Annotated in this window: 47 protein-coding genes; 21 read left to right on the forward strand and 26 right to left on the reverse strand. The window is 64.8% G+C overall.

Going from position 1 to position 43,966, the window contains the following annotated elements:
• Positions 1-1,257: chloride channel protein (locus RBB16_RS15420; protein WP_306047010.1), on the forward strand; the 1,257-nt coding region annotated here is incomplete at its 5' end.
• 63 nt (positions 1,258-1,320) lie between these two features.
• Positions 1,321-2,385, forward strand: a complete 1,065-nt coding sequence (locus tag RBB16_RS15425; RefSeq protein WP_306047011.1) for a hypothetical protein — start codon at positions 1,321-1,323, stop codon at positions 2,383-2,385.
• A 3-nt stretch (positions 2,386-2,388) separates the two neighbouring features.
• Here RBB16_RS15425 and RBB16_RS15430 read toward each other — a convergent pair whose 3' ends face one another.
• The 6 genes from RBB16_RS15430 to RBB16_RS15455 form a co-directional block, all read right to left on the reverse strand.
• A complete protein-coding gene (locus tag RBB16_RS15430) occupies positions 2,389-2,730 on the reverse strand; it encodes a DUF427 domain-containing protein (protein ID WP_306047012.1) in 342 nt (113 codons plus the stop codon).
• Between the two features lie 73 nt (positions 2,731-2,803).
• Positions 2,804-4,621 carry an aminopeptidase P family protein gene (locus RBB16_RS15435; RefSeq protein WP_306047013.1) on the reverse strand — a complete coding sequence of 606 codons (1,818 nt, stop codon included), beginning with the start codon at positions 4,619-4,621 and terminating at the stop codon, positions 2,804-2,806.
• Between the two features lie 196 nt (positions 4,622-4,817).
• A complete protein-coding gene (cobT, locus tag RBB16_RS15440) occupies positions 4,818-6,692 on the reverse strand; it encodes a cobaltochelatase subunit CobT (RefSeq protein ID WP_306047014.1) in 1,875 nt (624 codons plus the stop codon).
• 44 nt (positions 6,693-6,736) lie between these two features.
• Positions 6,737-6,940, reverse strand: coding sequence for a hypothetical protein (locus RBB16_RS15445; RefSeq protein WP_306047015.1), 204 nt, complete (start codon positions 6,938-6,940; stop codon positions 6,737-6,739).
• Between the two features lie 71 nt (positions 6,941-7,011).
• Positions 7,012-7,662 (reverse strand): hypothetical protein, encoded by a 651-nt coding sequence (locus RBB16_RS15450; RefSeq protein WP_306047016.1) that lies wholly within the window; start codon positions 7,660-7,662, stop codon positions 7,012-7,014.
• An 83-nt stretch (positions 7,663-7,745) separates the two neighbouring features.
• Positions 7,746-8,174, reverse strand: coding sequence for a hypothetical protein (locus RBB16_RS15455; RefSeq protein ID WP_306047017.1), 429 nt, complete (start codon positions 8,172-8,174; stop codon positions 7,746-7,748).
• A gap of 115 nt (positions 8,175-8,289) precedes the next feature.
• Here RBB16_RS15455 and RBB16_RS15460 point away from each other — a divergent pair, with 115 nt between their 5' ends.
• The gene (locus tag RBB16_RS15460; RefSeq protein ID WP_306047052.1) at positions 8,290-9,492 is read left to right on the forward strand and encodes an NAD(P)/FAD-dependent oxidoreductase; all 1,203 of its coding nucleotides are present in this window, start codon (positions 8,290-8,292) and stop codon (positions 9,490-9,492) included.
• Between the two features lie 214 nt (positions 9,493-9,706).
• On the opposite strand, the gene RBB16_RS15465 is transcribed toward RBB16_RS15460, so the two are convergent.
• From RBB16_RS15465 to RBB16_RS15475, 3 genes are all read right to left on the reverse strand, one after another.
• Entirely contained in the window at positions 9,707-10,276 is a 570-nt protein-coding gene (locus tag RBB16_RS15465; protein ID WP_306047018.1) for a fasciclin domain-containing protein, read from the reverse strand.
• Between the two features lie 125 nt (positions 10,277-10,401).
• Positions 10,402-11,100, reverse strand: coding sequence for an anti-sigma factor domain-containing protein (locus RBB16_RS15470; protein ID WP_306047019.1), 699 nt, complete (start codon positions 11,098-11,100; stop codon positions 10,402-10,404).
• Positions 11,097-11,639: a sigma-70 family RNA polymerase sigma factor gene (locus RBB16_RS15475; RefSeq protein WP_071690286.1), complete on the reverse strand. Its 543-nt coding sequence runs from the start codon at positions 11,637-11,639 to the stop codon at positions 11,097-11,099. The genes RBB16_RS15470 and RBB16_RS15475 overlap by 4 nt, the downstream gene beginning before the upstream one ends.
• Positions 11,640-11,783: 144 nt before the next feature.
• On the opposite strand from RBB16_RS15475, the gene cobS reads away from it, so the two are divergent.
• Entirely contained in the window at positions 11,784-12,755 is a 972-nt protein-coding gene (cobS, locus tag RBB16_RS15480) for a cobaltochelatase subunit CobS (protein WP_306047020.1), read from the forward strand.
• 72 nt (positions 12,756-12,827) lie between these two features.
• Here cobS and RBB16_RS15485 read toward each other — a convergent pair whose 3' ends face one another.
• A complete protein-coding gene (locus RBB16_RS15485; protein WP_071690288.1) occupies positions 12,828-13,454 on the reverse strand; it encodes a DnaJ domain-containing protein in 627 nt (208 codons plus the stop codon).
• A 75-nt stretch (positions 13,455-13,529) separates the two neighbouring features.
• Between RBB16_RS15485 and RBB16_RS15490 the strand changes: the two genes are divergently transcribed.
• Positions 13,530-13,787: a BolA family protein gene (locus RBB16_RS15490; RefSeq protein WP_306047021.1), complete on the forward strand. Its 258-nt coding sequence runs from the start codon at positions 13,530-13,532 to the stop codon at positions 13,785-13,787.
• A 2-nt stretch (positions 13,788-13,789) separates the two neighbouring features.
• Here RBB16_RS15490 and RBB16_RS15495 read toward each other — a convergent pair whose 3' ends face one another.
• Positions 13,790-14,200: a DUF4177 domain-containing protein gene (locus RBB16_RS15495; RefSeq protein WP_306047022.1), complete on the reverse strand. Its 411-nt coding sequence runs from the start codon at positions 14,198-14,200 to the stop codon at positions 13,790-13,792.
• Between the two features lie 243 nt (positions 14,201-14,443).
• Between RBB16_RS15495 and RBB16_RS15500 the strand changes: the two genes are divergently transcribed.
• The gene (locus RBB16_RS15500; RefSeq protein WP_306047023.1) at positions 14,444-14,830 is read left to right on the forward strand and encodes a DUF4087 domain-containing protein; all 387 of its coding nucleotides are present in this window, start codon (positions 14,444-14,446) and stop codon (positions 14,828-14,830) included.
• A gap of 52 nt (positions 14,831-14,882) precedes the next feature.
• Here RBB16_RS15500 and gatB read toward each other — a convergent pair whose 3' ends face one another.
• Positions 14,883-16,397 carry an Asp-tRNA(Asn)/Glu-tRNA(Gln) amidotransferase subunit GatB gene (gene gatB / locus RBB16_RS15505; protein WP_306047024.1) on the reverse strand — a complete coding sequence of 505 codons (1,515 nt, stop codon included), beginning with the start codon at positions 16,395-16,397 and terminating at the stop codon, positions 14,883-14,885.
• Positions 16,398-16,735: 338 nt separating this feature from the next.
• Here gatB and RBB16_RS15510 point away from each other — a divergent pair, with 338 nt between their 5' ends.
• Together RBB16_RS15510 and RBB16_RS15515 are read left to right on the forward strand one after the other, a co-directional pair.
• Positions 16,736-17,329 (forward strand): transglycosylase SLT domain-containing protein, encoded by a 594-nt coding sequence (locus RBB16_RS15510; protein WP_306047025.1) that lies wholly within the window; start codon positions 16,736-16,738, stop codon positions 17,327-17,329.
• A 55-nt stretch (positions 17,330-17,384) separates the two neighbouring features.
• Positions 17,385-18,047, forward strand: coding sequence for a lytic transglycosylase (locus RBB16_RS15515; protein WP_306047026.1), 663 nt, complete (start codon positions 17,385-17,387; stop codon positions 18,045-18,047).
• Here RBB16_RS15515 and RBB16_RS15520 read toward each other — a convergent pair.
• Together RBB16_RS15520 and pepN are read right to left on the reverse strand one after the other, a co-directional pair.
• The gene (locus RBB16_RS15520; RefSeq protein ID WP_306047027.1) at positions 18,044-18,442 is read right to left on the reverse strand and encodes a hypothetical protein; all 399 of its coding nucleotides are present in this window, start codon (positions 18,440-18,442) and stop codon (positions 18,044-18,046) included. The two genes, RBB16_RS15515 and RBB16_RS15520, sit on opposite strands and share 4 nt — an antisense overlap.
• Before the next feature lie 67 nt (positions 18,443-18,509).
• The gene (pepN, locus tag RBB16_RS15525; RefSeq protein WP_306047028.1) at positions 18,510-21,080 is read right to left on the reverse strand and encodes an aminopeptidase N; all 2,571 of its coding nucleotides are present in this window, start codon (positions 21,078-21,080) and stop codon (positions 18,510-18,512) included.
• Between the two features lie 135 nt (positions 21,081-21,215).
• On the opposite strand from pepN, the gene RBB16_RS15530 reads away from it, so the two are divergent.
• From RBB16_RS15530 to RBB16_RS15555, 6 genes are all read left to right on the forward strand, one after another.
• Positions 21,216-21,593, forward strand: coding sequence for a VOC family protein (locus RBB16_RS15530; RefSeq protein ID WP_306047029.1), 378 nt, complete (start codon positions 21,216-21,218; stop codon positions 21,591-21,593).
• A gap of 3 nt (positions 21,594-21,596) precedes the next feature.
• A complete protein-coding gene (locus RBB16_RS15535; protein ID WP_306047030.1) occupies positions 21,597-22,286 on the forward strand; it encodes a YafY family protein in 690 nt (229 codons plus the stop codon).
• A 42-nt stretch (positions 22,287-22,328) separates the two neighbouring features.
• The gene (locus RBB16_RS15540) at positions 22,329-23,813 is read left to right on the forward strand and encodes an FAD-binding domain-containing protein (RefSeq protein WP_306047031.1); all 1,485 of its coding nucleotides are present in this window, start codon (positions 22,329-22,331) and stop codon (positions 23,811-23,813) included.
• A gap of 118 nt (positions 23,814-23,931) precedes the next feature.
• Entirely contained in the window at positions 23,932-26,028 is a 2,097-nt protein-coding gene (locus RBB16_RS15545) for a malate synthase G (protein ID WP_306047032.1), read from the forward strand.
• Between the two features lie 113 nt (positions 26,029-26,141).
• Complete coding sequence (locus RBB16_RS15550) at positions 26,142-26,564, forward strand: heme-binding protein (RefSeq protein ID WP_306047033.1); 423 nt, start codon at positions 26,142-26,144, stop codon at positions 26,562-26,564.
• Positions 26,565-26,679: 115 nt separating this feature from the next.
• Positions 26,680-27,459, forward strand: a complete 780-nt coding sequence (locus RBB16_RS15555; protein ID WP_306047034.1) for a gamma-glutamyl-gamma-aminobutyrate hydrolase family protein — start codon at positions 26,680-26,682, stop codon at positions 27,457-27,459.
• A gap of 6 nt (positions 27,460-27,465) precedes the next feature.
• Here RBB16_RS15555 and RBB16_RS15560 read toward each other — a convergent pair whose 3' ends face one another.
• The 4 genes from RBB16_RS15560 to RBB16_RS15575 form a co-directional block, all read right to left on the reverse strand.
• Entirely contained in the window at positions 27,466-27,648 is a 183-nt protein-coding gene (locus RBB16_RS15560) for a hypothetical protein (RefSeq protein WP_306047035.1), read from the reverse strand.
• An 81-nt stretch (positions 27,649-27,729) separates the two neighbouring features.
• Positions 27,730-28,788: a FliG C-terminal domain-containing protein gene (locus RBB16_RS15565; RefSeq protein WP_306047036.1), complete on the reverse strand. Its 1,059-nt coding sequence runs from the start codon at positions 28,786-28,788 to the stop codon at positions 27,730-27,732.
• A 90-nt stretch (positions 28,789-28,878) separates the two neighbouring features.
• Positions 28,879-29,787, reverse strand: coding sequence for an N-acetyl-gamma-glutamyl-phosphate reductase (gene argC, locus RBB16_RS15570; RefSeq protein WP_306047037.1), 909 nt, complete (start codon positions 29,785-29,787; stop codon positions 28,879-28,881).
• Between the two features lie 106 nt (positions 29,788-29,893).
• Positions 29,894-30,055 carry a hypothetical protein gene (locus RBB16_RS15575; protein WP_306047038.1) on the reverse strand — a complete coding sequence of 54 codons (162 nt, stop codon included), beginning with the start codon at positions 30,053-30,055 and terminating at the stop codon, positions 29,894-29,896.
• Positions 30,056-30,224: 169 nt separating this feature from the next.
• On the opposite strand from RBB16_RS15575, the gene RBB16_RS15580 reads away from it, so the two are divergent.
• Positions 30,225-30,632: a universal stress protein gene (locus RBB16_RS15580; protein ID WP_306047039.1), complete on the forward strand. Its 408-nt coding sequence runs from the start codon at positions 30,225-30,227 to the stop codon at positions 30,630-30,632.
• A 111-nt stretch (positions 30,633-30,743) separates the two neighbouring features.
• Here the strand turns inward: RBB16_RS15580 and purB are convergent, their stop codons facing one another.
• Entirely contained in the window at positions 30,744-32,051 is a 1,308-nt protein-coding gene (purB, locus tag RBB16_RS15585; protein WP_306047040.1) for an adenylosuccinate lyase, read from the reverse strand.
• An 84-nt stretch (positions 32,052-32,135) separates the two neighbouring features.
• On the opposite strand from purB, the gene RBB16_RS15590 reads away from it, so the two are divergent.
• From RBB16_RS15590 to RBB16_RS15600, 3 genes are all read left to right on the forward strand, one after another.
• Positions 32,136-32,573 (forward strand): DUF6314 family protein, encoded by a 438-nt coding sequence (locus tag RBB16_RS15590; protein ID WP_306047041.1) that lies wholly within the window; start codon positions 32,136-32,138, stop codon positions 32,571-32,573.
• Between the two features lie 29 nt (positions 32,574-32,602).
• The gene (locus tag RBB16_RS15595) at positions 32,603-33,400 is read left to right on the forward strand and encodes a hypothetical protein (RefSeq protein ID WP_306047042.1); all 798 of its coding nucleotides are present in this window, start codon (positions 32,603-32,605) and stop codon (positions 33,398-33,400) included.
• Positions 33,401-33,523: 123 nt separating this feature from the next.
• Positions 33,524-34,369 carry a hypothetical protein gene (locus tag RBB16_RS15600; RefSeq protein WP_306047043.1) on the forward strand — a complete coding sequence of 282 codons (846 nt, stop codon included), beginning with the start codon at positions 33,524-33,526 and terminating at the stop codon, positions 34,367-34,369.
• Positions 34,370-34,392: 23 nt separating this feature from the next.
• On the opposite strand, the gene RBB16_RS15605 is transcribed toward RBB16_RS15600, so the two are convergent.
• Both RBB16_RS15605 and RBB16_RS15610 read right to left on the reverse strand, forming a co-directional pair.
• The gene (locus RBB16_RS15605) at positions 34,393-34,800 is read right to left on the reverse strand and encodes a hypothetical protein (RefSeq protein WP_071690311.1); all 408 of its coding nucleotides are present in this window, start codon (positions 34,798-34,800) and stop codon (positions 34,393-34,395) included.
• 67 nt (positions 34,801-34,867) lie between these two features.
• Entirely contained in the window at positions 34,868-35,494 is a 627-nt protein-coding gene (locus tag RBB16_RS15610) for a class I SAM-dependent methyltransferase (protein ID WP_306047044.1), read from the reverse strand.
• Between the two features lie 86 nt (positions 35,495-35,580).
• Here RBB16_RS15610 and RBB16_RS15615 point away from each other — a divergent pair, with 86 nt between their 5' ends.
• Entirely contained in the window at positions 35,581-36,468 is an 888-nt protein-coding gene (locus RBB16_RS15615) for a LysR family transcriptional regulator (protein ID WP_306047045.1), read from the forward strand.
• A 4-nt stretch (positions 36,469-36,472) separates the two neighbouring features.
• Here RBB16_RS15615 and trpE read toward each other — a convergent pair whose 3' ends face one another.
• From trpE to ssb, 4 genes are all read right to left on the reverse strand, one after another.
• Positions 36,473-37,984: an anthranilate synthase component I gene (trpE, locus tag RBB16_RS15620; protein WP_306047046.1), complete on the reverse strand. Its 1,512-nt coding sequence runs from the start codon at positions 37,982-37,984 to the stop codon at positions 36,473-36,475.
• A 6-nt stretch (positions 37,985-37,990) separates the two neighbouring features.
• Entirely contained in the window at positions 37,991-39,850 is a 1,860-nt protein-coding gene (locus RBB16_RS15625) for a peptidylprolyl isomerase (RefSeq protein ID WP_306047047.1), read from the reverse strand.
• A gap of 69 nt (positions 39,851-39,919) precedes the next feature.
• On the reverse strand, positions 39,920-41,107 hold the full coding sequence (locus RBB16_RS15630; RefSeq protein ID WP_306047048.1) for an aminotransferase: 1,188 nt from the start codon (positions 41,105-41,107) through the stop codon (positions 39,920-39,922).
• Between the two features lie 27 nt (positions 41,108-41,134).
• The gene (ssb, locus tag RBB16_RS15635) at positions 41,135-41,650 is read right to left on the reverse strand and encodes a single-stranded DNA-binding protein (protein ID WP_306047049.1); all 516 of its coding nucleotides are present in this window, start codon (positions 41,648-41,650) and stop codon (positions 41,135-41,137) included.
• Positions 41,651-41,817: 167 nt separating this feature from the next.
• Here ssb and RBB16_RS15640 point away from each other — a divergent pair, with 167 nt between their 5' ends.
• The gene (locus tag RBB16_RS15640; protein WP_371931257.1) at positions 41,818-42,396 is read left to right on the forward strand and encodes a lytic transglycosylase domain-containing protein; all 579 of its coding nucleotides are present in this window, start codon (positions 41,818-41,820) and stop codon (positions 42,394-42,396) included.
• Positions 42,397-42,422: 26 nt separating this feature from the next.
• Here RBB16_RS15640 and RBB16_RS15645 read toward each other — a convergent pair whose 3' ends face one another.
• Positions 42,423-43,112, reverse strand: coding sequence for a hypothetical protein (locus RBB16_RS15645; protein WP_306047050.1), 690 nt, complete (start codon positions 43,110-43,112; stop codon positions 42,423-42,425).
• Between the two features lie 156 nt (positions 43,113-43,268).
• Between RBB16_RS15645 and RBB16_RS15650 the strand changes: the two genes are divergently transcribed.
• Positions 43,269-43,966: hypothetical protein (locus tag RBB16_RS15650; protein ID WP_306047051.1), on the forward strand; the 698-nt coding region annotated here is incomplete at its 3' end.

Consider the following 43,966-nt stretch of genomic DNA (forward strand, 5'->3'; position numbering starts at 1 on the left):
TCCTCGGGCGGGTCCACCGGGCGGGAAGGGCCGGTGGTGCATCTGGCGGGCGTGGTGTCGTCGCGGGTCTCGGACTGGATCAAGGCCGACGGGATCACCGGGCGCGACCTGTTGGGCTGCGCGGTGGCGGCGGCGGTGTCGGCCAGTTTCAACGCGCCGATTGCGGGCGCGCTGTTCGCACTGGAGGTGGTGCTGCGCCATTTCGCGGTGCATGCCTTCGCCCCGATCGTGATTGCCTCGGTTGCGGGCACGGTCATCAACCGGCTGGAATTCGGTGACATGACAGAATTTCACCTGGGCACCGACAGCGCATTGGAGTTTTACGTGGAGCTGCCGGCTTTCATGCTGCTTGGCCTGCTGGCGGGGGTCATCGCCGCGGTTTTCATGCGCGGGGTGTTCTGGGCGGAGGACCTTGGCAACGGCATCCAGCGGCGCACCGGGCTGCCGCGCTGGCTGCGTCCGGCGATTGCGGGGGCGTTTCTGGGGGCGTTGGCCATTGCTTTCCCGCATATCATCGGGGTCGGGTATGAGACGACCTCGGCGGCGCTGACCGGCGAATTGCTGCTGCATGAGGCCATTGTCTTCGCCATTCTCAAGGTCATTGCCGTTGGCATCACCATCGGGGGCCGTATGGGCGGCGGGGTGTTCTCGCCCTCGCTGATGATCGGGGCGCTGACCGGGCTGGCCTTCGGCATGATCGCCACGGGCATCTTTCCCGATGTGTCGGGGTCCGAGACGCTTTATGCGCTGGCCGGAATGGGGGCTGTTGCGGCGGCTGTTCTGGGGGCGCCGATTTCCACCACGCTTATCGTTTTCGAGCTGACGGGCGACTGGCAAACGGGGCTTGCTGTGATGGTCTCGGTGTCACTGTCGACCGCCGTGGCCAGCCGGATGGTGGACCGGTCCTTCTTCCTCACACAGTTGGAGCGGCGCAATATCCACCTCGCCGCCGGGCCGCAGGCCTATCTGCTTGGCATGTTCCGAGTGGCAAAGGTGATGCGCCCGCTGGATCACGACCGGACCGGCGAGAGCGAGGCGTTGCTGACGCTGGTGGACCAGGGCATCTACCTGGAGATGAATGCGACGCTGGAACGGGCCATGCCGGTCTTTGAACGCACCGGGCTGGACATCATCCCGGTGGTGACGCTGGCCCCCGGCGACGCCCCGCCGGCGCTGGAGGGCGCGCTTTATCAGGTCGATGCGTTGAAGGCGTATAACCGGGCGCTGGCGGCGACAGCGGCAGAGGAGCATAGCTGACGACGGCATTCATACATGATAGGTTTCGGGGCCTTTCAAGAAGATCATTACTGGAGGCCCGCCATGATCCGTGCCCTTCTCATTGCCTTCCTCACCATTGCCTGCGTCACGAGCGCCACCGCGCAAGACCGTTCCGCGCCGATCCTTGCGCTTCTGGACCGTCTGCCCCTGCCGCCCGGTGACGGGAGTATCGAGGTTGACTACGGCAATCCCGTCCCGGTTCGCGCCGCTGCGATGATGGCGGCGGCGCTTGGGCAGATGGATGACGACCCGATGCTGGCGCCGATATTGCGGGCGGCGCCCGTGTCACTTGCGCAGCGCATTGTGCTGGACAATGACAGCCTCGGGCAGACGCATGGGATCGACCTCTTCCAGGTCGAGCAGTTCGCGATGATGATGCAAGGGCAGCGCCGCACCGTCCTTCTGGACTTGCCCGAGGGACAGGGGGCCGGCGTGGGCCCGGCGCTCAGCGCGGCGGGTTTCGGCTATCAGGAGCAGCCGTTCCAGGGCCAGACCGTGTTCTGGCGTGGCGTGGACATGGAGACAGACCTGAGCCGCCGGGACGATTTCTTCGGCTATGGGTTGGGCCTGTCGTCACGGCTATGGCTCGACGGGGATCGGTTGGTTCAGACCGCGACCTGGCCAACGATGGCGCAGGCCATTGCCACGCCAGAGGGCTCGGTCGGGCAGCAGTCTGACACGCGGGCTCTTGTTTCGGTGCTCGACACCGGGTTGGACGCGCCCGGAGAGGTGGTTGCGCTGCGGCTCTATCTCAACCTGGGCTGGTCCGACACGGGCGGTCCCCTCATGGTCGCTGACCTGATCCATGGGGCGCAGGAGGGGGCGATTTTCGCGTTTGTCACCAATACTCTGGCCGAGGCTGAGCGCTATGCCGATGCTGCGCGGGCAAACTGGGAAAGCCTGCCGAGCAGCGTCACGCGCCGCACGATGGCAGAGATGTTCGGCAACGCCATGCAGGCAACGGCATTGGAGATCGACGGTACGGCAGTTGCCGCAATCTCTGTCCATGGTCCCCGTGACCGCGACAGCCCGTTTTGGAGAAACAGTGCCTTTCACAGGTTCAATCAGGTGCTGTTGATGCGCGATCTTGCCTGGTTGACGGACTAGCGCTCAGACTTTCTCGATGGCCACGAGGTTCGGGTAGAAGGCCAGGTAGCCCGCGATCTCGGCGGCCTCTTCGGTCGGGGCCTCGTAGCTCCAGGCCGCGTTCTTGATCACGTTCGACTTGGTCACGATCGAGAAATAGGCCGCATCTCCCTTGAACGGGCAATGACTGGTCTGTTCCGAGGCGTCGAGGAATGCCATGCCGATATCTTCACGGGGGAAGTAGATGACGGGCGGATAGTCGCCCTCGGTCAGTTCCAGCGCGTTCTTGGATTCCCCCAGAACGGCCCCCCCGGCGCGCACAACCCAGGTGCCCGCCGCTTTGCGAATCTTGATATGGCTTGTCATCTTTGTCCCTCTCCCTCGTCCGTAAACGCGTTTATCCCGGCATGATCTGCCGCTTGCCTGTAACAGGATGATGTCACAGCGGTGCCGTGGCCCGATCCAGCCAGTCTGCCGTATCGGCTGGCAGGTGCGATCGAAGTTTTTCGGCGGTTCGCGCATGATAGGCGTCAATCCACGCGATTTCGTCCCTGTTCATCGCATCTGCGTCAATCAGACGCCGGTCAATGGGCGCCCAGGTTATGGTGTCGAATTCCAGCATGCCGCGCGGGTCGCCGCCGGGCAGGGCCGGGGCCTCGCGCACCACGATCAGGTTTTCGATGCGAATGCCGAAGGCACCTTCGCGGTAGTAGCCCGGCTCATTGGACAGGATCATGCCCGGCTGCAAGGGCAGGGTGGAGACACGGGAAATCCGCTGCGGGCCTTCATGGACCGACAGATAGACGCCGACGCCATGCCCGGTGCCGTGGTCGAAATCCCGGCCTGCCTGCCACAGCGGCATCCGTGCGAGCGAGTCGAGATCACGCCCGGCGATCCCCTTGGGAAAGCGCGCGCGGCTGACGGCGATCATCCCGCGCAGCACCTGGGTGAAGGCGCTACGCTCGTCTTCACCTGGCGCCCCCACGGCGATGGTGCGGGTGATGTCGGTGGTCCCGTCCTCGTACTGTGCGCCGCTGTCGACCAGATAGATCTGCCCCGGGGTGACCTGCGCATTCGACGCCTCGGACACCCGGTAATGGGGCAGGGCGGCATGGGGACCGGCGGCGGAGATCGTGTCGAAGGAGATGTCCTTCAGCACCCCGGTATCCGCCCGAAACGCCTCCAGCCTGCGGGCGCAGTCGATCTCGGTCAGCTCCCCCTTCGGGGCCTCCGTGTCGAACCAGTGCAGGAAACGGGCAAAGGCCACCCCGTCGCGGATATGGGCGGTGGTGGTGGCCTTGATCTCGGCGGCCGTCTTGCGCGCTTTTGGCAGGATGCAGGGATCTTGTCCGGTGGCGATCTCCACCCCTGCCGCGTCCAGCACCATGCGCAGCTTGTGGGGCGCGGTAGCGGGATCGACGCGAACGGGGCCAGAAAGCGTGGCAAGCGCCGCCTCGAACGCATCCCAGTGTTTCAGCGTGATGTTCGGATCGGGGCCGAGCGCCTCGAACTTGGCCGGGTCGCTGAACAGGGTCACGTGGCCGCGACTGTCGATGATGGCAAAGGCCTGGACCACGGGCAGATGCGGCAGGTCGCCGCCGCGGATGTTGAGCAGCCAGCAGATGGAATCGGGCAGGGTCAGAACGGCGGCGGCCTGTCCCGCCTTGGCGAGGGCATCCGCGATGTCCCCCCGTTTCTCACCGGATTTTTTCCCCGCAATCTCAACAGGAAACCCGATTGCAGGCGCATTGGGGCGGACCGGCTGGTCGGGCCAGATCGCGTCCACCGGGTTCGCAATGGGCCGCAGCGAGATTTGGGCAGGCGTCAGGGCGGCCTCCAGCCGGTCAATCTCCTGGCTGGTATGCAGCCAGGGATCGAAGCCGATGGTGCCGCCCTTGGGCAGATGATCCTTCAGCCAGTGCTCCAGCGCGGTGTCGGGCCAGTTGACCGGGGTGAAATCGGACAGCGCCACCTGCTCCTTGACCTGCACCCGGTAGCGGCCATCGACGAAGACGCCCGCCCTGTCAGGCAGAACCGCGCAGAACCCCGCCGACCCGGTGAACCCGGTCAGCCAGGCCAGTCTCTCGTCCCGCGCGGCCACATATTCGCCCTGATGGGCATCGGCGCGCGGCACCAGAAAGCCCGACAGGCCCTGCGTCGCCAATTCGGTTCGCAGCGCTGCCAGCCGGGGCGGCCCCTGTTCGGGGCGGGTCGCGGAAGAAAAGCTCTGGAAACGGGTGGGGCTGGTATCGGTCATGGCGCGGAGCCTGCACCGGGGCGCGGGATTTGTCCATTGCTGCCGTAGCTCCTCAGGCCCATCACCTCACCAAAGGCATTCCCGTGCAACTTTACTAAAATTGTCTTTCATCTTGGCCAAAATACCTCGGGGAGCGCGAGGGGCTGGCCCCTCGCTCCTGTCCCGTCCACAGGCTCTGCCGGTCGCATGGGCGTGCTCAGCTTACCTTCTTCAATCCAAGGAACCGCGCCCGCGCGCGGGGGTCGCTGTCGAAGAGCGAGGCCAGCTGTTCCGTCATCGCGCCCGCCAGCTGCTCCGCATCGGTGATGGTCACCGCGCGGTCATAATACCGGGTCACGTCATGGCCGATGCCGATGGCCAGCAGTTCCACCGCCTTGCGTTTCTCGACCATGGCGATCACGTCGCGCAGGTGTTTTTCCAGGTAGTTCGACGGGTTCACAGACAGGGTGGAATCATCGACCGGGGCCCCGTCCGAGATCACCATCAGGATCTTGCGCTGTTCGCGCCGTGCCAGCATCCGGCGATGCGCCCATTCCAGCGCCTCTCCGTCGATATTCTCTTTCAGCAAGCCCTCTTTCATCATCAGGCCCAGATTGTCCCGCGTCCGGCGCATCGGCGCGTCGGCCTGTTTATAGATGATGTGGCGCAGGTCATTGAGGCGTCCGGGCTGTTGCTTGCGGCCCTCTGCCAGCCATTCCTCGCGCGACCGCCCGCCTTTCCAGGCGCGGGTGGTAAAGCCCAGAATCTCCACCTTCACGGAACAGCGTTCCAGCGTGCGGGCCAGAACATCCGCGCAGATCGCGGCAATGGAAATCGGCCGCCCGCGCATGGAGCCGGAATTGTCCAGAAGCAGCGTCACCACCGTGTCGCGGAAATCCATGTCCTTTTCGACCTTGAAGCTGAGCGGCGTCGTCGGGTTCGCCACCACGCGCGCCAGACGGCCTGCGTCCAGCACACCCTCTTCCTTGTCAAACTCCCATGACCGGTTCTGCTGTGCCTGAAGGCGGCGTTGCAGCTTGTTGGCCAGCCGCGACACAGCGCCTTTCAGCGGCTCCAGCTGCTGGTCGAGATAGGCGCGCAGGCGTTCCAGTTCCTGCGGTTCGGCCAGTTCCTCGGCCATGATCTCTTCGTCATGTTCGGTCGTGTAGACCGTGTAATCCGGGTCGGCCTCGGAATGGGGGGCAGGAGGCGGCGGTTCCAGCGGGGCCTCGCCCTCGGGCAGCTCGGTTTCCTCGGCCTCTTCCATGTCGCCCTGGTCGTCCATCTCGACCGAGGCCTGGCTGGCATCCTGCTGTTCTTCCTGGCTCTGCTCGGGCGAGGCATCGGCCTGATCGTCCTGATCCTCGTCGGATTCGCCGGTGGAATCGGGGTTCTCGTCGTCGTCGGCTTCCGCCTCTTCCTCGTTATCCTCGTCCATCTCGTCGGGGTCTTCGCCCAACTGGTCGCCATATCCCAGATCCTCAATGAGCTGGCGGGAGAGCTTGGCAAAGGCGGTCTGGTCGGACAGCACCTCGTCAAGATTATCGAGCGTATCGGCGCAGCGATCCTCGATGAAGCCGCGCCACAGCTCCATGACATTGGCGGCCTCTGGCGGCAGCTCGCGGCCCGTGGCGAGATGGCGGATCAGGTAACCGGCGGCCACGGCCAGCGGCGCGTCGGCGGCCTCTCGGATCTCGCCATAGCCCTTGCGGCGGGCCTCGTTGCCGATCTTGGCGTCGATATTGCCTGCGGTCCCCGGCATATGCCGCGCGCCCATGGCTTCGCAGCGGGCGGTTTCCATCGCGTCCATCAGGTCGCGCGCCATCTGGCCTTGTGGGGCGTAACGGGCGGCGGTGCCGGTGTCATGAAACTTGTGCTTCAACGCGAAGGCGTCCGCCGTGCCACGCGCCAGCAGAACCTCGTCCCGCGTCATGCGGCGGCTGATCTGCGGCAGGCGCACAGAGTCGCCCGTCTGCCCCGGCGGATCGACGGAATAGGTGACCCCAAGCTCGGGGTCGTCGGCCATCACGCGGGTGGTTTCGGCGAGGGCCTTCTTGAAAGGATCGGCGGGGTTGTCCGAGGGCTTTTTCATGTCCCTGTTATGCACCCGCACCGCGCCCGCGAAAAGGGGGGATTTCAGGGATTCCGCAGGGTTGGAGACAGCGCGGTCAAACAGGATGTCGCCCTCGCCCATGCACGGTCGTAGCGGGCGATCAGGTCGGCAGGCAGAGTTGCGTGATCCTCCTGCTCCAACCCGCGGATGTTGAGGATGCGCGGGGCAAGCTCCGCTGCGCAGGTCTCGGTCTCACAGGCGCAGGCGCGCTCAGCGAGAGCTTCCATGTCTGCGATCCGGGCATCTTCACGGCAGCCAGTCAGCAGAGTGAGGATGAGAATGTCCGCAATGGTCTTCTTCACGGCAGGTTGTCGAAGAACAGCGTCTGAACCGTCTGGCAGGGCGCTGGCAGGGCGGCGAAAGCCCCATGATCGCTGAGCAGCGGGGCGGGGCTGTCCAGTGTGCCCCTTTGCGCCACCGATTGTTCCGCCTCGCTTTCGGGATCGACCCAGGTGGCCTCGGCCCTCCAGTCCCCGCTGTCATAATCCAGCGAGCAGCTATAGCCGCCGGATGTGAACCGGTCATAGCTGGAATAGCCGAAGCCCTGCACCCGAAACGCGTCCTCTTGCCAGCCGATGCGCAGGGTCTGGAACCAGGGATGGCGCCCGATGCCGGACTGTTCGGAACGGAGCAGAACGGTGCGCCCCTCGCCCTCCTCCAGCGAGGGCGACATGCCCCACATGGACCCGTTATAGGCGGCATCGCGCAGAACCAGCAGCGGCGCGCCGGGATCGTCCTGCAACCGCCGGTCCGACAGGATCACCAGATCGGCGCTGCTCTCATCGTCGCGACTGGTCAGCAGGATCACCTGTTCGCAGCCATTCAAAGGGTGGATATCGACGCACAGGCTGTCGATGAGACGGGGCAGGGTGTCGGTTTCTGTCAGGCTCAGATCCTGGGCCGTGGCAGGCGATGCGAGCAAGGCCGCGAAGAGGGCGAGAAAACGCATGGGAATATCCTTGGGTCTTGGTGCTGAAAACGAGGGCAGCATAGCGACGCGGCCCCCGGTTTGTCAGCCCGTTCCCGCGCGCCTCAATCCTCGCCGGTCATGACCGCCGTGCAATCCTCGTTATCGGCCAGGTAGACCGGATCGTCGGAAAAGGCGTTGCGGCCCGCCTCGGCATTGGCGTCGAACCGCTGGCGATAGGCGTCCGAGAGCGCTTCCACCTCGCTGACAACCGCATCGCGGGCAGCATCAGGCTCCAGCCCTTCCTGTTCCATCGCGTCCGCGGCCGTCATCATCAGTAGCGCCACGATATTGTTGACCTGATCCTGCATGTCCTCGCTGATCTGGTCGCCCAGATAGGCCGCAGACGACGCATAGAAGGCCGCGCAGCGGGTGCCGATATAGGACATGGGCGCGCCGTCTCCGACCTCGACGCGCAGGGGCTGCATCTCTTCCTGGGCGAGGGCTGGCAGGGGCATCAGCAGGGCCAGCAGGGTCAGGGCGCGGATGGTCAACGGGCATCTCCGGGGTTTGGACATTTGGGGGATCATGACGGCAAAGCCTGCCCGCCGCCACCCCCAAGCCGTGATGACGCTTGCCTTCGCGGCGAGAGACCCGCAGAAGGGCGCCATGACCGCGCAGCATGTCTCCACCTTGATCCTTGGCGCCGGGGCCGCGGGCCTCATGTGTGCCGCCCATGCCGGGCCGGATACGCTGGTGGTGGATCATGCCAAGGCGCCGGGCGAAAAAATCCGTATCTCGGGCGGCGGGCGCTGCAATTTTACCAATATCTATGCGGGGTCAGAGAACTTCCTCTCGCAGAACCCTCATTTCGCGAAATCTGCGCTCAGCCGGTATACGCAGTGGGATTTCCTCGATCTGGTGAACAAGCACGGCATCGCCTGGCATGAAAAGACGCTCGGGCAGCTGTTTTGCGATGGTTCCGCGAAAGAGATCATCACCATGCTGCTGGCGGAAATGCAGCCCGCCGATCTGTGGTTGCGCACCGAGATCGGCGAGATCACCCATGATGGCAGCCGGTTCCATGTGGACCTGACGCGGGAAGGCCGCGCGGTGACCGTCACCGCCCAGAACCTGGTGGTGGCGACGGGGGGCAAGTCGATCCCCAAGATGGGGGCGACCGGGATTGGTTACCGCATTGCGCAGCAGTTCGGGCATAGCCTGACCGAGACGCGGCCCGGCCTTGTGCCCCTGACCTTCAACGAGGATCAGAAGGCCGCCTTTCGCCCCCTTGCGGGTAGCGCCGTGCCGGTGGTGGCAGGCTGCAATGGCGGCAGCTTTGAAGAGGCGATGCTGTTCACCCACAGGGGCCTCTCCGGCCCGGCGATCCTGCAGATCTCGTCCTATTGGCGGGAAGGGGACAGCCTGTCGCTGCGGCTGTGTCCCGGCACCGATCTTTATGATGCCTTGCGGGCGCGCCGTCAGACCGACGGAGCCAAGGCGCTGACCACGGTTCTGGCGGATTATCTGCCGCGCGCCCTGTGTCAGTTTCTGGCGGAAAGCTGGGGACTGGCGGGCAATCTGGCGGACCAATCTGACAAGGCGTTGCGGGCGCTGGTGGACCGGCTGGAAAACTGGCACCTGACGCCCACCTCTTCCGAAGGCTACCGCACGGCGGAGGTGACGCTTGGCGGGGTCGCCACCGACGGGATGTCCTCGAAAACCATGGAATCGCGTCTGCAATCGGGGCTCTTCCTGATTGGCGAAGTGGTGGACGTGACCGGCTGGCTTGGCGGCTACAACTTCCAGTGGGCCTGGTCGTCGGCTGTGGCGGCGGGGCGTGCCATAGCAACGCGCCCGACCATTGGCTGAGCCAACGACCGGGCGCTTGCGGGCGACCCCGCTCGGACAGGCCGCCCCGTCCGGGGATGCGATGCCCCAAGGGACAGGGGCTTTTCACGACGCGGTCGGAAGCGGGACCGGTTTTCCTGCCGGGGACAGATCTGACAGGAACCGCGCGTTGCATCCGTCGGTAGAGGACCGTCCCGGCCATGGATGGGGGCTGGCCGGGACGGGACGTGACCTGTCAGGCGCCGGGCAACAGCACCGTGTCGATCACGTGGATCACTCCGTTCGACTGCACCACATCGGCCACGGTCACCGTTGCGGTGCGGTTTTGCTGGTCGGTCAGGGTGATCATGCCGTCCTGCATCCGCGCGGTCAGAACGCAGCCGCCCACGGTCTGCACGTCATGCGCGCCGCTGTCATCGGCGATCATGCCCATGATGGCATCGGACAGGGCATTGGTCGCGACCACGTGGCAGGTCAGGATTTCGCGCAGACGTCCCATGTTCTGGGGCTCCAGCAGCGCTTCGACCGATCCGGCGGGCAGGGCTGCGAAGGCGTCATTGGTCGGGGCGAAGACGGTGAAGGGGCCGTCGCCTGCCAGCGTATCGACAAGGCCCGCATGCTGCACAGCAGCCACGAGGGTGGTGTGATCGGCGGAATTCACCGCGTTTTCCACGATATTCATCGTGGGGAACATCGCCGCGCCGCCGACCATCGGATTGCCGGTGGACGCATGGGATTCGGCGAGTGCGGCGCCCGAGGTCAGGCCGAGGGCCAGGAGGGCGGCGGTCAGGGTCTTGGGGGTCATGTGGTGGTCTCCTCTGATGTTGGACACGTCCGTTCCGGGACGCTCATCAGAAACCACGAGACAGCGGGTCATTAAGTTTCACAGCGTGGCCAAAAAAAGCTGAAAGAGGGCTCAAGGCCCTGAAATCAAGCCTGAATTTCCTCGATCACGCCAATGGCCAGGACGTCCCCCGTGGGCGCGCCGGTCGGCGATCCGCCGGGCGGTTCATCCGATACGGCCAGCACAGCCCCGGCAAACAGAGCGCGCAGGGGTTCCGGCACGGCGACTTGCGTTTCGGCCTCTGCCGACAGCAGGCCAAGCGAGACCGGGGCCGCGTCGCCCGCGATCAGCCAAAGCTCCTGCGCGCGGCCATCGGCCACGGAACCGGATTGGCGGCTGACGCGAAGCTGTCCGCTGTCGAGATCGAGCGCCGCGGCCAGTTGCAGACTGCCGTCCTCGGCGGCGATGATCGCGGTGAAGTCCGGCTCGTCACGGCTGCCCGGACCGCCGGTAAAGACCAGCACCGCCACCGCGACCAATCCCGCCATGGCCAAGGCCGCGGCCCCGCGCCAAAGCCCCGACCATTGCCAGCGCGAGCGGGCGTCATCGCGGAAGAGATGGGTCACCAGACGTGCCTCGACCGATGCGGGCGGTGTCACCGGCGCGACTTCCTGCTCGGCCATGGTTGCGAAACGCCGTTCCCACGCAAGGACTTCGGCGCGCAACGCGGGCTCCGACGCCAGCCGGGCCCGCATCTCGCGCGCTTCCGCATCCGGCAGCAGTCCAAGGACGTATTCCGCCGCCTTGCCGCTGTCGTCAGGGGATATGGTTGGCCGGTCGCTCATCGGCTGAGACAATCCTTCAGGGTTAGCAGGCTGCGGCGCAGCCAGGTTCGCATGGTGTTCAGCGGCACGTCAAAGCGCGCCGCCAGATCGGCATAGGTTTCGCCCTCCAGATAGGCGCCCCGCACCGCCGCCGCGCGGGATTGGTCCAGTTCTCCCAGGCAATCGGCGATGCGCCGCGCCTCTCCGGCCGCAATGGCCTGCGCCTCGGGGCCGGGGGCGGGATCGGCCACGACCAGATCGGGCTCTGCCGTATCCCCGCCGCCTTTCCGGGCGCGCAGCCGGTCGATGGCATGGTTGCGCGCAATGGTGATCAGCCAGGTCATCGGGCTGTGACCCGTGACCTTGTAGCGGTCTGCGCGGTTCCAGATCTTGATGAACACCTCTTGCAAGGCATCCTCGGCCTCGGCCCGGTCGTTCAAGACACGCAGGCAGATGCCAAAAAGTTTCGCGGAGGTCGCGGAAAAAAGCGCGCGGAAGGCCGCCCTGTCCCTGAGGACAATGCGGGCCAGCAGGTCTTCCAGATCGGTCTGCGCGCTCATCCTTTTTCAGTTAGCGCGTTTCCCTGAAGCAGCAATGAAAAAATCGCGCCGCCGCGGCACGGGGTCTGGGGCCTTGCAGCCCCCCGGAATATCGTGCAACACCAAGCGGCGGAGCCGAAGATACAGCGAGAAGGCACAAGAGCGATGGACAAGATTGTCAAACCCACCGAAGAAATCTCTGTCCGCGATGTGTTCGGCATCGACAGTGACATGAAGGTCAAGGGATTCGAGGAACGCGGCGACCGCGTGCCGGAAATCGACCCCACCTACAAGTTCGACCCCGACACGACGCTGGCGATTCTCGCAGGTTTCAGCCACAACCGCCGCGTGATGATCCAGGGCTATCACGGCACCGGGAAATCCACCCATATCGAACAGGTCGCCGCCCGCCTGAACTGGCCCGCCGTCCGCGTGAACCTCGACAGCCATATCAGCCGGATCGACCTGATCGGCAAGGACGCGATCAAACTGCGCGACGGCAAGCAGGTGACCGAGTTTCACGAGGGCATCCTGCCCTGGGCGCTGCGCAATCCCGTGGCCATCGTCTTCGACGAATATGATGCGGGCCGCGCCGATGTGATGTTCGTGATCCAGCGGGTTCTGGAACATGACGGCAAGCTGACGCTGCTGGACCAGAACGAGATCATCACGCCGAACCCCTATTTCCGCCTGTTCGCCACCGCCAACACCGTGGGTCTGGGCGACACGACCGGCCTCTACCACGGCACGCAGCAGATCAACCAGGCGCAGATGGACCGCTGGAGCCTCGTGGCGACGCTGAACTACCTGAGCCACGACGCGGAAACGGCGATCGTCCTGTCTAAAAGCCCCCATTACAACACCGCCGCCGGGCGTCAGACCATCAGCCAGATGGTGACGGTCGCGGACCTGACCCGGACCGCTTTCATGAATGGTGAGCTGTCCACCGTGATGAGCCCCCGGACCGTGATCAACTGGGCCCAGAACGCCGAGATCTTCCGCTCGGTCGGTTACGCCTTCCGCCTGAGCTTCCTCAACAAATGCGATGAGCTGGAGCGCCAGACCGTGGCGGAATTCTACCAGCGCTGCTTTGACGAGGAACTGCCGGAGAGTGCGGCCAGCATGAGCCTCGGCTGACAAGCCCCTGACATGACATGAAAAAGGCGGCCCCGGTGGCCGCCCTTTTTGTATCTGAAGGCTGAGCGCCGCTTACTTGAAGTTGCGGCTTTCCTTGATCTGGTCCCAGGCCCAGACCACCTCTTGCAGCTGTTCTTCCTGGCTGCGGTCGCCGCCGTTCATATCGGGGTGCAGCACCTTGATCAGCGCCTTGTAGGACTTGCGCACCTCGGCCTTGGTCCAGTGATCCTTGGCCTCCAGGATTTCGATGGCGCGGCGTTCGGTGGGGGGCAGACGGCGGCTGCCGGTAATGGATTTGCCGGGATTGCGGGTGGCGTTGCCGCCCAGAACCTGGTGCGGATCATCGACACCAAGCCGCGACCAGGCGCGTTCCTCCACCGATTTCTTGAAGCTTTTCGTGGGCCGGTCCCAGACCCGGTCGCGTTCCATCTGGGCTTCCATTTCGGCCTCGGTCGTGCCTTCGAAGAAGTTCCATTTCAGGTTGTATTCGCGCACGTGATCCTTGCAGAACCACAGGTAATCATCCAGCACGTCGGGCGATTTCGGCGCGCGGTATTGGCCCGGTTCTTCGCAGCCGTCATGCTGGCAGACGCGCTGAGATGTCTCGAACGCACCGGACATGCCACGCCGTCCGCCCCTGCGTTTCTTCTTGTCGGTGGAGACGCGCAGATCGAAATTGAATGGATCTTTGTCGGCCATTGGACACACCTTCTCGACTCGGAACAGGCAGTCTAAGGTTTTTCGCAGGGGATTGAAGGGGGAGAGACCAGAAAAATGACGCGATCGGAGAAAATCCGCGACCGGCTGGCACGTGCCTTTGCGCCGCGCCATCTGGAGGTGATCGACGAGAGCGAGAGCCATCGCGGACATGCGGGATATCAGGACGGCGGCGAGAGCCATTTTCGCGTGGTGATCGGTGCGGATGCGCTACAGCCGCTGTCCCGGATTGCCCGCCATCGCGCGATTCACAACGCGCTTGGCAAGGATTTGCTGAATGAAATCCACGCCTTGGCGCTGGTCATCCGGGTCTGACCCTATTCGGCCGCCGCCTCGCGCCGGGGCTGTTCTTCGTTGTCGGTTTCGTCGTCGGACAGGGCTGTTTCTTGCGTGTCCACATGCTCCGGGTCCGCGGTGTCCTGCTCGGGCGCGGCAAGGGCCAGCGGCTCTTCAGCCTCTTCGAGGGCCGGGGAAGCGGGATCTTCTCTGGCCTCTTCCAGCACCCGGCGGAAGACCAGCATGTTGTGGTAAACGGTCTGTTTGGACGCGAGGCCGGAGCGTTCCTCGGTGGGCAGAATATCGGCGCGGACATAGTCCCAGCCTTCTGCCCCAAGCTCGTTCATCACCGTTGACAGTGCCAGCGCGAAGCGGTCTTCGGCGCGTTTCACGCCCTTGGCCTTGAGGCCCCGGTTGGGGGCCGGAACCACCTTGTACTCAAATCTGGTCATGCTGGACCCTGACCCCTGAAGGCATTTCGGACAAAAGATTAACGGCTAAACCCCCGGCTGTAAAAGGGGCTTTGGCCGGGGCGAAATCGCCCGGCGCCACCCGTACACCGGGCGTACACCCCCTGTACACCCCCCGTGCATACAAACGGGCGCACAGGACCGGACAAGAAACTGATTAAGGGTGCAGATCGGCAGAGGACGAGCCCGGTTGATCCCGTCCGGCTGCGCGGGCATTCTGACCTCATGAAACAGTATGCGCTTGCCGTAAGCCTCGCCCTTGTTGCCGTGCCCGCCGCCGCCGAAACCCGTTGCGGCTGGTTCACCAACCCGACACCCGCGAATGTCTTTCTCGAAGATGCCGATGGGGGCTGGACGCTGTCGGCGCAGGGGCGTGGCGGGGTGCCGGGGTTCGATGAGGCCTGGGCATCCGAGGGCAGCCCGCAGGAATGGGTGCAGATGCACCCGGCGGGCTATGGTTATGGCTGCGCCTGCGTGGAGGGGGATTTCGGTCCGGTGGGTAGTCAGGAGGTTCTGGACGTGCGGCGGTATTGGCATCGGCCGCTGGCGGCGTGCAATGGTGATCCGGCGCTGGAGGAGCGGGATCTGGTGCCGATGTGGGAAGGGGAATAGGGCGCGGAAGGTGGGCAAATTGCCCACCCTGCGCAGGATGTGACGGTCGGGCTTATTCAGCCAGCTTCTTCGCCACCAACTCGTTGACCGCCTTGGGGTTGGCCTTGCCGCCGGTGGCTTTCATGACCTGACCGACGAACCAGCCCGCAAGCTTGGGGTTTTCCTTGGCCTTGGCGACCTGCGCCGGATTGGCGGCGATGATCTCGTCCACCGCGGCCTCGATGGCGCCGGTGTCGGTGACCTGTTTCATGCCGCGCTCTTCCACGATCTGTTCGGGATCGCCGCCTTCGGTGAAGACGATTTCAAAGAGATCCTTGGCGATCTTGCCGGAGATGGCGTCGGACTTGATGAGCCGGATGATGCCCGCGAGCTGCGCGGGGCTGACGGGCGAGGCGGTGATGTCGAGATCGTCCTTCTTGAGGCGCCCGAAAAGCTCGTTGATGACCCAGTTGGCGGCGAGCTTGCCGTCGCCCGCCGCGCCTGCCACGGCCTCGAAATAGGCAGCGTCGGCGGTGTCGGCGGTGAGCACCGAGGCGTCGTAATCCGAGAGGCCGAAATCGGCGATGAAGCGGGCCTTTTTCTGGTCGGGCAGTTCCGGCAGGCTGGCCGCGATGTCGTCGACCCAGGCCTGTTCGATTTCCAGCGGCAGGAGGTCGGGGTCGGGGAAGTAGCGGTAATCATGCGCCTCTTCCTTCGACCGCATGGAGCGGGTTTCGTTCTTGTCGGGGTCGTAGAGCCGGGTTTCCTGGGTGACTTCGCCACCGCCCTCGACGATTTTGATCTGGCGGCGGGCCTCATACTCGATGGCGGCCTGGATGAAGCGCATGGAGTTCATGTTCTTGATCTCGCAGCGCGTGCCGAGATGGGAGAAATCGCCGGTTTCGCGGTATTTCTCATACGCCCCCGGCGTGCAGATCGAGACATTCACATCGGCGCGCAGGTTGCCGTTCTGCATATTGCCGTCGCAGGTGCCGAGATAGCGCAGGATCTGGCGCAGCTTGGTGACATAGGCGGCGGCCTCTTCGGGGCCTCTGATGTCGGGGCGGGAGACGATCTCCATCAACGCGACGCCGGTGCGGTTGAGATCGACGAAGGACATGGCCGGGTCCATGTCGTGAATGGATTTGCCCGCATCCTGTTCCAGGTGAATACGTTCGATGCGCACCAGCCGTGCTGTGCCGTCGCCCATTTCGACCAGCACTTCGCCCTCGCCCACAATGGGGTGGTAGAGCTGCGAAATCTGGTAGCCCTGCGGCAGGTCGGGATAGAAGTAGTTCTTGCGGTCGAAGGCCGAGGTCAGGTGGATTTCGGCCTTGAGCCCCAGCCCGGTGCGCACCGCCTGTGCGACGCAATATTCATTGATCACCGGCAGCATGCCGGGCATGCCCGCATCCACGAAGGCGACGTTCGAATTGGGTTCCGCCCCGAAGCGGGTGGAGGCACCGGAAAAGAGCTTGGCGTTCGAGGAGACCTGGGCATGCACCTCCATCCCGATGACGAGTTCCCAATCCTGTTTCGCGCCGGCGATGGTCTTGGGTTTCGGGGTTTCATAGGTCAGGTCGAGCATGGGGCGGTCTCCGTTTCAACGCATTGGGTTCTAGGGCAGGGGGAAGAGGGGAGCAAGGCCGTTTCGCCGCCTGCCGGCGTCGACCCGCGAGCGGCCCTCCTCAACCCCCCGCTAACGCGGGAGGCCTCGTCGGGCCGCGTTGCCACGGGAGATTGGGGAGGGCGGTGATCCGGTTCCGGCGGTGGCCTGGGCGGAGTGGGCGGAACGCCTCCGGCGGAGGTATTTGGGCCAAGATGAAAGGCAGGATCGGCGGGGCTTTGCCGGATTCGGGCGGGGATGGTTCGGGGGCTTTGCTTTGGTGCTGAGGAGGCGCAGAGACGGGCGGTCTGAAGCTTTGGATGAGTCTGGCCATGCGGCTGTCTTTCTGTACGCTCGGGTTTGCTGCCCTTGTTCTTCTGTCGGCTTGTGCCATGTCCGGCCCGGAGCCTGACCGCTTGCCCGTCACGCGCTGGGATCATCGGCCAGAGGCGGAGATGTGGACGCGTGCTTCGCTTGACATGCTGGAGGGGGACGCGGCGGCGCTGACCTCGGTTACACCGTCGGATGTGGAGGGCTGGTGCCCGGGCTACACAGAGGCGGGCGAGGCCGATCGCGCGGCCTTCTGGGTGGGGTTCGTCTCGGCCCTGGCGCGCTATGAGAGCACCTGGGAACCCGATGCCATCGGCGGCGGCGGGCGCTGGTTCGGGCTGATGCAGATCTCTCCCGCCACGGCGCGCTATCGGGGCTGCGAGGCAGGGTCGGGCGCGGCGTTGACCGATGGCGCGGCGAATCTGCGCTGTGCGCTTCGCATCATGGCCGTGACGGTGCCGCGTGACGGGGTGGTGAGCCAGGGAACGCGCGGTGTGGCCGCCGATTGGGGGCCGATGCGGCAGGATCATGTGCGGGCCGAGATGCGCGACTGGCTGCATCGGCAGAGCTATTGCCAGGGCTAGGCGCGTGTCTGCCGGGGGTGGGCCGGGGCGCATGGAAGCGGGAAGGATGTGCAAGATGCGTGGCCTGATACTCTGCCTCGTGCTTGGCCTGTCCGGCCCCGTGTGGTCACAGGAGCTGGCCCCGCTGGAGAGCCCCGCGCCGCTGCCCCGTCCCGGCTTTGCCCCGGAAACGAGCCCGGCACCCCTGCCGCGCCCGGCGCTGGCCGTTCCCCCCCTGCACTGGGACGAGATGCGCCCCGGCATGGAGGCGCCTGCGCGGCCTGCCTGGGGACCGGCGCTGTTTCGGGCGGTGCTGGCGCAGGAGGGGCTGCTAAATGTGGTGCCCGAGGATATCGAAGCCTGGTGCCCGGCCTATGCCGATGCTGGCCCCGATCAGCGGGCGGCGTTCTGGGCGGGGCTGGTTTCGGCGCTGAGCTGGTACGAGAGCACCCATCGGGCGGACGCGGTTGGAGGTGGCGGGCGCTGGTTCGGGCTGGTGCAGATCGCGCCGGCCACGGCGCGCTATCGGGGCTGTGCCGTCGGCAGCGGCGAGGCGCTGATGAACGGGGCCGCGAACCTGCGCTGCGCGGTGCGGATCATGGCGCAGAACGTGGAGCGTGATGGCGTTGTATCGCGGGGCATGCGGGGCGTGGCGGCGGAATGGGGGCCGTTTCACAGCAGCCAGCGGCGCGAAGGCATGCGCGCCTGGGTGTCGGAACAGGCCTATTGCAGCGGCTAGAGCGCGCGCACCGGGATGCCGCGATCCGTGGTTTCGCGGATCAGCGCAAGGGTGTTGCGCAGGGCCTGTTGGGGCAGCGCAATCTCTGCCCCCGAGCGCAGCACGATGACGGCGCGATCATCGGAAAGGCGCAGGTGATCGACGCGCGACAGCGGCAGGTTCTGGCGGGAAAAGCCGTTGAAGATCGAGAGGTTCCTCGCGCTGTAGCCGATGCCATAGGAGGGGCGCAGCGCGATCTGCAACACGCAAATCAGGATGCAGGGGGCCAGCAAGGCCCAGACCCAGAGCGGCGCGTCCCGTTGCGCGGCCGTGGCCAGCATCACCAGCCCCGAAACCAGCCCCATCCAGGCCAGCCCGGAGCGTTGATGTACCAGAAATGTATATCCGTTGCTCATGACGCCAGCATGACCGCGCATTCGGCCCTTTTCATGGCAAAGCCGGGGAAAGCGCGTGAAAACTCGGTCAGCCGGTCAGCATCCGCCCTGTCATCTCAGCCAGGTCGCGGCTAAGCCCGTCTGTTGCGGCGATACGGTCGAGTTGCTCGCGCATGAGGGCCTGCCGGTCGGCATCGTAGCGGCGCCAGGTCTCGAAGGCGGTGGACATGCGCGCGGCGGTCTGCGGGTTGGCCTTGTCGAGCCGGAGCAGCCAGTCGGTCAGGAAGGCATAGCCCGCGCCCGTTGGGTCGTGGAACCCTGCCGGGTTGGCAGCGGTCAGGCCACCGATGACGGAGCGGAACCTGTTGGGGTTTTTCCAATCGAAATCAGGGTGTTCCGTCAGGATCTTCGCGCGGATCACGGCCTCTTCGGGTGTGGCATGGGCAACCTGCATCATGAACCACTTGTCCATGACCAGCCGGTCGCCATGCCATTGTTCGTGGAAGCGCGCGGCGATGTCGGTGTCTCCGGCTTCCAGCAGGCAGGCGAAGGCGGCAAGCTGATCGGTCATGTTGGTGGCGGCGTCATATTGCGCACGGGCGCGAACCGGGCCTTCCAGCGGGGTCAGCAGGCGCAGGGCGGTGTTGCGCAGGGCGCGGCGGCCTGCGGGGCCTGCGTCGCTGCTGTAAGGTCCGTCCGTAACCATCTGGGTGTAAAGTATTTCCAGCGTTTCGCGGGCTGTCTCTGCGATGGCATTGGACAGCGCCTTGCGGGTGGCGTGGATCTGCGTCGGATCGGGCACGAGGCCCGCATCGACGCAGCCTTGGGCGATGTCATCCTCCGACGGCAGCGCCAGCGCCAGCGCGCGGAAGGCCGGGTCGAGCCTGTCGTCGCCCGCGACGGTGGCAAGCGCGCTGAGATAGGCCGCCTCCGGCGCGGTGCCGTCGCGCAGCATGGCCATCAGCGTTTCACGGCTGAGCGAGCGGCCCGCCTCCCATTTAGTGAACGGGTCGGTGTCATGGGCCAGCAGCAGGGCGCGGTCGGCAAAACTGGGGGTGTGATCGAGGATCACGGGGGCGGAGAAGCCGCGCAGGAGCGAGGGCACCGGGCGTGACGGAAGATTGTGGAACTGGAAGGCCTGGCGCGGTTCGGTCACTTCCAGAACGCGGGTGGGTTCCAGTTCGGTCCCGTCCTCGGCGATCAGGCCCATGGCCACGGGGATCACCAGCGGGAGCTTATCGGGCTGGCCGGGGGTTGGCTTTGTTTCCTGCGTGAATTCAATCCGGTATGTGCCGTTCTTGAAGTCATCCGTGACGCTCAGCCGGGGCGTGCCAGCCTGCGAATACCAGCGCTTGAACTGACCAAGGTCGCGGCCCGTGGCATCCTCGAAGACCTGTAGCCAATCCTCGATCGTGGCGGCCTCGCCGTCATGGCGGGTGAAGTAGAGGTCGAGCGCCTTGTAATAGGCCGCGTCGCCTACCAGCCGTTTCAGCATCCCGATCACCTCGGCGCCTTTTTCGTAGACGGTGGCGGTGTAGAAATTGTTGATCTCGACGAAGCTTTCAGGCCGCACCGGATGCGCCAATGGCCCCGCATCCTCTCGGAACTGGCGGGCGCGCAGGGACAGCACGTCGTCGATGCGCTTCACCGCATGGCCGCGCATGTCGCCGGAAAACTGCTGGTCGCGGAAGACGGTCAGCCCTTCCTTGAGGCAGAGCTGGAACCAGTCGCGGCAGGTGATGCGGTTGCCGGTCCAGTTGTGGAAATACTCATGCGCGATGATGCCCTCGATGAACTCGTAATCGCGGTCGGTGGCGGTTTCGGGGCTTGCGAGTACGTATTTGGAGTTGAAGACATTCAAGCCCTTGTTTTCCATCGCGCCCATGTTGAAATCATCGACGGCCACGATGTTGAACACGTCGAGATCGTATTCGCGCCCGTAAACCTGTTCGTCCCATGTCATCGAGCGTTTCAAAGCGCCCATGGCGTAGTGGGTCTTGTCCTCATCCCCGCGCCGCACCCAGATATTGAGCGCCACGGGGCGGCCCGACATGGTGACGAAATGATCGGAATAGGCCACCAGATCGCCCGCGACGAGGGCAAACAGGTAAGCGGGCTTGGGCCATGGGTCGTGCCATTCGGCAACCGGCCCGTGCCGGTCCACCGGGTTGCCGTTCGACAGCAGCACCGGCATCGGCGAATGGATGCGCACGGTGAAGGGGGCCATGACGTCGGGCCGGTCGGGGTAATAGGTGATCTTGCGAAAGCCCTCGGCCTCGCACTGGGTGCAATACATGCCGCCCGACATGTAGAGCCCTTCGAGGGCGGTGTTGTCGGCTGGGGCGATCTCCACCTCCGCCTCCCACAGAAAGCCGTCGTCCGGCAGCCGGTCGGCGGGCACAGTCAGCGCCGTTTCGGTCAGTTGGTATTCGTTTTCCGAGAGCGACTCGCCGTCGATCGCGGCGGAGATCAGCGTCAGCTTTTCGCCGTCAAGGTGCAGGTCGCCCCGCGGCACTGCCGGGTTTCGGGTGAAACGCACGCGGGACCGGACGCGCGTCGCCTTGGGATCGAGGGTAAAATCGAGCTCCACCAGGTCGATCAGCCAGTTGGGCGGGGTGTAATCGGCAAGGTGAATGGCCTGCGGGGCGGCGTCGCGCATATTTGAACTCCTGTTCGTCTGGCGACAGGGTTTCGCATGCGGCGGGCAGGCGCAAGGGGGATGCTGACAGAATGCTGTCAGCAGGGCTGTGACAGACAGGGTGCAGCAGATAATCTCATGTGAAAGGATACCGAGATGAGCTTTGCCCCTACCCATACCACTGTCTGGATCGAGATCCCGGTCAGCGACCTGAGCGCTGCGGTTGCGTTTTATGGCACGGTCACGGGCCTGACCCTGAACCGCGAACAGATGGGCCCGAATGAAACCGCGATTTTCCAGGCCGCCGAGTTTGCGACCGGGGTGGCGGGCCATCTCTATGAAGGCAAACCCGCAGGCGATGGCACTGGCCCAACCGTGCATCTGGCCGCCGAAGGCACGCTGGAAGAGGCGATGGACCGGGTCACCGCCGCCGGCGGCAAGGTGATTTCGCCTGCCATCGAAATCCCGGCGGGCCGCTTCTTCTATGCCACTGATCCCGATGGCAATTCCATCGGCCTTTTTGAGGCTGCCTGACCCATGCGCCGTGCCGACCGTCTGTTCCAGATCGTGCAATATCTGCGGGGCGGGCGGCTGGTGACGGCGCAGACCCTGGCCGAGCGGCTGGAGGTCTCGACCCGGACGATCTACCGGGACATTGCGGACCTTCAGTCGACCGGCGTGCCGATAGATGGCGAGGCCGGGGTGGGCTATGTGATGGAGGAGGGGTACGACCTGCCGCCGCTCATGTTCACCCGCGAGGAGGTGACGGCGCTGGTGGCTGGGGCCCGGCTGATCCGGGCCTTCGGTGGCGCCGGAATGGCGCGCGCGGCAGAGGAGGCGCTGGTCAAGATCGGCGCCGTTCTGCCGGATGAGGCGCGGCACAAGGCCGGGCAGGTGCAGGTCCATGCCATTGGCTGGCGCATGTCCGACGACTTGCGGGCACTGATCGACCGGTTGGAAGGGGCGGTGGACCGGTCCACCCGCCTGTCCTTCGCCTATACCGACCAGCATGGGGCCGCAACGCGCCGGACCGTGCGGCCTTTGGGGCTGTGGTTCTGGGGGGCAAGCTGGACCCTGGTGGGCTGGTGCGAGCTGCGCGATGATTTCCGCATGTTCCGGCTCGATCGCATGGACGCGCTGGAAGACGGCCTTAGCTTCAAGCCCGAGCGCGGAAAGCGGTTGCAGGATTTCTATCGCATGATGGAGGCGCGCGGCGACCGGCCCTGAGACCCCTTCCGCAGATGTTCACTTTATGTTCCAATTGGCGGCATGGGCACGATTCTCTGGTTCAAGCGGGATTTGCGGGTGCAGGATAACCCGGCACTGGCGGCGGCGGTCGGCAGGGGCCTCGTTCTGCCGCTTTATATCGTGGAACCGGACTATTGGGCGCTGCCCGACAGTTCCGCCCGGCAATGGCGTTTCGTGGCCGAAAGCCTTGAAGGCCTGCGGGCCGATCTGGCGCGATTGGGGGCGCCCCTGCTGGTGCGGATGGGCGATGCGGTGGAGGTTCTGGATGGCCTGCGCGCGGCCCATGGCGTGACGCGGCTGGTCAGTCACGAGGAGACCGGCAATCTGTGGACCTTTGCCCGCGACCGGCGGGTTGCCGCGTGGGCGCAGGCGCAGGGCGTGGTCTGGCAGGAACTGCCACAGCCCGGCATCACCCGCGGGCTGAGCCATCGGCGCGGCTGGCAGGGGCGGCGGGACAAGGCGATGCGCGGGGCGCTGGTCGCGATGCCGGAGGGGTTGGAACCACATGGGCTCGAGCACGGGGCCATTCCCGACGCGGCGGATCTGGGGTTGCGGTTCGACCCCTGTCCGGGGCGGCAGAAGGGCGGGCGCAGGCGCGGGCTTGACCTGATGGACAGCTTTCTGGATCGCCGCGCGGTCGGTTACCTGCGGGGCATGTCTTCACCCGTGACCGCGCCCGAGGCCTGTTCGCGCCTGTCACCGCATTTGGCCTTCGGCACGCTGTCCCCGCGCGAGGTGGTGCAGGCGCTGGAGGTGCGGCGGCGGCAGGTCGATGCGCCGAGACGGGCGCTGAAGGGGTTTTCCTCCCGCATGGCCTGGCGCGACCACTTCATGCAGAAACTGGAAAGCCAGCCCGATATCGAGACCCATTGCCTGCATCCCTTCTATGAAAACCTACGCCCTCGCACGCCCGATGCAGTGCGGCTGGAGGCCTGGCAATCCGGCGAAACCGGGCTGCCCTTCGTCGATGCCTGTATGCGGCAGCTGATCCATACCGGCTGGATCAATTTCCGCATGCGCGCGATGCTGATGGCGGTGGCGAGCTATCACCTGTGGCTCGGCTGGCGGATGACGGGGATGCATCTGGCGCGGCTTTTCACCGATTACGAGCCGGGCATTCACTGGCCGCAGGCGCAGATGCAATCGGGCACGACCGGCATGAACACGCCGCGCATCTATAACCCGGTGAAACAGGGGCTGGATCAGGACCCGGACGGGCGGTTCGTGCGCCAATGGGTGCCGGAACTGCGGCCCGTTCCCGATGCCCATTTGCACGCACCGTGGGACTGGGGCGGGGCCGGACGGTTCCTCGGGCGGGCCTATCCGGCGCCGGTGGTCGATCCGGTCAGGGCGGCGCGGGCGGCGCGGGCGCAGGTCTGGGCTGTGCGCGGCGAGCCGGGATTCCGCGACACGCGCGATACGCTGCTGGCCCGTCACGCCACGCCGCGCCCACCCAGGCCGAAACGGCAGGAGGACAGCGCGCGGCAACTGTCTTTGCCAATTTGAAAGTGTTTTTGGTTCGGAATTCTGACCGCGCTTGTTGCCCATAGGAAACTTTCGCACTAGGTCAGGGTCAACGGCATGCAACCGCATACGCAGCGATTTGATCAAGAGGGGCAGGGCCATGACTGCGCGCAGCGACAAACACGGACTTCAGGTGGATGACCGCCTTGTGGACTTCATCGAATCCCGCGCATTGCCCGGAACGGGTATCTCGGCAGAGGAGTTCTGGGCCGGGCTGAGCGGACTTGTGCACGATCTGGGGCCGAAGAACCGGGCCCTGCTGGAAAAGCGCGAGGAGATTCAGGCGCAGGTCGATGCCTGGCATATTGACCGGCGCGGGCAGGCCCATGACGCGGCGGCCTATACCGCTTTCCTTAAGGAGATCGGCTATCTGGTGCCCGAAGGCCCGGATTTCACGCTGGAAACCGGCCCAACCGACCCCGAAATCGCCCATGTGCCCGGTCCGCAACTGGTGGTGCCGATCATGAATGCGCGCTTTGCGCTCAATGCGGCGAATGCCCGGTGGGGCAGTCTCTACGATGCGCTCTATGGCACCGATGCCTTGGGCGACCTGCCTGCTGGCAAGAGTTATGACCCCGAGCGCGGCGCGCGGGTGATTGCCTGGGCCAAGGATTTTCTCGACGGGGCCGTGCCGGTCGAGGGGGGCTGGTCCTCCGTGACCGATATGGGCGCGCTGATCGCGCATCCGCAATACGTCGGGAGCTCCGAAGGTGGGTCAGAATACCTGTTCAAGAACAATGGCCTGCACATCATTGTCAAAGTAGATGCCAGCAGCCCGATCGGCGCATCCGACCCGGCTGGGATCGCCGATGTGATCCTTGAATCCGCCATGTCCACCATCATGGATTGCGAAGATTCCGTCGCCGCCGTCGATGCCGAGGACAAGGTGCTGGCCTATTCCAACTGGCTCGGCTTGATGAAAGGCGACCTGACCGAAGAGGTCAGCAAGGGTGGCAAGACTTTCACCCGCGCGCTCAATCCCGACCGCCAGTTCGTGACATCCTCGGGCGAGGCGCTGACCCTCAAGGGCCGCTCACTGATGCTGGTCCGCAACGTGGGCCACCTGATGACCAACCCCGCGATCCTCGACCGCGACGGGCTGGAAATCGGCGAGGGGCTGATGGACGCGATGGTGACCACGCTCATCGCCATGCATGACCTTGGCAAAGCCGGCGGCAATTCCGTCACCGGCTCGGTCTACGTGGTGAAGCCCAAGATGCACGGGCCGGAAGAGGTGGCGTTCGCGGACGAGATCTTCACCCGCGTCGAGGCCGCTTTGGGCCTGCCGCAATACACCGTCAAACTGGGGATCATGGACGAGGAGCGGCGCACCTCGGTCAACCTCAGGGAATGCATCCGGGCCGCGAAACATCGGGTGGCCTTCATCAACACGGGCTTCCTCGACCGCACCGGCGACGAGATCCACACCAGCATGGAAGCGGGGCCGATGCTGCCCAAGGGCGAGATGAAATCGACCCCCTGGATCGCGTCCTACGAAGATCGGAACGTCGATATCGGGCTGGCTTGCGGGCTGCAGGGCAAGGCACAGATCGGCAAGGGCATGTGGGCGATGCCCGACAGGATGCACGCGATGCTGGAGGCCAAGATCGGCCATCCGCAATCGGGCGCGAACTGTGCCTGGGTGCCGTCGCCCACGGCGGCCACGCTGCACGCCACCCATTACCACAAGGTCGATGTGCTGGCGCGTCAGGAGGAGATCAAGGCCGGTGGCGCGCGGGGCACGCTGGCGGACCTGCTGACCATCCCGGTGATGGAGGGGCGGAACCTCTCTGACGACGAGGTCGGCCAGGAGATTGAGAACAACGCGCAAGGCATTCTCGGCTATGTGGTCCGGTGGGTCGATCAGGGCGTCGGCTGTTCCAAGGTGCCGGATATTCATGACGTGGGCCTGATGGAGGACCGCGCGACCTGCCGGATTTCCAGCCAGGCGCTGGCCAACTGGCTGCATCATGGGATCGTCAGCGAGGCCCGCGTGATGGAGGCGATGAAGAAGATGGCCGAGGTGGTGGACCGCCAGAACGCGGGCGATCCGGCCTATCGGCCGATGGCGCCGGGGTTTGACGGGGTGGCGTTCAAAGCGGCCTGCGATCTGGTGTTCGAGGGGCGGGCGCAGCCTTCGGGCTATACGGAGCCGGTGCTGCACCGGCGCCGGTTGGAACTGAAGGCCTCTGCCTGAACGAGGCGCCCTTGGGCGGCTCAGGGGTTTTGAGTATTTTTGCCAAGAAGAAGGCGCATCCGGGGATCCCCTGACGGGGGCGGGCGCGCCGTTAACCTTAATGAGGCGTGGACATGATCACTCTGGACCAGGCGAAGACGATGGTACGCGTGGCGCGCGAAAAGGGCCGCGAGCTGGGGCTGAAGCCCCTGTCGGTGACGGTGCTGGATGCGGGCGGGCATCTGCTGGCGTTTGAGCGTGAGGATGGGGCCAGTCCGGGCCGGTTCGAGATCGCGCGCGGCAAGGCCTATGGCGCGGTGATGCTGGGCATGCCCGGCAGCGCGCAGATGGCGCGGGCCGAGGACCAGGCCTATTTCATGGCGGCGATGAACGGTGCCTTCGGTGGCAAGGTGGTGCCGGTTCCGGGCGGTGTGCTGGTCAAGGACGCATCGGGCGCCGTGATCGGGGCCGTGGGCGTGACGGGCGACACGTCCGACAACGACGCCAAGGCGGCGGTGGCTGGCATCATCGCGGCGGGGCTTAGCCCGGTTGCATGAGCGCCCAATTCGCAGGCAGCGCACAGTCTGCAGGTCGGTTGTGCGCTGACGCCGCTTTCCTCGCCGCGCGCGGCGGCGTATATGCTTGGGAAAGCGCTGAAATCAGAGGGCATCCATGCGGCGACCGGTCATCGGCATCATCGGCAACCATCACCTGATCAACGATCAGTACCCGACCCATGCGGGCGGCACGATGAATTCCGAGGCGATTGCCGAGGTCTGTGATTGTGTGCCGCTGCTGATCCCCGCCGATCCGCGCTATGCCGCGACGGGTGAATTGCTGGAGATTTTCGACGGGTTTCTCTTTACCGGCGGGCGGCCCAATGTCCACCCGGAGGAATATGGCGAGGACCCGACCGAGGCGCATGGGGCCTTCGACCGCTGCCGCGATGCGGTCAGCCTGCCTCTGATCCGGGCCTGTGTCGATCGGGGGCAGCCCATTCTGGGGGTCTGTCGCGGCTTTCAGGAGGTGAACGTGGCCATGGGCGGCACGCTCTACCCCGAGATTCGCGATCTGCCGGGGCGCATGAACCACCGGATGCCGCCCGATGGCACGCTGGAGGAGAAATTTGCCCTGCGCCACACGGTCAGCTTCACGGAAGGCGGCCCGTTCCACCGGTTGATGGGCGCGCGTGAGGTGATGACCAACACCCTGCACGGGCAGGGCATCAAACGCCCCGGCGCGCGGGTGGTGATCGACGGGCAGGCCGAGGATGGGACGCCCGAAGCGATCTATATCGCGGACGCGCCCGGATTTACCCTGTCGGTTCAGTGGCACCCGGAATATCGGGCCGCCGAAGACCCGGTCTCCCGGCCCTTGTTCGAGGCGTTCGGGCGGGCGGCACGGGCCTGGGCCGATGGCCGGCGCACGGTGCCGGTCAAGGGCGTGGCCTGAGCCGCGTCAGGTCGATTTCGGGCCGCGCAACTCCTTGATGTGACCGCGAATAGACCGCCATTTCTGCGCTTCCTCGACATTCCCGGCGTTTTCTTCCGCCAGTGCTTTCTGTGCTGCCTCCGCCTCGGCCTTGTCGCCATGGGCATTGTAGAGCGCATGGGCATATTGGATCAGATCGCTGGTTCCCATTCCGGTATCCTCCTTGGGTCAAGGGACTTTCAGGGTGGGGGGCCATGATGATCCCTGCGGCGCGTCCCGGTCAAGTGCGCGCTACTCCTCGTCCTCGATCAGGCGGATTTCGCCGCTATCGGCGAGGTCGCGGATGGCGGTGACCAGCTCTGCCATTGCGGCCTCGCCCTCGGCCCCGCGCACCTTGCCGCGCGCCTCTGCATCGTCGCGCAGCTGTTCGGCCATGCGTTTGGACATGTTTTCCAGCAGAAACTCGACGGCCACCGGCGCGGCCTCCATCGCGGCGGCAAGCGCCACGGTGGTGGTTTCCGCATCCAGCGCCCGCATGACCTTGGGCACGTCTTTCTGGTCCAGCCGCTTGGGGATGTGCTCGAAGGTGAAGATCGCCTTGCGCACCAGCCCGGCGAAATCCGCATCCGCCCCGTCGAGACCTTCCAGCACTTTGTCGCGGGTAGCCGCAGCGGCGGCGTTCAGGATCGCGCCGACGCGGTCCGCCGGGGCGCTGGCAAAGGCGGGGGTCGGTTGCGCCTGCAACTGGTCCAGCAGGGACCGCCCGACGCGGGCAATGGTGTCTTGCCCGATGGTGGAGGTCAGGGCGACCGCATGGGCGACCACATGGCCCCGATCCTCCGGCAGGTCAGACAGCAGCGCAGCGGCCTTGGCGACCGGCAGCTTGGACAGCAGGATGGCGCAGATCTCGGCGCTTTCGCGGGCCAGGATGGGTTTCAGCCGGTCCGGGTCAGTCGCGGCGATCCGGCGCCAGGGATCGGGCGGGCCGTCACCCTCTGCCAGTTCCGCGATCCGCTCGCGCGCCTCTTCCGACAGGTGGTCGCGCACCATGTCGAGCGCGCCTGCGACGCTGCCGGGAAAAGTCAGGCCAAGCTTGTCGAGCGCATGGGCGAATTCGCGCGCCACGGCAGAGAGCGTGTCCCGGTCCACCGGACCGAGCCCGGCCAGACGCCGCACCAGCGCCTCCTGCTGGCGCAGCGAGAGGCCCGTCAGCCGGGGCATCGCCCCTTCGGACAGAAGCAGCCGCACGATGACCGCTGCCTTGTCGGCATTCGACATCCGCAATGGCGGCGCAGGCGCGTCTACAAGTCGTTCCGTCAATTGCATGGTCTGCCCCACATCTGTTGTCACTCACCCGTCAGGCAGGATCGGAGAACAGGGGTTAAGGGCCGGTAACCCGCCACGGGGAAAACGCGGCAGGTTTTGCTAAAAATGGGACCGTTACAGACCCGCGTCTTCGGGCGCACCGATCATCAGGTTGAGGTTCTGCACGGCGGTGCCGGACGCCCCCTTACCCAGATTGTCGAGCGTGGCGGTGACGGTCATGATCCCGGTCTCGTCACTGCCGTGAACCGAGATTTCCATCCGGTTCGTACCGTTCATCGCCCGCGCATCCAGACGTGCGGGGGCAGGGACGATATCGACGAAGCGGGCAGAGGCGTAGAAGGCGCGGAACGCTTCCTCCAGCGCGGCCATATCAGGCGCGCCCGCCATCGCGTCACGATGCAGATGCAGTTGCACGATCATACCTTGCGCGTAATTGCCCACGGCGGGCTGGAAGGCGGGCTGCCGGGTCAGGCGGCCATAGCGCATGATTTCGGGCACATGTTTGTGGCTCTGGCCCGTGGCATAGAGGAAATAGGCAGGGGCGGTGCCCGCGTCATATTCCGCGATCAGCGCCTTGCCGCCGCCGGTATAGCCCGAGGTGCCGGTCAGCACGAGCGCATCGGTTTCGGACAGGAGGCCCGCATCCCGCAGGGGCCGGATCAGCGCGATCGACCCGGTGGCGTAGCAGCCCACATTGGCGACGCGGGAGGCGCCCGCGATGGCCTTTGCTTGGCCAGGCAGTTCGGGCATGCCGTAAACCCAGTCCTCGGCCACCCGATGCGCGGTCGAGGCGTCGATGATCCGGCAGTCACCGGCCAGCGAAACGGCCTCGATGGCGGCGGCATCGGGCAGGCACAGGATCGCCACGTCGGCCTCGGCAAAGGCCTCGGCGCGGGCGTCGGCATCCTTTCGGCGCTCATGCTCCACCTGGACAAGCGTGATATCCGCCCGGCCCTGAAGCCGTTCGAGAATCTGCAGGCCGGTCGTGCCGGCCTCACCGTCGATGAAGACCTTCGCCGTCATGGGCTGTTCCTTTGTGGTCAAGTGGTGGTGGGGAGGTAACGCGAAATGAAACAAGGCTCAACGCCAAAGCATTGTCCGGATCAAAGCACGGGGTATTTGGGGGTGATCAGCTGCTGACCGAGGTCTCGCAGCGGCCCGTTACCGGGTCCCAAGTCGTCCCATCCATGCAGCTCGCTCGTCGGTCGCCATGCTCGCAGCCCGATTGGGCCAGTGCCGCCACAGGCGACAGGGCGAGAGCTATGGCAACGATCAGAGCGGCGGGGCGCATTGGGGCCTCTTGATAAAGCGTAGCAGCGTAGGTTGCAGCTACAGCACCTAATAGCACGGATCGGGTCCTGAATAAAGCGAACACGGTGAACAGCAAAGGTTGATTGACTTAGGTCAATGTTCCGGTTCGGCCCTATTGATAGCGTGAAGGCAATAGGAGGAGGCTTGATATGTACAAAAACTTGCTGGTTCCAATCGCTCTCGATCATTCCCGGGATACATCTTCGGCGATCGACATCGCCCGTGCTCTGGCGTCGGAAGGGGCAACCATTACGGCTTTGACGGTGATCGAGGAGGTCCCCGCGCAGGTCGCGCACTATCTGCCGCCTGATCACGGAAAAACCCTGCTTGCAGAACTGACAACCGCCTTGAAAGCGGAACTGGGCGGGGTGCAGGACGTCAAGCCGGTTGTTGTTCGCGGACATGCCGGGCGGACCATCGTAGACTATGCCAAGGAGCATGATGTCGATTGTATCGTGATTGCTTCTCATCGGCCTGGCCTGTCCGACTATCTGATCGGTTCGACTGCCAATCGGGTTGTCAGGCATGCCCCTTGCGCAGTGCATGTCGTGAGATAGGCACCCGGGGCACTAAAAAGCCCGTCAGTCCGGTGACTGGCGGGCTTTTTTTCGCATCAATTGATTGGGCGGCAGCTCGGGCATGTTTGCGAGCTGCCGAGGTTGCCTTGCTCAATCTTCGCCGAACACCCGGGCGAAAATCGTGTCCACATGCTTGGTGTGATACCCGAGATCGAATTTCTCGTTGATCTCGTCTTCCGACAGTGCCGCGCGAACCTCGTCATCGGCCAGCAATTCCTCGCGGAAATCGGTGCGGTGGTCCCAGACCTTCATGGCGTTTCTCTGCACCAGCCGATAGGCGTCCTCGCGGGAAACACCGGCCTGGGTCAGCGCCAGCAGCACGCGCTGCGACATGACCAGACCGGGGAATTTGTTCATGTTGTCGAGCATGTTCTGCGGGTAGACCAGCAGCTTGTCGATCACACCGGTCAGGCGTGCCAGCGCGAAATCGAGCGTGATCGTGGCATCGGGGCCGATCATCCGTTCGACGGAGGAATGGGAGATGTCGCGTTCATGCCAGAGCGCCACGTTTTCCATCGCAGGGATGACCGCCATGCGCACCAGCCGGGCGAGGCCCGTCAGGTTCTCGGTCAGAACAGGGTTCTTCTTATGCGGCATGGCCGACGAGCCCTTCTGGCCCATCGAAAAGAATTCGGCCGCTTCAAGCACCTCGGTGCGCTGCATGTGGCGGATCTCGATGGCGATGTTCTCGATCGAGGAGGCCACGACGCCAAGCGTGGCAAAGAACATCGCATGACGGTCGCGCGGGATGACCTGGGTGCTGATCGGCTCCGGCACCAGCCCCATCTTGTCGCAGACATGCTCTTCAACGGCGGGGTCGATATTGGCGAAGGTGCCGACCGCGCCGGAAATGGCGCCGGTGGCGATCTCGGCGCGCGCGTCGCGCAGGCGGCTGAGGTTGCGGTCCATCTCGGCGTAGAAGCGCGCGAAGGTGAGCCCCATGGTGGTGGGCTCGGCGTGGATGCCGTGGCTGCGCCCGATGCGGATAGTGTCCTTGTGTTCATAGGCACGGCGCTTGAGCGCTGCCAGCAGCGCCTCCACATCCGCAACAAGGATATCGGCGGCACGCACGAGCTGCACGTTGAGCGTGGTGTCCAGCACATCCGAGGACGTCATGCCCTGATGCACGAAGCGTGCCTCGTCGCTGCCCACATGCTCAGCCAGATGGGTGAGGAAGGCGATGACGTCATGCTTGGTGACGGCCTCGATCTCATCAATACGGGCGACGTCGAACTCCACATCCTTGGCCTTCCAGACGGCTTCCGCATTCTCGCGTGGGATGACACCCAGATCGGCCTGCGCGTCGCAGGCATGGGCCTCGATCTCGTACCAGATGCGGAACTTGGTTTCCGGGCTCCAGATGGCGACCATTTCGGGGCGGGAATAACGGGGGATCATGGGGCGCAGCCTTGCCTTTGAGGAGGAGTTGGCGTCCTCTTAAGGGCAGAGGAACCTGACCACAAGCTAAGGGGTGTCGCAGGGATGGGGCTTTGCCTTGCCGATTTCGAAGGTCGCTGGCGTCTGAGCCGCCGGATCGACGATGCCCGCGCCGGGCTGACCGGGCGGTTGGAGGGCGACGCGCTGTTCGTGCCGGGGCAGGGCGGGCTGGTTCTGACCGAGACGGGCCGCCTTCACTACGGGGATGGCCCGCCCCTGAATGCCGAACGCCGCTACACATGGCGCGAAGAGGCAGGCGGGATCGCGGTGTTTTTCGAGGACGGGCGGCCCTTTCACTGGTTCTCGGCCAATGCGCTTGAGACCCGCCATGACTGCCCCCCGGATCTCTACCATGTGCGCTATGATTTCAGCGCCTGGCCAGGGTGGAGCGCTGTCTGGCAGGTCTCAGGCCCGCGCAAGGATTACGTGATGGAGAGCCATTATACGCGCGTCACCGGTTGCGGGGGCGTGCCGGAACGTTAATCTGCGGTAAGGAATAAGGGGGTTGGGTCATGCGTGTTTTGGGAATGAGCCTTTGTGTGGTGGTCGTTGGATGGGCAGGCCATGCTGCGGCGCAGGGGATGGAATGGGTCTATACCAGCTGGACGCCGGTGCCCGGCGAACCGCCGTCGATCTCACTCGACTATGGCGTGGCCCATACTGACATTGTCCAGTTCAGCCTGAACTGCAATGCCGGGTCCGCAGGGTCGACGGCGCATGTGGATTTCTTCTCCAATACCGGCGCAATGCCGCATGGCAGCCCTGTCACGGTGTCGGTTGCGTCCACCGGTCAGGCGCCGCTGCAAATTCCGGCACAGGTCTTTGCGTGGGAGACCGGCCACACAGGCGCGCGGGTCGAGTTGCCGATGTCGCATCCTTTCTTCTCGGTGCTTCAGAACGGGTCGGGCCTGTCCTTTCAGTTGGCGGGCCAGCAGGGGATCGCGCTGCCGACGGGGCCGGGCCGGGGCGATATCAGCCGGTTCGTCAGTGAGTGTTCGGCCCTGTCGCCCAATACGCCCCCGGCAAACCCCGCCGCGCCGCTTGGCTGCGACACCTATGGCAATGCACGGTCGATGTCCGGTGACGTGCCGCAGCAGGTTACCTTTTCCAACCCTGGCAATGTCGCGCGGGTGCTGTTCTGGATCGACTACGAGGGCCAGCCCACGCAGATCGCGATTGTGGAGCCGGGGCTTTGGGTGACGATCGACAGCTATCTGACCCATCCCTGGCTGATCACGGATATGGATGGCGTGTGTCAGGACGTGATGGTGCCGCAGGCCGGGCAGGATCGCTACGATATCCCCAACTGATGGCTGGCAAGTGCCGGATGACGCAACATTTCTCGAAATGTGTTAAAATAACACTATCTATCCGTTTGAAGCTGGTCTAGGGTGCGAGTCATTATCCAGACCTTCACAGCAGAAAGCCTTTCCATGACCCGTCTTCCCCTGATCCTCGCCAGCGCTGCCGTGGCGCTTTCCTCTGTTACCGCCCATGCTCAGCAGGGCTATCTCTGGCAGGATTATATCGACCTTGCCCAGAACCCGTTCGAGTCCCATGTCTCGCTGGTTTATGGCGTGCCCGAAACCGATGACCTGCAATTCTTCGCAAGCTGCCAGATCGGCGCGGGTGGCACCTATGCCTCTGTTCAGATCGTGGCCGATACGGCGGGTCTGCCCAATGGCGCGCCTGTCTCGCTCTCCTTCACCGATGGGGCCGGGGCGGGAACGATCCTGGACGGCACGATCATCGGTGTGAATGCCGAGTTTGGCGTGACCGGCGTCGAACTGGCGTTGGAGCTGGACGATGCCCTGTTCAACCTCATGCGCGCCCGCGATTTCCTGAGCTACGCCATTCCCGGCGGGCAGGGGATCGAAATACGCACCGCCGGCGTTGCCGGCCCGCTCGACAGCTTCCTCACGGCTTGCGCCGATCCGGTGGCGGGTACAACCGGAGGCGACCTGCCGCCGCCTGCCGACCATGCCCATGGCTGTGAAATGCTGGGGCAGGTCCTGTCGCATACCGGCGACATGCCGCAGCAGATTACCCTGACCAACATGACCGATGGCTATCGCGGCGTTGTCTGGATCGACTACAACGGCAACTTCGTCGATATGGGCGGGCTGAATGCCGGGGAATCGATGACCATCGACAGCTATGTCACCCATCCGTTCATGATCACCGATGGTCCGGGCAACTGCCTTGAGGTGATGGTGACGACCGGCGGGCAGCCCAGCTACTCGATCACCGCGCCGGGGCAGTTCTTCGGAAACGAGTGACCGGGCAGGGCGGCAGGTGTCACCTAACCCTTGTCGCCCTTCATCAGCCGGTCGGCCTTCTTGCGCACCAGCACGCTGCGCAGGTCGTGCATGGCCATCAGCAGCCGGTCGGTGACGTCTTCCAAAGCGGCGTCATCGGCGCGGCTTTGCGCCCATTGGGCGGTCAGGTTCAGGTGGTCGATGGTGCGGTGGATGTCATCGAGGTCGCGCCGGGCCAGCAGCGCCTCGCGCTCGGCCATCCAGTCGGCGATGACGCGGGTTTCCTCAGGCGTGAGAACATGGTCGCCATGGGGCTTCACCCGGCCATTCTTGATATTCACGACCGCGATCTCATTCATCTCGATACGCCGCTGGCGGTTCTGGGTGTCGACCCGATACACCGCCGCGCCGTTTTCGCGGACCCGGAAGTAGAACTCTGGTAACTCTGACATGAAACGCCCCGCCGGTCTGGCCAATGGTGGCCAATCTAGAAACGGGGCGCGACACTGTCAAAGCCTGTCAGCGCTTGCGGGCCACGAAATAGGGGCGCTTGGCGGAGTTGTTGAAATCCTGCACATCGGTGATCTCGAACCCGGCGGCCTCGATCCGCGCGCGCAGTTTGTCGGCGGTCAGGAAGAGCACATGCGGGGCCTTGTTGAACAGCTGCATGGCCGCGATGATCGGCCGGAATGGCGAGAACGCCCCGCCGATGCACACTGTCTTGGAAATCAGCAGCCCGCCTGGCGCCAGACGATCATGCATTTCCGCTAGCCCCGCATCGAGATCATCCAGCAGGTGCAAAGCATTGAAGGCCAGCACCGCGTCAAACGGCCCCTCCGGCAACACCCCCTGATCCGCCGCTGCGCGCTGGAAGCTGAGGTTTTGCAGGCCCGCGTCCCGGCATTTCTCCCGCCCGATTTCGACCATCTTGCCCGAGACATCCGTGGCCACGTAATCCGCGACGGCAGGGGCGAGGTCAATCGCGGTGCTGCCTGTGCCACAGCCGATCTCCAGCACCCGGTCGCCGGGTTTGAGATAGCTGCGCGTGTGATCGAGCGTTGCCTGGTAGGCGGCGATGTCTTTCACCGGTTGGGCGGCGTATTTCGGGGCGATCTTGTCCCAGAAGGCGGTGGCGGTGGCTGTCATGGCGTGTCTCCTTTGACGGCAGGAGGTATCGGGCAGGCAGTCTAAAAGAAATTGCAGAAATTCGCAGTCGGTTTATACGGATATGCATGAATTGGGCGGCGATCTCTTTCGACTGGAACCAGGTCCGCGCCTTCCTCGCCACGGTGGAGGAGGGCACGCTGTCAGGCGCGGCGCGGGCCCTGCGGCTGACGCAACCGACGCTCGGGCGGCAGGTTTCGGCGCTGGAGGAAAGCCTGAATATCACGCTGTTCGAGCGCGTCGGCAAAAGCCTGATCCTGACACAGGCCGGGATGGACCTGCTGGAACATGTGCGCGCCATGGGCGAGGCGGCGAACCGGATTTCGCTGTCGGCGGCGGGCCATGTGCAGGAGGTGCGGGGCGAAGTTCGCATCTCGGTCGCCGATGGCTATGCCGCCTATATCCTGCCCGATATCCTGAAGCGGCTGCGCCGTGAAGCCCCTGGGCTGACCATTGAAATCGTTGCGGAAAACCGGGTATCGGACCTGCGCAGGCGAGAGGCGGACATTGCCATCCGTCACATGCGGCCCGACGACCCGGAGCTGATCGGCAAACGCCTGCGTGACGGGACGGGCAGTTTCTACGCGTCAAAGGAATGGCTGGACCGGAACGGGCGGCCCTCGACCATGGCCGATCTGGAAAAACTTGAGATGATCGGTATCGACCGGCCCGAACGGATGGTCATGGAACTGAACAAGCGCGGTATCCCGGTCAGCCATTTGAACTTCCCCATCCGCACGCTGAATTCGGTCGTCGCCTGGGAAATGGTGCGGCGGGGCCTTGGTGTCGGCGTGGGATCGGACCTTGTGGCCGCAGGCACGCCAGAGGTGGAACGCCTGCAGATCGAGGGGCTTGCCCCCATCACCTTCCCGAACTGGCTGGTGACACACCGGGAATTGCGCAACAGCCGCCGCATTCGCGTGGTGTTCGACATGCTGGCGGAGGAGCTGGGATAGCGGCTCAGCTGTTGCGGCGACCGGAGAACAGGCTCGCTTCCTCGGCTGCTTTGCGCAGCGCGCGGGACTTGTTTACGGTTTCCTGGAACTCGGCCTCGGGGTCGCTGTCATAGACCACGCCGCCGCCCGCCTGGATATAGAGCTTTTCGTCCTTCAGAACCGCCGTGCGCAGCGCGATACACATGTCCATGTCGCCACCGGCGCTGAAATAGCCCACGCCGCCACCATAGACGCCGCGCTTTTCCGGCTCCAACTCGTCGATGATCTCCATTGCGCGGACCTTGGGGGCGCCGGACACGGTTCCGGCGGGCAGCCCCGCCAGCAGGGCAGACAGCGCGTCGTGATCATCGCTGAGTTCGCCCACCACGTTCGACACGATATGCATGACGTGGGAATAGCGTTCGATCACGAATTCCTCGGTCGGGCGGACGGTTCCGATCTTCGACACTTTCCCGGTGTCGTTGCGGCCCAGATCCAGCAGCATCAGGTGTTCGGCCAGTTCCTTCTGGTCGGCCAGCAGGTCCAGTTCCAGCGCCTTGTCTTCCTCGGGCGTCGCGCCACGGGGACGGGTGCCCGCGATCGGGCGAATGGTGACCTCGCCGCCGAAGACCCGCACGAGGATCTCGGGACTGGCCCCGATCACCTGGAAGCCGCCGAAATTGAAGAAGAACATGAAGGGCGAGGGATTCGTGCGGCGCAGCGCGCGGTAAAGCGCGAAGGGCGGTTCCGGGAAATCCTGCGTCCAGCGCTGTGAGGGCACGACCTGAAAGATATCGCCCGCACGGATGTAGTCCTTGGCCCTTTCAACGGCGGCGAAATAGTCTGCCTTCGCAAAATTCGATACAGGCTCCGCCACCGCATGGGCCTCGCCCATTTCGCGGGCGGCTGTGGTTGGGGCGCGTTCCAGATCGCGCACCGCGTCCATCACCCGTTCGGCGGCCTGCGCATAGGCCGCGCGTGCGGACAATCCGCCACCCACCCAGGCAGGCGACACCACGGTGACCTCGCCCTTGACGCCATCCAGTACCGCGATGACCGAAGGCCGGATCAGCACCGCGTCGGGCAGGCCCAGAGGGTCGGGGTTCACATTCGGCAGATGCTCCACCAGCCGGATCATGTCATAGCCGAGATAGCCGAACAGCCCCGCAGCGGCGGCGGGCAGATCGTCGGGAATGTCGATGGCGCTTTCCGCCAACAGCGACCGGATCGCCTTGAGCGGCGGTTCGCTGCACGGATCAAACGCATCCCGGTCATAGCGGGCTGAGCGGTTCAGACGGCTGTCCTCACCCCGGCATTCCCAGATCAGGTCGGGCTTCATGCCGATGATCGAGTAGCGCCCGCGCACCTCGCCCCCGGTCACGGATTCGAGGATGAAACTGTCGCGGCCGGCATCAGCGAGCTTCATCATCACCGACACGGGCGTATCCAGATCAGCGGCGAGGCGGGTATAGACCAGCTGGTTCTTGCCCTGCGACCAGCCTTGGTCGAATGCCTCGAAGGACGGGGTCAGTGCCATGGTGCCTCAGGGAAACTGTGCGTTGACGGCGTTGATGACGGCGGAATCGAGAGAGATGCCGATCTCGGTTTCCAGCGCCTGACCGAAGGCTTCGAACACATCCGCGGCGATGGAATTGGCGATCTGCGCCCCGAACAGCCCCTGCAACGCCGCCACTTCCGGCGTGCCACGGGTGCCCTGGTTGATGCTGTCGAGCCGGGCGATATAGGCCGCGCGGGCGCCGGGGATGACCACCATGTCGCCGGGCGCGTCCAGCTGGAACACCTGCGGCACGAGGGTGGGCGGCGCGTCGGGGATGAAATCCTGACGGCGGATCTGGTCCTCATTGGTCAGCGCAAGCCCCTGATCCTCAAGGCTGCCGGTCAGGGCGAGGTTTGCCAGGATCGCATTGGCGCGTTCCTCCAGCCGGATGCGCAACTGCGTGGCACGCCAGGCGGCGGCGACTTCGGCTTCGATCTCTTCCAGCGGCGGGATGGACGGCGGAACGACCGCGTCAAGGCGCAGGGCGAACTGGCCCCCGTCAGACAGCCCCAGAAGCTCGGGGAAATCGCCGTCCTGCGCGGCGGCGGCGGCCTCGGCAAAGCTGTCATAGGCGGCGATGCCCTGATCCATGCCGTCGAACCAGTCGATGGTGCCGAACTGCATGTCGGTTTCCTCGGCCAGCTCCTCCAGTGTCGCGCCCCCGGCCAGCAGGTCGTCAAGATCCTCCAGCATGTCGTCGATGGCGCGGCGGGCGGCATCTTCGGCCAGTTCGGCGCGCAGATGCTCGGCGGCGTCCTCATAGGGCACCTCGGTCGCGTCCAGCACCGCGTTGATGCGGAAGAGCGCCGGGCCGAAACGGCTTTCGAGCGGGCCGATGATCTCGCTTTCGGTATCGGCGAAGATCACCTCGGCGGCGGCGGCAGACAGGTCGCCCGGCGCGGTTTCGCCAAGGTCGACATCGTCGAGCGTCAGACCCCGGTCCTCGACCAGCGTGTCATAGTCCGTTTCCCCGGCATCCAGCGCGGCGCGGGCGGCATCGGCCTCTTCCTGGCTGGGGAAGACCAGCCGTTCCAGCAGGCGGCGTTCGGGCTGCACATATTCCGCGATGCGTTCGTCATAAAGCGCGCGGATCGCTGCGGGGTCGACCTCGACCTCATCCATGATCATGTCAGGGGTGATCCAGGCGTAGGAGATCGTCCGGCTTTCGGGCCGTTCGAAGCGCTGGCCGTTTTCGTCGTAATATTCCTGCAATTCCTCGGGCGTCGCGGCAGCCAGACCGGCGGTCAGGTCGGTTTCGGTGACGCGGGCGAGGGTAAAGCTGCGGGTTTCGGTCTGATAGGCGACCATGATCTCGGTAAAGCTGTCCGGGGTCGGAAGCCCGCTGATGACGGCGGCTTGCAAAATCGAACGGGACACATCCTCGCGGATGGTTTCCTCGAATTCTTCTACGTCATAGCCCGCTTGTGTCAGCGCCAGTTCATATCCGGAGCGGTCGAAATTGCCGTCGATGCCCTGAAAGGTGGAGGTCGTGGTGATCTGGCGCGCAACCTCTCCGTCGCCCACGGACAGCGACATTTCACCGGCTTCATGGGTCAGCGCGGCGCGGGCGACGAGGCCCTCCAGAATGGCACGGTCGAGGCCTGCGTTGCGCAGATCGGTGAGCGTCTGGTAAGGGCCGCCTTCCGCCGCCTGCGCACGCAGTTCCGCCTGGATGGCACGGGCATAGGCATTGGCCGAAATCGAGGCATTGCCGACCGAGCCGACCTGAACGGCGGAGTTGCCGAAATTGCCGATGCCGAAGCCTGCAAGCCCAAACATCAGAAGGGCGAGAATGGCCCAGACGAAATAGTCTGACAGCTTCCGTTTGCCTGCGCGTCGTGCCATGCCGGATATCTCCCTTGATCTGGCTCTGAAGCGCAGGTTTAGGGGGTCATGGCAGGGGGGGCAAGGGGCCTAGAGGGAAAGCTGGGAAAGTCTGTGCCCAACTTCGGCCAAACCGGCGGCATCCGCATTGGCAAAGGCGATGCGCAGGGTGGTTTCGGCCTGTCCCGATCCGCCTTCGTGCTTGAGGGGGCCGAACATGGTGCCGGGCAGGGTCAGAAGGCCCGCCTTCGACACCATCGCCTTGGCAACCTCATCCGAGCGCATGTCGAACGGGTGGCGCACATAGGCGAAATAGGCCCCGCAGCCGAGCAGTTCCCATCCCGACAGCCGCTGAAAGGCGGTTTCCATGGCGGCGCGGCGATTGAGGATCTCCAGCCGTTCGCCCGCCAGCCACTCACCAAGGTTCCGCATCCCCCAAAGCGCGCCGATCTGGCCCACCTGGCTGGGGCAGATGGCGACGGTGTCTAGGAATTTCTCCACCTCGAAAAGCCGCTCGGGGCTGGCCACGATGGCACCCACGCGGTGGCCCGTCAGGCGGTAGGACTTGGAGAAGGAATAAAGCTGGATCAGCGTGTCGTCCCAGTCGGGATCGGTGAACAGATCATGCGGCGCGCCCTCGACCGAATGGAAATCGCGATAGGTTTCATCGACGATCAGCGCAATCTTGCGGCGGCGGCAGAGGTCGCGGAAGGCGGCCATTGTTTCGGACGGGTACTCCACCCCGCCCGGATTGTTGGGCGAGATCAGCACGATGGCGCGGGTACGCTCGGTGATGAGCGCCTCTGCGGCGTCCGGGTCGGGGATCAGGCTTTCGCCGGTGGCCAGCAACTGCGCCTCGACCCCCGTCATATCCAGCCACATCTTGTGGTTGAAATAATAGGGGGTCGGCAGGATCACACCGTCACCTTCCCCCGCCAGCGTCGCCATGACCGCGCAAAACGCTTGATTGCAACCTGATGTGATCGCCACCTGATCGGGCCGCACCGTGCCGCCATAGCCGTCGCACCACTGCGCGGCCAATTCGGCGCGCAGTTCCTCGCGCCCCAGAACCGGACCATAGAGATGGCTGTCGGCCTGGGTCAGCAGCGCTTCGGCCATGGCCTGACGCAACCCTTCGGGCGGGGGATCGACGGGCGCGGCCTGGCTGAGGTTGATCAGCGGCCGGTCTGCGGGAAAGGTGACCCCATCCAGCCAGCGCCGCGCCTCCATCACCGGGGGTGGGAAAGTGGCCGCGAATCTGGGGTTCAGCACATGCATGGCGCGCCTCGTCGTCTGTCTTGTGGCTTAGAACGGGATCTCGTCATCCATATCGTTCGAGCGGCCACCGCCACCCTGGCTGCCGCCACCGCCGCCATAGCCGCCGTCACGGTCATCGGGATAGCCGCCACCCCCGCCATAGCCGCCACCCTGTCCGCCGCCGCCGTAGCCGCCGCCACCGCCGCTATCGCTGCGGCTGTCCAGCAGGGTCAGTTCCCCGCGATAGGGGCGCAGCACGACCTCGGTCGAATAGCGGTCCTGGCCGGACTGATCCTGCCATTTGCGGGTTTCAAGCTGCCCCTCGATATAGACCTTGGAGCCCTTGCGCAGATATTGCTCGGCAATCCGCGCGAGGGGCTCGGAAAAGATGGCGACGGAGTGCCATTCGGTCCGCTCGCGCCGTTCGCCGGTGTTTCGGTCCTTCCAGGTTTCACTGGTGGCGATGCGCAGGTTGCAGACCTTGCCGCCATTCTGGAACGACCGAACCTCGGGATCGCGTCCCAGATTGCCTATCAGAATGACCTTGTTGACGGACCCAGCCATGATCTCTCCCCGTAGTTTTCGAATCTCACGTTGTGACGCAGCTTAGATCACCGCAACATGCTTAAGAAAACCCAAATGCGCGGGGGATTGCCAAGCGGGCAGGGGCAAGCTGGAAATGCCGCGTCTTTTCCGTATATTGCGGCGAGTTGCAAAGGAAGCGAGGGCGCATGGTGCCTGCGAAAGCCTGTCTTTATGTATTTGCCATGATCTGCGGGACCGCAGGAGGGGCGCTGGCGCAAGGCCTGAGTTCCGACCGCCTGAGCCGGTTCAGCGAACAGTTGGACCTGCTCGACAGCCGCGCGGCCACCCAGTACGAGTTTTCCGACCGGCTGCGCCCCGACAGCGAGGCCGAGGAGACCATTCCCTATTACAATGGCAGCTACAATGGCCCCTGGCTGGAGGTCGCCCGGTCCGCCGCGCGCCGTCATGGCATCCCCGAGGATCTGTTCCTGCGGCTCGTGCAGCAGGAAAGCGGGTGGGATCTGGATGCGCTGAGCCACGCGGGAGCCATCGGTCTGGCGCAATTGATGCCGGATACGGCAGCGCTGCTTGGGGTCGATCCGCATGACGCCAATGAAAATCTCGACGGTGGCGCACGCTACCTGGCGCAGCAATATCGCCGCTTCGGCAATTGGCGTCTGGCTCTGGCGGCCTACAATGCGGGGCCAGAGGCGGTCGAGGCCCATGATGGCGTGCCGCCCTATGCCGAGACGCAGGAATATGTCCGTGCGATCCTGGGCGCCTGACCATCGCGCCAGAACAGCCTGCCGCGTCAGTCCCCGGGCAGGCAGACACCGTCATAGCCGCGCCCGGTGGTGCGGGTCATGCGTGACGGGCGGTGTGGCGGGCGGCAGGCCACCAGCGTGTAGCCATTGGGATTTCCGGGCACCGACGACAACTGTGTAGCTGCGCGATCGAGCGAGGCGGAGCCGCCGGGGGCCAGAACGATGGATTGTGCGCAGGGGCTGGGGTTTTCTTCGCCGGGCAGGCACAGGCCCACGACGATCTCGTGATCGCAGAGATTGGTGGCATCCAGATTGTCCTCGGCCCCCGGCGTATAGCGTACGCAGCCGTTCACATCGGCCCTGAGCGAGGGGCGCTGATACGCGCCGGTAAGACTGTCCAGCAGGACGGGAACCGCGAAGGCCATGCAGATGGCGAACAGCAGTCCGGCCCAGATCGGCACCCTGCGGGGCTGGCCCTTTCGTTCGAACAGGGTCAGCGCCGCAAGCGCGAACCACGCGCCCAGAAACGCCATGCCCCCGGTGATCTCGGGCAGCCAGGGCGATGCCCGCCAATAGGGTTGGACCCACGCAAGGAGGTGGGGCAGCACATAGGCCGAGGCAAGCGCGACAAGCAGCACCCGCCGAAACGAGATGCCGCCGCGCCCATGCGCCACGATGATGGCAAACAGCCCCCCAAGGAGGCCGAAGAAAACGGAACCGTCAGAAAAGCCGGGCATGGATCCTCGGGAATGGGGCAAGGACTGCGAACGCGGCGCGCCGCAATTGGCGCAGTCTGGCGTGCAATGCAATGATTTGCCAAGTCGATTCCGTCACTAAGCCGTCGCCGGCCTTGAGGCTGTACGGACGCGTCAGGCTGCGCCACAATCGTCGCTATGCTACGCCTGACCGCGCCCCTTCTGTTGCTTGCCCTCCTGACCGGCCCGCTCAGGGCCGATCCCCCGCCGCCGGATCTGGGCGCTTTGCTGGATATCGCGCAAGCCCCCTTTCAGCAGCGCGATGCGGTCGAACGGCAACTGGCAGGAGCCTTGCCGCTGTTCATTCCGATGCCAGAGCCCGCGCAGCCCGGCCCCAGCATCGGGGATTTGTACTACTGGTCACTCGAAGGTCGTTTCGGTCTGCACATCGCAGGCACAAACGCCCATGGCGGATTTGTGACCTGCGCCCGCTACGGGCGGATCACGCTGGAGCGATTGCAGGAGCTGCCAAGCTCTGACCCGCGTGTCTTTCCGCTGATGCGGCAGGCGGCGATCCTGCATGACGATGCCAGCGCCTGGCCGGAACAGGCAGTGGCCCGGCTGGTCTGCCAGGTGACCTGGGACGATGGCCGCCGGGTCGCGCCGCTGGAACGCGATACGGTCGAGGAGCAGCTGTCGGACAGGTTCGCAACGGTCCTCAGTCGCCCGGACCCGGCCGAACGCCCCAATTCGGTGCGGGTCTTCGGGCCGGGGGGCTACGTGATCGAAGGGCAGGGCGGGCCTGCGGACATGATCCGGGTGGTGGATCGCGCAGAGGTCCGGCAGCTGGCCACGCACCAGTTGATCCTGCTGCGCGGCTTTCTGTTGGGCGGGGG

The organism is Nioella sp. MMSF_3534, from assembly GCF_030732985.1.
GTDB lineage: Bacteria > Pseudomonadota > Alphaproteobacteria > Rhodobacterales > Rhodobacteraceae > Nioella.

What these genes read in the sequence shown, in the direction of transcription:
- RBB16_RS15460 (WP_306047052.1), top strand. Translation starts at nt 8,290, where the DNA reads ATGACCGCGCAGCATGTCTCCACCTTGATCCTTGGCGCCGGGGCCGCG.
- pepN (WP_306047028.1), bottom strand. Translation starts at nt 21,080, where the DNA reads ATGCGCGACGCCGCCCCGCAGGCCATTCACCTTGCCGATTACACCCCG.
- RBB16_RS15515 (WP_306047026.1), top strand. Translation starts at nt 17,385, where the DNA reads ATGCGTGGCCTGATACTCTGCCTCGTGCTTGGCCTGTCCGGCCCCGTG.
- RBB16_RS15435 (WP_306047013.1), bottom strand. Translation starts at nt 4,621, where the DNA reads ATGACCGATACCAGCCCCACCCGTTTCCAGAGCTTTTCTTCCGCGACC.
- RBB16_RS15470 (WP_306047019.1), bottom strand. Translation starts at nt 11,100, where the DNA reads ATGAGCGACCGGCCAACCATATCCCCTGACGACAGCGGCAAGGCGGCG.
- RBB16_RS15425 (WP_306047011.1), top strand. Translation starts at nt 1,321, where the DNA reads ATGATCCGTGCCCTTCTCATTGCCTTCCTCACCATTGCCTGCGTCACG.
- RBB16_RS15475 (WP_071690286.1), bottom strand. Translation starts at nt 11,639, where the DNA reads ATGAGCGCGCAGACCGATCTGGAAGACCTGCTGGCCCGCATTGTCCTC.
- RBB16_RS15645 (WP_306047050.1), bottom strand. Translation starts at nt 43,112, where the DNA reads ATGCCCGGCTTTTCTGACGGTTCCGTTTTCTTCGGCCTCCTTGGGGGG.
- gatB (WP_306047024.1), bottom strand. Translation starts at nt 16,397, where the DNA reads ATGCTCGACCTGACCTATGAAACCCCGAAACCCAAGACCATCGCCGGC.
- RBB16_RS15510 (WP_306047025.1), top strand. Translation starts at nt 16,736, where the DNA reads ATGAGTCTGGCCATGCGGCTGTCTTTCTGTACGCTCGGGTTTGCTGCC.
- RBB16_RS15580 (WP_306047039.1), top strand. Translation starts at nt 30,225, where the DNA reads ATGTACAAAAACTTGCTGGTTCCAATCGCTCTCGATCATTCCCGGGAT.
- RBB16_RS15550 (WP_306047033.1), top strand. Translation starts at nt 26,142, where the DNA reads ATGATCACTCTGGACCAGGCGAAGACGATGGTACGCGTGGCGCGCGAA.
- RBB16_RS15530 (WP_306047029.1), top strand. Translation starts at nt 21,216, where the DNA reads ATGAGCTTTGCCCCTACCCATACCACTGTCTGGATCGAGATCCCGGTC.
- purB (WP_306047040.1), bottom strand. Translation starts at nt 32,051, where the DNA reads ATGATCCCCCGTTATTCCCGCCCCGAAATGGTCGCCATCTGGAGCCCG.
- trpE (WP_306047046.1), bottom strand. Translation starts at nt 37,984, where the DNA reads ATGGCACTGACCCCGTCCTTCGAGGCATTCGACCAAGGCTGGTCGCAG.
- RBB16_RS15575 (WP_306047038.1), bottom strand. Translation starts at nt 30,055, where the DNA reads ATGCGCCCCGCCGCTCTGATCGTTGCCATAGCTCTCGCCCTGTCGCCT.
- RBB16_RS15500 (WP_306047023.1), top strand. Translation starts at nt 14,444, where the DNA reads ATGAAACAGTATGCGCTTGCCGTAAGCCTCGCCCTTGTTGCCGTGCCC.
- RBB16_RS15555 (WP_306047034.1), top strand. Translation starts at nt 26,680, where the DNA reads ATGCGGCGACCGGTCATCGGCATCATCGGCAACCATCACCTGATCAAC.
- RBB16_RS15495 (WP_306047022.1), bottom strand. Translation starts at nt 14,200, where the DNA reads ATGACCAGATTTGAGTACAAGGTGGTTCCGGCCCCCAACCGGGGCCTC.
- RBB16_RS15590 (WP_306047041.1), top strand. Translation starts at nt 32,136, where the DNA reads ATGGGGCTTTGCCTTGCCGATTTCGAAGGTCGCTGGCGTCTGAGCCGC.
- RBB16_RS15535 (WP_306047030.1), top strand. Translation starts at nt 21,597, where the DNA reads ATGCGCCGTGCCGACCGTCTGTTCCAGATCGTGCAATATCTGCGGGGC.
- RBB16_RS15640 (WP_371931257.1), top strand. Translation starts at nt 41,818, where the DNA reads ATGGTGCCTGCGAAAGCCTGTCTTTATGTATTTGCCATGATCTGCGGG.
- RBB16_RS15595 (WP_306047042.1), top strand. Translation starts at nt 32,603, where the DNA reads ATGCGTGTTTTGGGAATGAGCCTTTGTGTGGTGGTCGTTGGATGGGCA.
- RBB16_RS15625 (WP_306047047.1), bottom strand. Translation starts at nt 39,850, where the DNA reads ATGGCACGACGCGCAGGCAAACGGAAGCTGTCAGACTATTTCGTCTGG.
- RBB16_RS15490 (WP_306047021.1), top strand. Translation starts at nt 13,530, where the DNA reads ATGACGCGATCGGAGAAAATCCGCGACCGGCTGGCACGTGCCTTTGCG.
- ssb (WP_306047049.1), bottom strand. Translation starts at nt 41,650, where the DNA reads ATGGCTGGGTCCGTCAACAAGGTCATTCTGATAGGCAATCTGGGACGC.
- RBB16_RS15430 (WP_306047012.1), bottom strand. Translation starts at nt 2,730, where the DNA reads ATGACAAGCCATATCAAGATTCGCAAAGCGGCGGGCACCTGGGTTGTG.
- argC (WP_306047037.1), bottom strand. Translation starts at nt 29,787, where the DNA reads ATGACGGCGAAGGTCTTCATCGACGGTGAGGCCGGCACGACCGGCCTG.
- RBB16_RS15545 (WP_306047032.1), top strand. Translation starts at nt 23,932, where the DNA reads ATGACTGCGCGCAGCGACAAACACGGACTTCAGGTGGATGACCGCCTT.
- RBB16_RS15445 (WP_306047015.1), bottom strand. Translation starts at nt 6,940, where the DNA reads ATGGAAGCTCTCGCTGAGCGCGCCTGCGCCTGTGAGACCGAGACCTGC.
- cobS (WP_306047020.1), top strand. Translation starts at nt 11,784, where the DNA reads ATGGACAAGATTGTCAAACCCACCGAAGAAATCTCTGTCCGCGATGTG.
- RBB16_RS15600 (WP_306047043.1), top strand. Translation starts at nt 33,524, where the DNA reads ATGACCCGTCTTCCCCTGATCCTCGCCAGCGCTGCCGTGGCGCTTTCC.
- RBB16_RS15450 (WP_306047016.1), bottom strand. Translation starts at nt 7,662, where the DNA reads ATGCGTTTTCTCGCCCTCTTCGCGGCCTTGCTCGCATCGCCTGCCACG.
- RBB16_RS15560 (WP_306047035.1), bottom strand. Translation starts at nt 27,648, where the DNA reads ATGGGAACCAGCGATCTGATCCAATATGCCCATGCGCTCTACAATGCC.
- RBB16_RS15630 (WP_306047048.1), bottom strand. Translation starts at nt 41,107, where the DNA reads ATGCATGTGCTGAACCCCAGATTCGCGGCCACTTTCCCACCCCCGGTG.
- cobT (WP_306047014.1), bottom strand. Translation starts at nt 6,692, where the DNA reads ATGAAAAAGCCCTCGGACAACCCCGCCGATCCTTTCAAGAAGGCCCTC.
- RBB16_RS15605 (WP_071690311.1), bottom strand. Translation starts at nt 34,800, where the DNA reads ATGTCAGAGTTACCAGAGTTCTACTTCCGGGTCCGCGAAAACGGCGCG.
- RBB16_RS15610 (WP_306047044.1), bottom strand. Translation starts at nt 35,494, where the DNA reads ATGACAGCCACCGCCACCGCCTTCTGGGACAAGATCGCCCCGAAATAC.
- RBB16_RS15465 (WP_306047018.1), bottom strand. Translation starts at nt 10,276, where the DNA reads ATGACCCCCAAGACCCTGACCGCCGCCCTCCTGGCCCTCGGCCTGACC.
- RBB16_RS15615 (WP_306047045.1), top strand. Translation starts at nt 35,581, where the DNA reads ATGAATTGGGCGGCGATCTCTTTCGACTGGAACCAGGTCCGCGCCTTC.
- RBB16_RS15520 (WP_306047027.1), bottom strand. Translation starts at nt 18,442, where the DNA reads ATGAGCAACGGATATACATTTCTGGTACATCAACGCTCCGGGCTGGCC.
- RBB16_RS15540 (WP_306047031.1), top strand. Translation starts at nt 22,329, where the DNA reads ATGGGCACGATTCTCTGGTTCAAGCGGGATTTGCGGGTGCAGGATAAC.
- RBB16_RS15485 (WP_071690288.1), bottom strand. Translation starts at nt 13,454, where the DNA reads ATGGCCGACAAAGATCCATTCAATTTCGATCTGCGCGTCTCCACCGAC.